At 67.5% G+C, this 57671-nt stretch carries 51 protein-coding genes and 1 riboswitch (1 of these 52 running past the window's edge); of the genes, 28 read left to right on the top strand and 23 right to left on the bottom strand.

The window, feature by feature from the left end:
• Together rarD and B7R22_RS12335 are read left to right on the top strand one after the other, a co-directional pair.
• Positions 1 to 27, top strand: partial view of an EamA family transporter RarD gene (gene rarD / locus B7R22_RS12340; protein ID WP_116412034.1) — the 3' end only. It extends 933 nt beyond the left edge of the window; the window shows 27 of its 960 coding nt (coding positions 934–960); the start codon falls outside the window, past its left edge; its stop codon occupies positions 25 to 27.
• Positions 28 to 112: 85 nt separating this feature from the next.
• A complete protein-coding gene (locus B7R22_RS12335) occupies positions 113 to 1444 on the top strand; it encodes an ABC transporter substrate-binding protein (RefSeq protein ID WP_116412033.1) in 1332 nt (443 codons plus the stop codon).
• A gap of 338 nt (positions 1445 to 1782) precedes the next feature.
• Here the strand turns inward: B7R22_RS12335 and B7R22_RS12330 are convergent, their stop codons facing one another.
• From B7R22_RS12330 to B7R22_RS12315, 4 genes are read right to left on the bottom strand one after another with little or no spacing between them, the layout of a single operon-like run.
• Positions 1783 to 2565: an ABC transporter ATP-binding protein gene (locus B7R22_RS12330; RefSeq protein WP_116412032.1), complete on the bottom strand. Its 783-nt coding sequence runs from the start codon at positions 2563 to 2565 to the stop codon at positions 1783 to 1785.
• A 2-nt stretch (positions 2566 to 2567) separates the two neighbouring features.
• Complete coding sequence (locus B7R22_RS12325) at positions 2568 to 3566, bottom strand: ABC transporter ATP-binding protein (protein ID WP_116412031.1); 999 nt, start codon at positions 3564 to 3566, stop codon at positions 2568 to 2570.
• Positions 3556 to 4545 (bottom strand): branched-chain amino acid ABC transporter permease, encoded by a 990-nt coding sequence (locus B7R22_RS12320; RefSeq protein ID WP_116412030.1) that lies wholly within the window; start codon positions 4543 to 4545, stop codon positions 3556 to 3558. Before B7R22_RS12320 ends, B7R22_RS12325 begins: the two co-directional genes overlap by 11 nt.
• 13 nt (positions 4546 to 4558) lie before the next feature.
• The gene (locus tag B7R22_RS12315) at positions 4559 to 5893 is read right to left on the bottom strand and encodes a branched-chain amino acid ABC transporter permease (protein WP_116412237.1); all 1335 of its coding nucleotides are present in this window, start codon (positions 5891 to 5893) and stop codon (positions 4559 to 4561) included.
• 244 nt (positions 5894 to 6137) lie between these two features.
• Here B7R22_RS12315 and guaB point away from each other — a divergent pair, with 244 nt between their 5' ends.
• The 9 genes from guaB (at position 6138) to B7R22_RS12270 (ending at position 17606) form a co-directional block, all read left to right on the top strand.
• Positions 6138 to 7640 carry an IMP dehydrogenase gene (gene guaB, locus B7R22_RS12310; protein WP_116412029.1) on the top strand — a complete coding sequence of 501 codons (1503 nt, stop codon included), beginning with the start codon at positions 6138 to 6140 and terminating at the stop codon, positions 7638 to 7640.
• Between the two features lie 43 nt (positions 7641 to 7683).
• Positions 7684 to 8802: a GuaB3 family IMP dehydrogenase-related protein gene (locus tag B7R22_RS12305; protein ID WP_116412028.1), complete on the top strand. Its 1119-nt coding sequence runs from the start codon at positions 7684 to 7686 to the stop codon at positions 8800 to 8802.
• Between the two features lie 81 nt (positions 8803 to 8883).
• Positions 8884 to 9414 (top strand): cation:proton antiporter regulatory subunit, encoded by a 531-nt coding sequence (locus tag B7R22_RS12300; RefSeq protein ID WP_116412027.1) that lies wholly within the window; start codon positions 8884 to 8886, stop codon positions 9412 to 9414.
• Between the two features lie 3 nt (positions 9415 to 9417).
• Positions 9418 to 10911 (top strand): cation:proton antiporter, encoded by a 1494-nt coding sequence (locus B7R22_RS12295; protein WP_116412026.1) that lies wholly within the window; start codon positions 9418 to 9420, stop codon positions 10909 to 10911.
• Positions 10908 to 11756 (top strand): SURF1 family cytochrome oxidase biogenesis protein, encoded by an 849-nt coding sequence (locus B7R22_RS12290; RefSeq protein WP_116412025.1) that lies wholly within the window; start codon positions 10908 to 10910, stop codon positions 11754 to 11756. Before B7R22_RS12295 ends, B7R22_RS12290 begins: the two co-directional genes overlap by 4 nt.
• A complete protein-coding gene (locus B7R22_RS12285) occupies positions 11746 to 12213 on the top strand; it encodes a DUF3817 domain-containing protein (RefSeq protein ID WP_116412024.1) in 468 nt (155 codons plus the stop codon). The genes B7R22_RS12290 and B7R22_RS12285 overlap by 11 nt, the downstream gene beginning before the upstream one ends.
• A gap of 49 nt (positions 12214 to 12262) precedes the next feature.
• A complete protein-coding gene (gene guaA / locus B7R22_RS12280) occupies positions 12263 to 13819 on the top strand; it encodes a glutamine-hydrolyzing GMP synthase (RefSeq protein ID WP_172582361.1) in 1557 nt (518 codons plus the stop codon).
• A 44-nt stretch (positions 13820 to 13863) separates the two neighbouring features.
• Entirely contained in the window at positions 13864 to 15600 is a 1737-nt protein-coding gene (locus tag B7R22_RS12275) for an ABC transporter ATP-binding protein (RefSeq protein WP_116412022.1), read from the top strand.
• On the top strand, positions 15597 to 17606 hold the full coding sequence (locus B7R22_RS12270; RefSeq protein ID WP_116412021.1) for an ABC transporter ATP-binding protein: 2010 nt from the start codon (positions 15597 to 15599) through the stop codon (positions 17604 to 17606). Before B7R22_RS12275 ends, B7R22_RS12270 begins: the two co-directional genes overlap by 4 nt.
• Before the next feature lie 168 nt (positions 17607 to 17774).
• Here the strand turns inward: B7R22_RS12270 and B7R22_RS12265 are convergent, their stop codons facing one another.
• Positions 17775 to 18590: a Bax inhibitor-1/YccA family protein gene (locus B7R22_RS12265; protein WP_116412020.1), complete on the bottom strand. Its 816-nt coding sequence runs from the start codon at positions 18588 to 18590 to the stop codon at positions 17775 to 17777.
• Between the two features lie 145 nt (positions 18591 to 18735).
• Here B7R22_RS12265 and B7R22_RS12260 point away from each other — a divergent pair, with 145 nt between their 5' ends.
• Positions 18736 to 21240: an ATP-dependent helicase gene (locus B7R22_RS12260; RefSeq protein WP_116412019.1), complete on the top strand. Its 2505-nt coding sequence runs from the start codon at positions 18736 to 18738 to the stop codon at positions 21238 to 21240.
• A gap of 291 nt (positions 21241 to 21531) precedes the next feature.
• Here the strand turns inward: B7R22_RS12260 and B7R22_RS12255 are convergent, their stop codons facing one another.
• Entirely contained in the window at positions 21532 to 22437 is a 906-nt protein-coding gene (locus tag B7R22_RS12255) for an oxygenase MpaB family protein (protein ID WP_116412018.1), read from the bottom strand.
• Positions 22438 to 22446: 9 nt separating this feature from the next.
• Positions 22447 to 24159: a hypothetical protein gene (locus B7R22_RS12250; protein WP_116412017.1), complete on the bottom strand. Its 1713-nt coding sequence runs from the start codon at positions 24157 to 24159 to the stop codon at positions 22447 to 22449.
• 217 nt (positions 24160 to 24376) lie between these two features.
• On the opposite strand from B7R22_RS12250, the gene sucC reads away from it, so the two are divergent.
• From sucC to B7R22_RS12205, 9 genes are all read left to right on the top strand, one after another.
• Positions 24377 to 25540, top strand: a complete 1164-nt coding sequence (gene sucC, locus B7R22_RS12245; protein WP_116412016.1) for an ADP-forming succinate--CoA ligase subunit beta — start codon at positions 24377 to 24379, stop codon at positions 25538 to 25540.
• A 16-nt stretch (positions 25541 to 25556) separates the two neighbouring features.
• Positions 25557 to 26447, top strand: coding sequence for a succinate--CoA ligase subunit alpha (gene sucD / locus B7R22_RS12240; protein WP_116283834.1), 891 nt, complete (start codon positions 25557 to 25559; stop codon positions 26445 to 26447).
• A gap of 154 nt (positions 26448 to 26601) precedes the next feature.
• A complete protein-coding gene (locus tag B7R22_RS12235; protein WP_116412015.1) occupies positions 26602 to 27195 on the top strand; it encodes a hypothetical protein in 594 nt (197 codons plus the stop codon).
• Between the two features lies 1 nt (position 27196).
• Complete coding sequence (locus B7R22_RS12230) at positions 27197 to 28600, top strand: cell division protein PerM (protein WP_116412014.1); 1404 nt, start codon at positions 27197 to 27199, stop codon at positions 28598 to 28600.
• A gap of 9 nt (positions 28601 to 28609) precedes the next feature.
• The gene (purN, locus tag B7R22_RS12225; protein ID WP_116412013.1) at positions 28610 to 29224 is read left to right on the top strand and encodes a phosphoribosylglycinamide formyltransferase; all 615 of its coding nucleotides are present in this window, start codon (positions 28610 to 28612) and stop codon (positions 29222 to 29224) included.
• Positions 29221 to 30864, top strand: a complete 1644-nt coding sequence (gene purH, locus B7R22_RS12220) for a bifunctional phosphoribosylaminoimidazolecarboxamide formyltransferase/IMP cyclohydrolase (protein ID WP_116283831.1) — start codon at positions 29221 to 29223, stop codon at positions 30862 to 30864. The genes purN and purH overlap by 4 nt, the downstream gene beginning before the upstream one ends.
• 211 nt (positions 30865 to 31075) lie before the next feature.
• Positions 31076 to 32311 (top strand): dimethylargininase, encoded by a 1236-nt coding sequence (gene ddaH, locus B7R22_RS20255; RefSeq protein ID WP_367379194.1) that lies wholly within the window; start codon positions 31076 to 31078, stop codon positions 32309 to 32311.
• Positions 32312 to 32368: 57 nt separating this feature from the next.
• Positions 32369 to 34138: an ABC transporter ATP-binding protein gene (locus tag B7R22_RS12210; protein WP_116412012.1), complete on the top strand. Its 1770-nt coding sequence runs from the start codon at positions 32369 to 32371 to the stop codon at positions 34136 to 34138.
• Positions 34135 to 35949: an ABC transporter ATP-binding protein gene (locus B7R22_RS12205; RefSeq protein WP_116412011.1), complete on the top strand. Its 1815-nt coding sequence runs from the start codon at positions 34135 to 34137 to the stop codon at positions 35947 to 35949. The genes B7R22_RS12210 and B7R22_RS12205 overlap by 4 nt, the downstream gene beginning before the upstream one ends.
• A gap of 57 nt (positions 35950 to 36006) precedes the next feature.
• Here the strand turns inward: B7R22_RS12205 and B7R22_RS12200 are convergent, their stop codons facing one another.
• The 3 genes from B7R22_RS12200 to B7R22_RS12190 all read right to left on the bottom strand — a co-directional run bounded on the left by B7R22_RS12200 (position 36007) and on the right by B7R22_RS12190 (position 37274).
• The gene (locus tag B7R22_RS12200; protein WP_147305375.1) at positions 36007 to 36408 is read right to left on the bottom strand and encodes a hypothetical protein; all 402 of its coding nucleotides are present in this window, start codon (positions 36406 to 36408) and stop codon (positions 36007 to 36009) included.
• Positions 36409 to 36493: 85 nt separating this feature from the next.
• Entirely contained in the window at positions 36494 to 36817 is a 324-nt protein-coding gene (locus B7R22_RS12195; protein ID WP_116412009.1) for an MGMT family protein, read from the bottom strand.
• Between the two features lies 1 nt (position 36818).
• Positions 36819 to 37274: a GNAT family N-acetyltransferase gene (locus tag B7R22_RS12190; RefSeq protein WP_116412008.1), complete on the bottom strand. Its 456-nt coding sequence runs from the start codon at positions 37272 to 37274 to the stop codon at positions 36819 to 36821.
• Positions 37275 to 37410: 136 nt separating this feature from the next.
• On the opposite strand from B7R22_RS12190, the gene B7R22_RS12185 reads away from it, so the two are divergent.
• On the top strand, positions 37411 to 38631 hold the full coding sequence (locus B7R22_RS12185) for an NADP-dependent isocitrate dehydrogenase (RefSeq protein WP_116412007.1): 1221 nt from the start codon (positions 37411 to 37413) through the stop codon (positions 38629 to 38631).
• A 12-nt stretch (positions 38632 to 38643) separates the two neighbouring features.
• On the opposite strand, the gene nagA is transcribed toward B7R22_RS12185, so the two are convergent.
• Both nagA and B7R22_RS12175 read right to left on the bottom strand, forming a co-directional pair.
• A complete protein-coding gene (nagA, locus tag B7R22_RS12180; RefSeq protein WP_116412006.1) occupies positions 38644 to 39804 on the bottom strand; it encodes an N-acetylglucosamine-6-phosphate deacetylase in 1161 nt (386 codons plus the stop codon).
• Entirely contained in the window at positions 39801 to 40157 is a 357-nt protein-coding gene (locus B7R22_RS12175) for a YrdB family protein (protein ID WP_253259050.1), read from the bottom strand. Before B7R22_RS12175 ends, nagA begins: the two co-directional genes overlap by 4 nt.
• A 154-nt stretch (positions 40158 to 40311) precedes the next feature.
• On the opposite strand from B7R22_RS12175, the gene B7R22_RS12170 reads away from it, so the two are divergent.
• Positions 40312 to 41568 (top strand): MFS transporter, encoded by a 1257-nt coding sequence (locus tag B7R22_RS12170; RefSeq protein WP_253259049.1) that lies wholly within the window; start codon positions 40312 to 40314, stop codon positions 41566 to 41568.
• A 15-nt stretch (positions 41569 to 41583) separates the two neighbouring features.
• Here B7R22_RS12170 and B7R22_RS12165 read toward each other — a convergent pair whose 3' ends face one another.
• Positions 41584 to 43848 (bottom strand): sigma-70 family RNA polymerase sigma factor, encoded by a 2265-nt coding sequence (locus B7R22_RS12165; protein WP_172582359.1) that lies wholly within the window; start codon positions 43846 to 43848, stop codon positions 41584 to 41586.
• An 86-nt stretch (positions 43849 to 43934) separates the two neighbouring features.
• A riboswitch (ZMP/ZTP riboswitch) is annotated at positions 43935 to 44016 on the top strand.
• A 47-nt stretch (positions 44017 to 44063) separates the two neighbouring features.
• Here B7R22_RS12165 and glyA point away from each other — a divergent pair.
• A complete protein-coding gene (glyA, locus tag B7R22_RS12160; protein ID WP_116412002.1) occupies positions 44064 to 45347 on the top strand; it encodes a serine hydroxymethyltransferase in 1284 nt (427 codons plus the stop codon).
• Between the two features lie 10 nt (positions 45348 to 45357).
• Positions 45358 to 46302: an aldose 1-epimerase family protein gene (locus B7R22_RS12155; RefSeq protein WP_116412001.1), complete on the top strand. Its 945-nt coding sequence runs from the start codon at positions 45358 to 45360 to the stop codon at positions 46300 to 46302.
• 37 nt (positions 46303 to 46339) lie between these two features.
• Here B7R22_RS12155 and B7R22_RS12150 read toward each other — a convergent pair whose 3' ends face one another.
• From B7R22_RS12150 to B7R22_RS12145, 3 genes are all read right to left on the bottom strand, one after another.
• A complete protein-coding gene (locus B7R22_RS12150) occupies positions 46340 to 46585 on the bottom strand; it encodes a hypothetical protein (protein WP_116412000.1) in 246 nt (81 codons plus the stop codon).
• 163 nt (positions 46586 to 46748) lie between these two features.
• Positions 46749 to 46886: a hypothetical protein gene (locus tag B7R22_RS19225; RefSeq protein WP_172582357.1), complete on the bottom strand. Its 138-nt coding sequence runs from the start codon at positions 46884 to 46886 to the stop codon at positions 46749 to 46751.
• 171 nt (positions 46887 to 47057) lie between these two features.
• Positions 47058 to 47627, bottom strand: a complete 570-nt coding sequence (locus tag B7R22_RS12145; RefSeq protein WP_116411999.1) for a hypothetical protein — start codon at positions 47625 to 47627, stop codon at positions 47058 to 47060.
• Between the two features lie 97 nt (positions 47628 to 47724).
• Between B7R22_RS12145 and B7R22_RS12140 the strand changes: the two genes are divergently transcribed.
• Positions 47725 to 48399 (top strand): Pr6Pr family membrane protein, encoded by a 675-nt coding sequence (locus tag B7R22_RS12140; RefSeq protein WP_147305374.1) that lies wholly within the window; start codon positions 47725 to 47727, stop codon positions 48397 to 48399.
• Between the two features lie 76 nt (positions 48400 to 48475).
• On the top strand, positions 48476 to 49627 hold the full coding sequence (locus tag B7R22_RS12135; protein WP_116411997.1) for an acyl-CoA dehydrogenase family protein: 1152 nt from the start codon (positions 48476 to 48478) through the stop codon (positions 49625 to 49627).
• Positions 49628 to 49679: 52 nt separating this feature from the next.
• On the opposite strand, the gene B7R22_RS12130 is transcribed toward B7R22_RS12135, so the two are convergent.
• From B7R22_RS12130 to B7R22_RS12120, 3 genes are read right to left on the bottom strand one after another with little or no spacing between them, the layout of a single operon-like run.
• The gene (locus B7R22_RS12130; protein ID WP_172582355.1) at positions 49680 to 50264 is read right to left on the bottom strand and encodes a TetR/AcrR family transcriptional regulator; all 585 of its coding nucleotides are present in this window, start codon (positions 50262 to 50264) and stop codon (positions 49680 to 49682) included.
• 20 nt (positions 50265 to 50284) lie between these two features.
• Complete coding sequence (locus tag B7R22_RS12125; protein ID WP_253259048.1) at positions 50285 to 52351, bottom strand: acetyl/propionyl/methylcrotonyl-CoA carboxylase subunit alpha; 2067 nt, start codon at positions 52349 to 52351, stop codon at positions 50285 to 50287.
• Positions 52352 to 52356: 5 nt separating this feature from the next.
• A complete protein-coding gene (locus tag B7R22_RS12120; RefSeq protein WP_116411995.1) occupies positions 52357 to 53955 on the bottom strand; it encodes an acyl-CoA carboxylase subunit beta in 1599 nt (532 codons plus the stop codon).
• A gap of 180 nt (positions 53956 to 54135) precedes the next feature.
• Here B7R22_RS12120 and B7R22_RS12115 point away from each other — a divergent pair, with 180 nt between their 5' ends.
• Entirely contained in the window at positions 54136 to 54657 is a 522-nt protein-coding gene (locus tag B7R22_RS12115) for an MFS transporter (protein ID WP_147305373.1), read from the top strand.
• 83 nt (positions 54658 to 54740) lie between these two features.
• Here the strand turns inward: B7R22_RS12115 and B7R22_RS12110 are convergent, their stop codons facing one another.
• From B7R22_RS12110 to B7R22_RS12095, 4 genes are all read right to left on the bottom strand, one after another.
• The gene (locus B7R22_RS12110) at positions 54741 to 55214 is read right to left on the bottom strand and encodes a hypothetical protein (protein ID WP_147305372.1); all 474 of its coding nucleotides are present in this window, start codon (positions 55212 to 55214) and stop codon (positions 54741 to 54743) included.
• A gap of 11 nt (positions 55215 to 55225) precedes the next feature.
• Entirely contained in the window at positions 55226 to 55639 is a 414-nt protein-coding gene (locus tag B7R22_RS12105; protein WP_116411992.1) for a hypothetical protein, read from the bottom strand.
• Positions 55640 to 55760: 121 nt separating this feature from the next.
• On the bottom strand, positions 55761 to 56537 hold the full coding sequence (gene istB / locus B7R22_RS12100) for an IS21-like element helper ATPase IstB (RefSeq protein ID WP_216363444.1): 777 nt from the start codon (positions 56535 to 56537) through the stop codon (positions 55761 to 55763).
• Positions 56534 to 57671, bottom strand: a 1138-nt coding sequence (locus B7R22_RS12095; protein WP_147305371.1) for a DDE-type integrase/transposase/recombinase, incomplete at its 5' end; no start/stop codon positions are given. The genes istB and B7R22_RS12095, both read right to left, overlap by 4 nt.

Raw genomic sequence — 57671 nt, 5'->3', positions numbered from 1 at the left:
CGTTCAGAAAACATCCTCGAAACATAACGACCCTAGGTTGTACCTAATGAACGCGAGGGGCCGTCGCTGTGGGGGCTCCAGACTCGCGAGCACTATGAAAGGGTTCCACAGGATGATCAAATCCAAGTACGCCCTCCGGACGTCCGTTCTGGCTGGAGCTGGCATCATCGCCGTCATGCTCTCCGGCTGTGCCTCCGGTGGCAGCACTACTACTTCGACCTCCTCCGCTTCCTCGACAGCTTCGGCGACGTCGGCGGACTGCGCGAGCGACGCCACGACCGCGAACAACCTCGTCGTCGGTACGATCCTTCCCGTCACGGGCAGCCTCGCGTACCTCAACCCGCCGGAGCAGGCGGGTGTCGGCCTGGCCGTCTCCGACATCAACGCTGCTGGCGGAGTCGACGGCAAGCAGGCATGCGTGCTCGCTGCAGACTCGGGTGACTCGACCGACCTCAGCGTCTCGACCGCGAGCGCCCAGAAGCTGATCGCTGCGAAGGTCTCGGTCGCCATCGGTGCCGCTTCCTCGAGCGTCTCGCTGAACGTCGTCGACTCGTTCGCCTCAGCGAAGATCACCGAGATCTCCCCGGCCAACACGTCGGCGAAGCTCAGTGGCTACGGTCCGTTCTACTACCGCACTGCACCGCCGGACTCGGTCCAGGGCTCGGCGCTCGGATCGCTCATCACGGGTGACGGCAACTCGAAGGTCGCGTTCCTCGTCTTCAACGACTCCTACGGAACCGGTCTCCGCGACTTCACCCAGGCCTCGATCGAGTCCTCGGGCGGAACCGTCGTCTATGGCGCCAAGGGTGCAGGCCAGGAGTTCCCTCCCGGCCAGACCACGTTCTCGGCTGAGGTGACCGCGGCGCTCGCTGCCAAGCCCGACGCGATCGTCATCCTCGCCTTCGACGAGACCAAGTCGATCATCCCCGAGCTCGTCGCTCAGGGCTGGACGATGCCGAAGACCTACCTCTCTGACGGCAACACTGCCGACTACAGCAAGGACTTCCAGGCCGGAACGTTGGAGAACGCCCAGGGCACGATCCCGGGCGCGAATGCGAACCCCGACTTCAAGGCGTCGCTGGTCAGTTGGTACAAGGGTGCAGAGAACGCAGACCTCAAGGACTTCTCCTACGCTCCTGAGGCCTACGACGCGACCACCCTCACCGCTCTCGCAGCGCTGAAGGCCAAGTCGAACGTCTCCGCCGACCTGAACAAGGAACTGGCAGCCGTCTCCGGTGCGAACGGTGGCACCAAGTGCGCCTCGTACAAGGAGTGCGCGCCGCTCGTCTCCGCCGGCACCGACATCCAGTACACGGGCCAGTCGGGCATCGGCCCGTTCAACGAGAAGAACGAGCCCTCCAGCGCGTACATCGGCATCTACAAGTACAACGCTGACAACACCTACACGTTCCAGTCGGCCATCGAGGGACAGACCTCCTACTAAGTGAGCGCGGCGGGACGCCCTGAACGGGCATCCCGCCCCAAGCGCGGCACGAGCTTAGAAGAAGTCTCAGCCACCTCAGTTCGACAGAAGCCCCCCGCTCGGTTCGCCGGTCGGGGGGCTTCTGCGTGCACCCGGCCCGCCGAAGGGACCCAAATCGCGGTTACGGATGACCGGAAGAGCGATATGGGTCCCTTGGGGCCCTGAGCGGAGGGTTGGGGACGGATTTCGTGCCGGCCACGGCCCCTTGGCGTTCTCGGACTGCGAGGGGGACGCATAAGGCCCCGCCACCGGGGGACCGGGGCGGGGCCTGGAGGGCGCCGTGAGGCTGGCGCGGTGGGTCAGATGACGCCGGGGGCGTTCGCGCCCTCTTCGTTCTCCACGTCATTGGCGAGGGTGCCGAGGTAGAGCTCGATGACCTTGGGGTCGTCGGCAAGCTCCCGGCCGGTGCCGGTGTAGGCGTTACGGCCCTGGTCGAGCACGTAGCCGCGGTCGCAGATCTGCAGGCAGCGGCGGGCGTTCTGCTCCACCATGATGATCGAGACGCCGGTCTTGTTGATGCGGCGGGTGCGGATGAAAGTCTCGTCCTGGCGCACAGGGGAGAGGCCGGCGGAGGGCTCGTCGAGCAGCAGCACAGACGGGTCCATCATCAGGGCCCGGGCCATAGCCACGGACTGGCGCTCACCACCGGAGAGCGAACCCGCGCGCTGCTGGCGGCGATCCGCGAGCACGGGAAAGAGGTCGAAGATCGCCTCGAGGCGTTCCTTCAGCATCTTCGGCCGCAGGAACAGCCCCATCTGCAGGTTCTCCTCGATGGTGAGCGAGGGGAAGACGTTGTTGGTCTGCGGCACGAAGCCCACGCCGGCCTGCACGAGCTTGTTGGCCTTGAGCCCGGTGATGTCCTCGCCCTTCAGCGTGACAGAGCCGGAACGCACATTGACGAGCCCGAAGAGGGCCTTCAGCAGCGTCGACTTGCCGGCGCCGTTCGGGCCGATGATGCCGATCAGCTCGCCGGGGTAGACGTCGAGGTTGCAGCCGTTCAGGATGTTGATCCCGGGCAGGTAGCCGGCGACGAGGTTCGACGCCTGCATCACGGGTACTCGGGTTTCGGTCGTTTCGGCCATGATCAGGCTTTGCCCTCCGCGGTCTCTTCGGCAGTGACTTCGGCCGCCAGTTCTTCGGCCACCTCGTCGGTCAGGAGCGAGTCGTCGCCGAGGTCGGTGTTGTGGTGTGCGCCGAGGTAGGCGTCGATGACGGCGGGGTCATCCATCACGGTGCCTGCGGGCCCTTCGGCGACGACGCGGCCCTCGGCCATGACGACGACCCAGTCGGAGATGTGACGCACCATGTGCATGTCGTGCTCGACGAAGAGCACGGTCATCCCGTCGTCCCGGAGAGCCTGGATGTGCCCGAGCAGGGATTGCGTGAGCGCGGGGTTGACCCCGGCCATCGGTTCGTCGAGCATGATCATGACGGGGTCGCTCATCAGCGCGCGGGCCATCTCGAGCAGCTTCTTCTGGCCGCCCGACAGGCTGCCGGCCATGTCGTCCTTCTTCTCGAGCAGCTTGAACCGGGCGAGGAGGTCTTCGGCCTTCAGCGTGATCTCAGCTTCGCGCTTGGCCCAGAGCGGCTTGATCATCGCGACGAACAGATTCTCGCCGGGTTGGTCCTTCGCGCCAAGGCGCATGTTCTCGAGCACGGTTAGCTTCGACAGCGCCTTGGTGAGCTGGAAGGTGCGCACCATGCCCTGCTTGGCCACCTTGGTGGCGCCGATGTTGCCGACCTCGTTGCCGTTGAACGACGACTTCGCCGCCTCGCCGGCCTTGGGGCCACCGATGAGCTTCGGCGCCGAGCTCGGCTTGTCGAATCCGGTGATCAGGTTGAAGAACGTGGTCTTGCCGGCACCGTTGGGGCCGATCAGGGCGGTGATGATGCCGCGCTGCACCTCGAGGTGCTGCACGTCGACCGCGGTCACGCCGCCGAAGCGGCGTGTGACGTGATCGACCGTCAGGATCGCATCGGGCTTTGCCACTCCGGGCTCGTGGGGCACATCGGCGACACTCGCCTTCGCTGCCGCGCCCGCCGCCGTGATGGTGGCTGTGGTGGTGGGGACGTCACTTGACATCGAAGCTCAGCTCCTTCTTGTTGCCGAGAATACCTTGCGGTCTGAAGATCACGACGAGCATCAGTGTGATGCCGATGACGATCCAGGCGAACTGTTCCGTCTGCTGCCCGTTCATGATGGTGCCGGGCACGAACTGGCCCGCCAGCCCCTGCACCAGCAGGCGCAGTGCGAAGAACACGATCGCACCGAGCACCGGGCCGAAGACCGTCGCTGCACCGCCGAGCAACAGGGCGGTGAAGATGAAGTAGGTCATCGATCGGCCCATGCTGTCGGCCTGGAGCGATGCCGGCAGGATGTACACGATGCCGGCGATGGCGCCGATGACGCCGCCCAGGATGAGGGCCTGCATCTTGTAGCTGTAGACGTTCTTGCCGAGCGCGCGCACGGCGTCCTCGTCTTCGCGGATGCCGCGGAGCACACGGCCCCAGGGGCTCCGCATGATCGCCCAGACGAAGAGGCAGAGGAGGGCCACCACGAACCAGGCCGTAGCGATGAACCACCAGCCGTTCGAGCCGGTCGCGTCGTAGTTCCACGGGCCGAAGTCGATCCGGCCGTCGCCGAAGAACGACAGATCGGTGAAGGGGCCACGGTACTCGTTGCCGGTGATGCCGTTCGAGCCGCCGGTGATGTTCGTGAGCAGGGAGGACCGCCCGACCATCCGCACGATCTCCGCCGCGCTCAAGGTGACGATCGCCAGGTAGTCCCCACGGAGCTTCAGGGTGGGGATACCCAGGATCAGCGCGAAGAGCACCGCAGCGACGAGGGCGATGAGGAAGGCGAGGATGATCGGCAGGCCACCGATGATCGAGATCGCGAAGGCGTAGGCCCCGATCAGCATGAACCCGGCCTGGCCGAAGTTCAGCAGGCCCGTGTAGCCGAAGTGGATGTTCAGGCCGATGGCTGCGATCGCGAGTGCCGCGGTCTGGGGCGAGATCGCCGAGTTGAGGATGGCGACCAGAGTGGTGAGGAATTGATCCATGAGTGCAGCCCTTCTAACCGATGCGCTCTCGGCGCCCGAAGATTCCCTGTGGTCTGACCAGCAGCACGAGGATCAGGATGACGAGTGCCGTGGCGTACTTGAAGTCGCCCGGCAGAACGAGGTTCGTGAGCTCCACGACGAGACCGATGATCATGGCACCGGCGAGAGCGCCGAATGCCGTGCCGAGGCCACCGAGGGTGATCGCGGCGAACATGAGCAGTAGCAGTTGCAGACCGGTCTGCCAATTGACGCCGTTCAGCACCAGCCCGAGCAGCACGCCAGAGAGGCCGGCGAGGGCCGTGGCGCTCGTCCAGACGAGACGGATGATGCGGTCGACGTCGATGCCCGACGCCGCCGCAAGCGACGGGTTGTCGGAGACGGCACGCGTTGCCCGGCCGATGCGGGTCTTGACCAGCACGAAGCCGACCAGCGCGATCACGACGATGGCGATGGCCATCGAGACGAGAGACTGCTGGGAGAGGGCGACCGGGCCGAGCTGCACCGTCACGGGGTTGGCCATGTCGATACGAACGGTCGAAGCTCCCAGGAAGTACTGGAACGCATACTGCAGCGCGATCGAGAGCCCGATGGTCACGATCATCAGCTGGGTCGTGCCGAGCCCCCGCCTGCGCAGGGGTTTCCAGATCGCCGCGTCCTGAAAGTACCCGGTCGCCGCACAGATCGCGACCGAGATCACCGCGGCGAGGATCAGGTTCAGCCCCAGCACATTCGCGAAGAGATAGGCCAGCAGACCGCCGAGCGTGACCTGCTCGCCGTGGGCGAAGTTGGAGAGCCCGGTTGTGCCGAAGATCAGCGAGAGGCCGACGGCCGCGAGGGCGAGCAGCAGGCCGAGCCGGATGCCCGAGACGAGCTGCTGCAGGAAGCGCTCGAACGAGACCCCTGTGGACACATCCGTGGTCGGAGTCTGCGTCGTGGTGCCGTCGTCGGCGGTGGTGCCGCCGACGATCTTGAACACGAAGCCGACGTTCTTTTTGAGCGCACCGTTCACGGTCGCCGGGTTCTTGGCGGCCGAGTCGAGCACGGCGCCATCCGGGATCGACGACGTGTCGAGGTTGATCGTGTAGGGCCCTGCGACGGTGATCGCCTGGCTCCACTTGCCGTCGGACCCGGTCGTGGCGACGGTGTCGAGGTCGCCGCCCTTGATCTCCAGCTTGATCCCGACGGCAGGGTCGCCGCTCGGCAGCTTGATGGTGCCCTGGAGGCAGCCGGTCGTATCGCTCGTCGCACAGGCGGCAGCCGCTGTGGGTGGCGGGGTGGTGGTGGCGAAGGCGGGAGTGGTGCCGAGGCCCACCAGCAGCAGCACCGCGGTGATCGCCATCGTGATCATCGCAGCGAGTCGCCAGACCCTCACGCGGCCCTCGGGCCTTTTCGGCACGGTCAGTGTCGTCAAGTTTCAATTCCTCCAGGACGAGCGCGCATCTTTGGACGCTGCGAGCGAGTTGCAAGTGAGCTTACGTTATACACGGTTTGTGTCATGCGTGTTTCGGGTGCGTGCGGAATAGGCACGCCTTTCGGCTCGTTAGAATCAGCACAAGAGTAGAGATGTACAAAATCGTGGGAGAAGAGCAGCAATGGAACACAATGACCCGTTCGGATTCATCGGCCTGACCTACGACGACGTGATGCTGCTGCCGGGCCACACCGATGTGATCCCGAGCGAGGCCGACACCACTTCGCGTCTCACGAAGCGCATCTCACTCGCAGCGCCCCTCCTCTCGTCGGCGATGGACACCGTCACGGAGTCCCGCATGGCCATTGCCATGGCACGGCAGGGCGGCTTCGGCGTGATCCACCGCAACCTCTCGATCGAGGACCAGGCGTCGAACGTCGACCAGGTGAAGCGCAGCGAGTCGGGTATGATCACGAACCCGGTGACGACAACGCCTGACGCGACCGTCGCCGAGGCCGACATGATCTGCGGGCAGTTCCGGGTCTCCGGGCTTCCGGTGGTGGATGCCGCGGGAATCCTCGTCGGCATCATCACCAACCGCGACATGCGTTTTGTCGCCGCCTGGGAGAAGAGCACCACGCTGGTGCGCGACGTCATGACGAAGGCGCCCCTCATCACCGCTCCCGTGGGCATCGATCCCGACGGCGCGATCGCCATCTTCGCCCAGCACAAGATCGAGAAGCTACCGCTCGTGGATGCCGCCGGTCACCTCCGCGGCCTCATCACGGTGAAGGACTTCGACAAGAGCGAGAAGTACCCGAACGCCACGAAGGACGAATCCGGTCGGCTGCGCGTCGGTGCCGCGATCGGCTTCTTCGGCGACGCCTGGGAGCGTGCGATGACGCTGGTGGATGCCGGGGTCGACGTCCTGGTGGTCGACACCGCCAACGGCGACAGCGCCGGTGTGCTCGAGATCGTCAAGCGTCTGAAGGCGGACCCCGCCGCATCCGGAGTCGACATCATCGGCGGCAACGTCGCCACCCGCTCAGGCGCGCAGGCTCTCATCGACGCCGGTGTCGACGCGATCAAGGTCGGTGTCGGTCCCGGATCCATCTGCACCACCCGCGTGGTCGCGGGCGTCGGCGTTCCCCAGGTGACGGCCGTCTACGAGGCGTCACTGGCGGCGCGCGAGACCGGCGTGCCGGTGATCGCGGATGGTGGCCTGCAGTACTCGGGCGACATCGCCAAGGCTCTCGTGGCCGGTGCCGACACCGTCATGCTCGGCTCGCTGCTGGCCGGCTGCGACGAGAGCCCGGGCGACCTGGTGTTCGTCAATGGCAAGCAGTTCAAGAGCTACCGCGGCATGGGATCGCTCGGGGCCCTGCAGACCCGCGGCGAGAGGACCTCGTACTCGAAGGACCGCTACTTCCAGGCAGACGTTCCGAGTGACGACAAGCTGATTCCCGAGGGCATCGAGGGGCAGGTTCCGTACCGCGGTGCGCTCTCGAACGTGGCGTACCAGCTGCTCGGTGGGCTCCGCCAGTCGATGTTCTACGTGGGTGCGCGGTCGGTCGAGGAGTTGAAGGCGCGGGGCAAGTTCGTGCGCATCACGGCCGCCGGCCTGAAGGAGTCGCACCCGCACGACATCCAGATGGTGGTCGAGGCGCCCAACTACCGCCGTTGAACCGGGAGCCCGGTCGGCTGACCGATAGGCTTGCCGGGTGAGTATGGAAAGAGAAATCGGCCGGTCCAAACGAGGCCGCAGGGTCTACGCGTTCGACGACATCGCTGTCGTACCGTCGAGGCGCACCCGCGACCCGCAGGATGTCTCCACAACGTGGAGCATCGACGCGTACCAGTTCGACATCCCCGTGCTCGCGGCCCCGATGGACTCCGTCGTGTCGCCCGCCACCGCCATCGCGATGGGGCGGCTCGGCGGTCTCGGCGTGCTCGACCTCGAGGGCCTCTGGACGCGGTATGAGAACCCCGAGCCTCTGCTCGCCGAGATCCGGGAGCTACCCGAGGGCGCAGCCACCGTGCGCATGCAGCAGATCTACGCTGAGCCGGTCAAGCCCGAGCTGGTGACGGCCCGCCTGGCCGAGATCCGGGCATCCGGAGTCACCGTCGCAGGCTCTCTGTCGCCGCAGCGCACGCAGGAGCTCTACGAGACCGTCGTCGCAGCCGGGGTCGACCTGTTCTTCATCCGCGGTACGACCGTGTCGGCTGAGCACGTCTCGAAGACCGTCGAGCCGCTGAACCTCAAGAAGTTCATCTACGACCTCGACGTTCCCGTCGTCGTGGGCGGAGCCGCCACCTACACCGCCGCGCTCCACCTGATGCGAACGGGTGCCGCCGGTGTGCTCGTCGGTTTCGGTGGGGGAGCGGCCTCCACGACACGGGCGACCCTGGGCATCCACGCGCCGATGGCGACGGCTGTGGCGGATGTCGCGGGAGCACGCCGCGACTACCTCGACGAGTCAGGCGGGCGTTACGTGCACGTCATCGCCGATGGTGGCCTCGGAACGTCGGGCGACATCGTCAAGGCGATCTCGGTGGGCGCCGACGCCGTCATGCTCGGCACGGCTCTCGCCCGGGCCACGGATGCGCCGGGCGGTGGCTACCACTGGGGCCCTGAGGCTCACCACAGCCAGCTTCCGCGCGGAAATCGGGTGCGTGTCGGGGCCGTTGCGCCGCTCGAGCAGATCCTCTTCGGGCCGTCTCCCGTCGCCGACGGAACGGCGAACCTGATGGGCGCGCTCCGGCGTTCGATGGCGACCACCGGCTACTCCGACCTCAAGGAGTTCCAGCGCATCGAGGTCGTCGTGGCCCCGTACGCAGCGCGCTGAGCGCACCCTGGCCGGGTGGGTCCACCCCCACCCGCGGGTAGACTCGAAGTTCGACAGACCAGCACACCAGGGAGATCAGTCATGGTTGATGTACGACGGGTCAAGCTCCCGGGAGTCGGTGTTCTGCACACGTTCATCACCGACGACGGCGGCAAGGTCGGCGTCATCGCCCACCGTTCCGGCCACAGCGACCTGATCACCTTCGCCGACGAAGAAGACGGCGCGGAGTCCAACAAGGTCTCCCTCCGTCTCAGCGAAGACGAGGCGCACACGCTCGCCGAGCTGCTCGGCGGCACGCAGATCACCGAGTCGCTCACCCAGCTCGACCAGATCCCCGGGCTCTCGATCGACTGGTTCACCGTCGACTACGAAGACCACATCGCCGGTCAGGAGCTCGGTGATCCTGCCGACCGCGGTGTCGTCGGAGTCACCGTCGTCGCCGTCGTGCGGAACGGTTCGGCGAACCCGGCCCCGGCCAGCGACTTCCGCGTCTTCCCGGGCGACACCCTCGTGGTGGCGGGCACACCGGAGAAGGTCGCGAAGGTCTTCAACTTCTTCCGCAGCGGCCAGTACAAGGCCAAGACCGCCGTCGACGCGCCGCCCGGAGGTTAGGCGATGCAGCTCGTTCTCGCAGCCACCGGGGGCGACACCACACATCTCGGTGGTGACCTGCTGGTTCTCGGCATCCTCTTCGTCATCGCCTACATCCTCGGGCGTCTCGGCAAGGCCGTCGGGCTGCCGGCCATCCCCATCTACATGGTGGTCGGCCTCCTCGCGAGCCCGAACTTCCATCTGTTCCCGCTGAACTTCATCAACTCGGACTACATCGCGCTCATCGCCGTGTTCGGGCTGGTGCTGCTGCTGTTCAACCTGGGGCTCGAGTTCGACCAGGACGAATTCTTCGGCAACGCGGGCAAGCTGATTGTGTCCGGCGGCTCGTACATCGCCATCAACATGGTCGCCGGCTTCGCGTTCGGGTTCCTTGTGGGCTGGGGTACGCGCGAGGCGCTGGTGATCGCGGGTATCACCGCGACATCCTCGAGCGCGATCGTCACGAAGCTGCTGATCGAACTGAACCGCCTCGCGAACCCCGAGACCCCGATGATCCTGGGGGTGACCGTGGTGGAGGACATCTTCATCGCGATCTACCTGGCGATCGTCTCAGTCGTGCTCAGTGGGGAGACGGCCGTCTGGCCGGTGATCGCGAAGCTGGGCATCTCGTTCCTGTTCCTCGTGGTCATGTTCACGGTCGCCAGGTTCGGCGGCAAGTGGGTGTCAAAACTCTTCCGCACGAAAGACGACGAACTGTTCACGGTTCTCTTCTTCGGCCTGGCGATCGGTTTCGGCGGAATCGGCGAGCTGCTCGGCGTGACCGACGCGATCGGGGCCTTCCTGATCGGGCTGGTGCTCGGCGCGACGCGGTACCGCAACAAGATCGAGCACATCGCGATCCCGCTCCGCGACGTGTTCGGCGCGTTCTTCTTCCTGAACTTCGGGCTGGGGCTGAACCCGGCCCAGTTCCCCGAGGTCATCTGGCCGGTGCTCGGCGCGGTGGTCATGACCATGGTGCTGAACATCGTCGCCGGGCAGCTGGTGGCACGATTGAACGGTCTGGGGGTGCAGGCGGGCATCAATACCACGGTCATCCTGCAGAATCGGGGTGAGTTCGCGCTCATTCTGGCCACGCTTGCGCTAGCTGCGGGTCTGGATGACCGGCTGCAGGCTTTCGCAGGGCTCTACGTGCTCGTGATGGCGGTGGCGGGCCCGATCCTCGCGGCGAATTCTGAGAAGATCGGTGCCCGGCTGCTGCGGTCGTCGCGGGCCAGGAAGGCGGCGGCGGCTGCGGCGGCGAAACGCGTCAAGCGGGAGCGCGATCCGATGCTCCTCGAGGGCATCGCGCTGGTCGAGGCTGCGACGGCGCCCGGTGCGGAGCTGGCTCCCAGCACCTCTCCCGTCACCGCTCCTGTGTCTGTTCCCCGTCAACCGCCCGGCGTTCCCCCAGCGATCCCGGAGTATCGTGATCGCATCGCCGAACAGGCCTCGGTGCAGACCGATGCCGCCGGCGACAGGCAGACCGGCGCCGAACGCCAGGAAGACAGCGAGTATTGACGCGCACCAGCGAACCACCCGTCACGGACGCACCGGTCTCGGTGTTCAGCGTCATGCGGCGCCCGAAGTGGATCTGGGCCCTCGTGCTGGCCCTGGTCGTCGCCGCCATCTTCGCGGCCCTCGGCCAGTGGCAGCTGAGCCGTGCCGTCACCTCCAACGGGCCGAACCCGAACGCCACCACCGAGATCGCGAAGCCCCTCGAGGAGGCGGCGACGGCCGGTGCGCCCGTACAGGAGGCGGAGGACGGCCAGATGGTCATTGCCGACGGCTCGCTGGTCGCGCCGGACTTCACGATCGTCTCGAACCGGCTGAACGGGGGAGTGCTCGGCTACTGGGTGGTCGGCCGGTTCGACCTCTCCGCTGCCCAGTCGGGCGGCTCACAGACATCCGTCGCCGTCGCTCTCGGCTGGTCGGATGACCGGTCGAAGGCCGAGGCCGCCGCCCGCACTCTCACCCAGACGTCGGGTTTCCCCACCGAGGAACTGCTGGGTCGTTACGTCGGATCCGACGGACCCGACATCAAGGACTCGGAAGGCAAGCTGCCCGGTGATCGCATCATGTCGACCCTGTCGATCGCCTCCCTCATCAACGTCTGGACCGACTTCCCCGACACGGCCACGGTCTACGGGGGGTACATCGTGGCGTCCGCCCCGGCGGCCGGTCTCGCGGCCATCGACTCGCCGATCCCGCAGCGCACCACCGAACTGAACTGGCTGAACATCTTCTACGCGGTCGAATGGGTCATCTTCGCCGGCTTTGCGATCTTCTTCTGGTACCGCCTGGTGAGAGACGCCTGGGAACGCGAACGCGAAGAGGCGGACGTAGAATCGACCCATGCCACTTGAGCCCAAACGCGCCGACTTCGGGCGCATCCGATCGGCCCTGACGTTCTACCGGGTCTGTTCGATCATCACGGGAACGTTCCTCCTGCTGCTCTGCGCGGAGATGCTCCTGAAGTACACACCCATCGGCGTGGAGATCGAGCTGGGCGGCCCGCACGGGTTCCTTGCCCTCGTTCCCGATGGCACCGTGACCGCGGTGAACCTCTCCACGATCATCCTCATCGTGCACGGCTGGTTCTACGTCGTCTACCTGTTCTCGTGCTTCCAGCTCTGGAGCCGCATGCGCTGGGGCTTCACCCGGTTCATCGTGCTCGCACTCGGCGGCGTCATCCCGCTGCTGTCGTACTTTCTCGAAGGCCGCATCGCGCGGGAGGTCACGGCGTACCTGGCCCGGCGTGAGGCTCAGCCCGTAGACCCCTCAGCATCGACCCAACCACCCGTGGAGGCATCCCATCACTAACACTGTCGCAGACGGAGTCGAGGCCGCCGAGGCCAGCCGCTCCCGCCCGGTGCTCGTCGTCGACTTCGGGGCGCAGTACGCCCAACTGATCGCCCGGCGCGTGCGCGAGGCGAGCGTCTACTCCGAGATCGTGCCGCACAACATCACCGCTGCAGAGGTGGCAGCCAAGTCGCCGGTGGGCATCGTTCTGAGCGGTGGCCCGTCGAGCGTCTACGAAGAGGGAGCGCCGGGCCTCGACCCGGCCATCTTCGACCTCGGTGTGCCGGTGCTCGGCATCTGCTACGGCTTCCAGGTCATGGCGCAGGCACTAGGCGGCGAGGTCGCGCACAGCGGGCTCCGCGAGTACGGCGCCACCGACATGCAGGTCACCGGCGACGGCGGGGTGCTGCTCGACGGCCAGCCCGGCGACCAGACGGTGTGGATGAGCCACGGCGACCAGGTCTCCAAGGCACCGGAGGGCTTCACGGTCGTCGCGAGCAGTGCATCCACGCCCGTTGCGGCCTTCGCGAACGACACCTCGCGCCTCTACGGCGTGCAGTGGCATCCTGAAGTCAAGCACTCGGCGTTCGGACAGGATGTTCTCGAGAACTTCCTGCACACGGCCGCGGGCATCCCGGCCGACTGGAACAGCGGCAACGTCATCGCCGACCAGATCGCGCTCATCCGCGAGCAGGTCGGAACCGGCAAGGTCATCTGCGGGCTGTCCGGCGGGGTCGACTCGGCGGTCGCTGCCGCTCTTGTGCACGAGGCAGTCGGCGACCAGCTCACGTGCGTCTTCGTCGACCATGGTCTGCTCCGCGCCGACGAGCGCCGGCAGGTCGAGGTGGACTATGTCGCCTCGACGGGTGTGCGCCTCGTGACGGTGGATGCACAACAGCAGTTCCTCGACGCTCTCGCCGGGGTCACCGACCCTGAGCAGAAGCGCAAGATCATCGGCCGGGAGTTCATCCGGAGCTTCGAGGGCGCCGCAGAGGCGCTCGTGCTCGAAGCAGCGGCGGACTCGTCGAGCGAACCGATCAAGTTCCTCGTGCAGGGCACGCTCTACCCGGATGTGGTGGAGTCGGGCGGCGGCACGGGAACGGCGAACATCAAGAGCCACCACAATGTGGGAGGCCTGCCCGAAGACCTGCAGTTCGCGCTGGTCGAACCGCTCCGCGCTCTGTTCAAAGACGAAGTTCGGGCTGTCGGGCGACAGCTCGGCCTGCCCGAGGTCATCGTCGGGCGACAGCCCTTCCCAGGCCCCGGGCTCGGCATCCGCATCGTCGGCGAGGTGACGTTCGAGCGCCTCGAGTTGCTGCGCGCGGCCGACTCGATCGTTCGCGCCGAGCTGACAGCGGCCGGCCTCGACGGCGAGATCTGGCAGTGCCCTGTGGTGCTGCTCGCGGATGTGCGGTCGGTCGGCGTTCAGGGCGACGGTCGTACCTACGGGCATCCGATCGTTCTGCGTCCGGTGTCGTCGGAAGACGCGATGACAGCAGATTGGACACGGTTGCCGTACGACCTGCTGGCTCGCATCTCGAATCGCATTACGAACGAGGTGGCCGGGGTCAACCGGGTCGTGCTCGACGTCACGTCGAAGCCGCCGGGAACCATCGAATGGGAGTGAGCTAACCTCACCCCGATGTCGGGGGCCGGGTTTAGAGTGAGCGCATGAAACTCATCCGGCTCATCGGCGCCTTTGTGAGACCGCATTGGCGGTTGATCGTGGGTGTCGTGGTGTTCCAGCTCGCGCAGGCGATCGCGTCGCTGTATCTTCCGACGCTGAACGCCGACATCATCGACTTCGGGGTCGCCACCGGCGACACGGGGTACATTCTCGCCATCGGTGGTCTGATGCTGGCGATCACGCTGGTTCAGGTCGTCTGCGCCATCGTGGCCGTGTACTTCGGGGCGAAGCTCGCGATGCGACTCGGCCGCGACCTCCGTCAGGCGGTGTTCACCCACGTCGGCGACTTCTCCGAACGCGAGGTGTCGCAGTTCGGTGCCCCCTCGCTCATCACCCGCACCACGAACGACGTGCAGCAGGTGCAGATGCTCGTGCTGCTCACCTGCACGCTGCTGGTGTCCGCGCCCATCCTCGCGATCGGTGGGGTCATCATGGCGCTGTCGCTCGACGTGCCGCTGTCGGGCATCATCGGCGTCGCCGTGCCCGTGCTCCTGGTCGCCCTGTCGCTCATCATCGTTCGGATGGTGCCGCTCTTCCGGCTGATGCAGCAGCGCATCGACCGGGTCAACGGGGTGTTGCGAGAGCAGCTGACGGGTATCCGTGTCGTGCGGGCATTCGTTCGTGAGCGCATCGAGACCGAACGCTTCGCGGTCGCCAACCGGGATGTCACCGACACCGCACTTCGGGCCGGGCGGCTGTTCGCGCTGATGTTCCCGCTCGTGCTCCTCGTGATGAACGTGTCGAGCGTCGCGGTGCTGTGGTTCGGGGCGTTCCGGATCGACGAAGGGTCGATGCAGATCGGCACGCTCACGGCCTTTCTCACCTACCTCATCCAGATCCTGATGGCGGTGATGATGGCGACGTTCATGGCGATCCTGATCCCTCGGGCATCCGTCTGCGCCGACCGCATCACCGAAGTACTTCAGACACCGTCGTCGGTCGTTCTGCCGGCATCGCCCGTTCTTTCTGTCGCCGAGCACGGCCTGGTCGAACTCGACGGTGTGAGCTTCGCCTATCCGAAGGCCGAGGAGCCGGTGCTGAGCAACCTGACGTTCGTGGCGGCCCCGGGGCAGACCACGGCGATCATCGGAAGCACCGGGTCGGGCAAGACCACCCTCGTGAACCTCCTGCCCCGGTTGTTCGATGCGTCATCGGGTTCGGTGCGCGTCGACGGCGTAGACGTGCGAGACCTCGACCCCGACCTGCTCTGGGGGCGCATCGGCCTGGTGCCGCAGAAGCCCTACCTGTTTTCGGGCACCGTCGCCTCGAACCTGCGGTACGGCCGGCCCGACGCCAGCGACGAACAGCTCTGGGCGGCACTGGAGACGGCGCAGGCGCGCGGATTCGTCGCCGAGATGGAGCTCGGGCTCGAGTCGTCCATCGCGCAGGGCGGCACCAACGTGTCCGGCGGGCAGCGCCAGCGGCTCGCCATCGCGCGGGCCCTGGTGAAGAGGCCCGAGATCTACGTGTTCGACGACTCCTTCTCTGCGCTCGACCTGGCGACGGATGCCCGGTTGCGGGCGGCCCTCCGGCGTGACGTTGCCGGGGCCACGATGATCATCGTCGCCCAACGGGTGTCGACCATCATCGACGCCGACCAGATCCTGGTGCTCGAAGACGGCAGGATCGTCGACCGGGGCACGCACACGGAGCTGCTCGAGATGTCTGAGACCTACCGGGAGATCGTGGAGTCGCAGCTGTCGGCGGAGGAGGCGGCATGAGTGACGTGAGGAAGGGTCCCGGCGCAGTCTCTACTGCTCCTGACGACGACACTGCTGCAGTGCCCCGTCCACCCGTGCGCCGGGGCCCGGGCGGTGGTGGCCCGTTCGGCGGTGCGGGGATGCCCGCCGAGAAGTCGAAGTCGTTCGGCCCCTCCGCGAAGCGCCTGGTCGGGAGGTTGCGCCCCGAACGGATGCTCATTGCCGTCGTTGCGCTGCTGGCTGTCATCAGCGTGACGCTCTCCGTGCTCGGCCCCAAGTTGCTCGGAACGGCGACGAACCTGATCTTCGCGGGCATCCTGTCGAAGCAGGTTCCGGGGGGCGAGACGCAGGCCGAGGTCATCGCGGGGCTGCGGGCGGCCGGCAACAACGCGCAGGCCGACCTGCTCGGCGGTGTGACGTTGACGCCCGGGTCGGGCATCGACTTCCCCCAGCTCGGCATGGTGCTGATGATGGTGTTGACGATCTACGTGTTCTCGTCGGTGTTCAGCTGGGGCCAGTCCTACCTGCTGAACGGGGTCGTGCAGCGCACAGTGTTCCGGCTGCGGGCCGAGACGGAGGACAAGATCAACCGTCTTCCGCTCGGCTACTTCGACAGGATGCCCCGGGGCGAACTGCTGAGTCGGGTGACGAATGACATCGACAACGTCTCGCAGAGCCTGCAGCAGTCGCTCTCTCAGATCATGACGTCGCTTCTCACCGTGATCGGCGTCATCACCATGATGTTCGTGATCTCGCCGCTTCTCGCGCTCATCGCGCTGGTCACGATCCCCCTCACCCTGTTGATCACTGCGGTCGTGGCGAAGCGCTCGCAGAAACTGTTCGTAGCCCAGTGGAAGCACACGGGCACTCTGAACGCACGGATCGAGGAGAGCTACAGCGGTCACGCGCTGGTGAAGGTGTTCGGCCGTCACCGCGAGATCAACGAGGTGTTCCGGCAGAAGAACGAGGAGCTCTACCGGGCGAGCTTCGGGGCGCAGTTCATCTCGGGCATCATCATGCCGGCGATGATGTTCGTGGGAAACCTCGTCTACGTCGCGATCGCGGTGGTCGGCGGGCTGATGGTGGCGAGCGGGTCTCTGAGCCTCGGGGATGTGCAGGCGTTCATCCAGTACGCCCGGCAGTTCACCCAGCCGCTCACCCAGCTCGGTTCGATGGCCAACGTGCTGCAGTCGGGCGTCGCGTCGGCCGAGCGGGTGTTCGAACTGCTCGATGCCGAGGATCAGACACCGGACCCGGTGCCCGCCGCGACCCCGGGTGCCACGGCTGGCCGGCTTGTGTTCGAGGACGTCTCGTTCCGTTACCTGCCCGACGTCCCCCTGATCGAGAACCTGTCGCTGGTCGCACTGCCGGGGCAGACTGTGGCGATCGTCGGGCCGACCGGCGCCGGCAAGACCACTCTGGTGAACCTCATCATGAGGTTCTACGAGCTCGATTCCGGGCGGATCACCCTCGACGGCACCGACATCGCCTCGATGACCCGGGACGACCTCCGCGGCCGCACCGGGATGGTGCTGCAGGACACGTGGCTGTTCGGTGGCACGATCCGCGACAACATCGCCTACGGTCGGCCGGATGCCACGGAGGAGGAGATCCTCGCTGCGGCGCAGGCCACCTACGTGGACCGATTCGTGCACTCGCTGCCCGACGGGTACGACACGGTGCTGAACGACGAGGCCGACAACGTGAGCGCCGGTGAGAAACAGCTGATCACGATCGCGCGGGCGTTCCTCGCGGCGCCGTCGGTGTTGATCCTGGACGAGGCGACCTCGTCGGTCGACACGCGCACGGAGGTGCTGGTGCAGCGCGCGATGTCGGCGCTGCGGGCGGAGCGCACGAGTTTTGTGATCGCCCATCGGCTGTCGACCATCCGCGACGCCGACCTGATTCTGGTCATGGAGTCGGGGCGCATCGTGCAGCAGGGCACCCACGACACGCTGCTTGCCGCGGGCGGCGCCTACGCGAACCTCTACAACGCGCAGTTCGCGGGCGCGACCGCGTCGGAGTAACGCGGGCTGCGCCTGCGCCTGCGCCCGCGAGGCGTGCGGCGAGCGGGAGTTCGGAAGGCAAGGCGGGAACGAGGTCCGGGAACGACGAAGAGCGGACCCGTCTGTGACGGACCCGCCCTTCGGAGGACCGGAGTGCGCTGCCAGCGCGAAGCGGCAGCGCTGGCCGCGTTAGTTGCGGGCGATCGCGAACGTGCGGAGCAGCGTGAGGTAGAGCCACACGACGGTGACGACCAGGCCGAACGCGGCGGACCAGCCGTAGATGCGAGGGGCGCCCGCGACAACACCGCGCTTGATGTCGTCGAAGTCGAGCACGAGCGAGTACGCCGCGAGCAGTGTCACGACCACACCGATGATGAGCCCGAGCGGGATTCCGAGGATGTGCACGGTGCTGTTCAGCCCGAAGCCGGTGCTCTGCAGGCCGGTGGCCATCAGCACCAGGTTCACGACGGAGAAGACCATGTAGCCGATCATCGCGATGAGGAAGATCTTGGTGGCGCGCTTCGAGGCGCGGATCTTGCCGCTCGCGAACAGAGCGAGCGTCACAGCGAAGACGCAGACGGTTGCGATGACAGCCTGCACCACGACACCCGGGTAGAGCGTCTCGAAGACACCGGAGATCGCACCGATGAAGAGGCCCTGGGCCGCGGCGTACGCGAGCACCAGAGGAGGCGAGGGCTTCTTCTTGAAGATGTTCACGAGCGCCAGGGCGAAGCCGACCAGGGCCGCGGGGAGTGCGAGCACAGGGAACTGCCAGCCGACGACGGCGAAGGCGAGCAACACGACGAAGCTCACGCCCGTCTTGACGATCACGTCGTCGTAGCTCATCCGGTTGGTGTCGGAGGCCGTTGCCGTGGGGCCATCGAACATCTGCTGCAGTCCGTCGGCGCTGGGAGTCGCCACCTTCGAGGTGGGATCTTTCTCCAGACCCTTGCCGTTGAAGACCGGGAGCCGGGAGAACGCGGGATTGTTCGAAGCCGATGCCATGATTTCCTCGTGTCGTGTGGATGCTTCGACCAATCTATCGGTGCGGGCCGCAGATTGGCTGGATGTTCGCTCCGGACAAGCCTCCAGCCAGCAGCCGGAACGCCTCGGCTCCGGTGTCAGTGGCGTCGCCTAAACTTGAGGTGTCATGACACCCACTTCTTCCCAGACCGACGCCTCGTCCGTGCCGCTGATCGTCGACAACCCACGATCCCGCGCGATCGGTGGGGCAGGCTCGGCTTCGGGTGGTTCGGGATCGGGCGGCTCGGGATCGGGTTCCTCGTTCAATGACGCTCTGCTCGATGGGTTGAACCCGCCGCAGAAGGAGGCCGTCGAGTACCGCGGCCCCTCCCTCCTCATCGTGGCCGGCGCCGGTTCGGGCAAGACGAGTGTGCTGACGCGTCGCATTGCGAGCCTGATCGACAGCCGGGAAGCGTGGCCGAGCCAGATCCTGGCCATCACGTTCACGAACAAGGCAGCGGCCGAGATGCGCGAACGTGTCGGCGCACTGCTCGGCCAGGCGGCCGACGGCATGTGGATATCGACGTTCCACTCGGCCTGCGTGCGCATCCTCCGCCGCGAGGCCGAGAACTTCGGATTCACGAAGGCCTTCACGATCTACGACTCGCACGACTCGCGCACGCTCATCAAGCGCATCATCAAAGAGCTGCAGGCTGACACCTTCGGCTTCACCGTGTCGGGCGTCGCCGGAAAGATCTCGAAGCTGAAGAACGAGCTGGCCGACGCCGACAGCTATGCACGCAGTGCGAACTTCGACGACCCGCAGGAGCGGCTCTTCGTCGAGATCTTCCGGCACTACACCCGGAGCCTCAGCGCGGCGAACGCCTTCGACTTCGACGACCTGATCGGCCAGACGGTCTACCTCTTCCGTGCATTCCCGCATGTGGCGGCAACCTACCGGCGGCGGTTCCGGCACATCCTGGTCGACGAATACCAGGACACGAACCACGCCCAGTACGCGCTCATCCGCGAGCTGACCCTGCCCGTCGAGGAGGAGCCCGGCTTCGACCAGCGCACGGCGTCCCTGCCGGGTGCCTCGCTGACGGTGGTCGGCGACTCCGACCAGTCGATCTACGCCTTCCGGGGTGCCGACATCCGCAACATCGTGGAGTTCGAGCGCGACTTCGCCGGTGCCAAGGTCATCCTGCTGGAGCAGAACTACCGTTCGACCCAGAACATCCTCACCGCGGCGAATGCGGTGATCTCGAACAACTTCGACCGCAAAGACAAAAAGCTCTGGACCGATGTGGGCAACGGGGAGAAGATCGTCGGCTTCACGGGCTACAGCGGGCACGACGAGGCCCAGTTCGTGGCCGACGAGGTGACGAAGCTGCATGAGCAGGGCACGCCCTACAAGGATGTGGCCGTCTTCTATCGCACCAACGCGCAGACCCGTGCGCTGGAGGAGATCCTCATCCGATCCGCCGTGCCCTACCGGGTGCTCGGCGGCACGCGATTCTACGAGCGGGCCGAGATCAAGGATGTGCTGGCCTACCTCATCGCGGTAGCGAACCCGTTCGACGCGATGGCCCTTCGCCGCATCCTGAACACACCCAAGCGCGGAATCGGTCCGGCGACTGAGACGGCCCTCGCCGTGTTCGCCGAGACGAACGAGGTCACCTATCGCGAGGCGATGCGCCGGGCGCGTGAGCTGGGCCTCGGCCCGAAGGTCACCGCGGCGATCGTCGACCTGGCGAAGATGCTCGACGAGGCGACAGGGATGCTCGATCCCGAGCAGCCCGACGACGACGGATCGGTCGGCACCGTCGTGTCGGTCGCAGAGGTTCTCACGATGCTGCTCGACCGGAGCGGCTACGTGACAGCACTCCGCGCGGGGCGCGATCCGCAGGACGAGGCGCGCGCCGAGAACGTCGAGGAGCTCGTTGCCGTGACGAAGGAGTTCCAGAAGAACAACCCCGGCGGCAGTCTCGTCGACTTCCTCACCGAGGTGTCGCTCGTGGCGGCGGCCGACGAGCTCGACGACTCGAGTGGAACGGTCTCGCTGATGACCCTGCACACGGCGAAGGGACTGGAGTACGAGGCAGTCTTCCTGACCGGTGTCGAAGAGGATCTGCTGCCGCACCGCATGGCGGCGACCGAACCCGGGGGCCCGGCGGAGGAGCGGCGGCTGTTCTACGTCGGCATCACCCGTGCCCGCAAACGCTTGTACCTCTCGCTGGCGATGACGCGGGCCCAGTTCGGCGAGACCGCCGTCGCGATGCCGAGCCGGTACCTGCAGGAGATTCCGGCCGAACTCATCGACTGGCGGCAGTCGCCCGGCATGGCGACCTCGCGCGGCGGGACGCAGCCACGCGCGCTCAACGCCTCACGCCCGGGCGGCGGGTTCAACGGTCGGAGCGCGGTTCGGGCGAGTGATTCGCTGTCGTTCCGGGACGCCGATGCCGCCGCGTCGCGCCCGAAGGCCGAGTGGCCGAACCGCGTGACGGCACAGGTTCGCGACAACGGTGACCTCGAGCTGCAGGCCGGCGACCGCATTCGTCACGTCGACTTCGGCGAGGGGCGAGTCAACGCTGTCACCGGCGAAGGCACGAAGCGTGTGGCGCATGTGCAGTTCGACTCCGCGGGGGCCAAGAAGCTGCTGATCAAGATCGCGCCGATCGAGAAACTCTGACCGTACCCGCCCCTGTCGATACTCGCAGGGTCGAGGATTGTCGAGTGCTGCCAGAGCGAACCGTCGGAGCTGAGCCGAGACGGCGACGTGTTTGAGGTCGTGCGGTGCCAGCGCCGCCCGTTCGTGTCGGCTTGGCACGGTCAATGGTGCTGTACGGGCTGTACGGGCTGCGCGGGTGACGCGGCCGTTCCGGCGGGGCGGGTGACGCGGCCGTTCCGGTGGCGCAGGTGACGCGGGGTGTTGTGCTCCGGCGGCACGCTGGGCAGTGCTGGCGCGCTCGGTGTGCCGCCGTCAGAGAGAGGCGCGGAGCGCGCGCAGGTAGCGATCGCGCGGCAGGTGCCGGATGCGCGGTGGCAGGCGCGGGTAGACGGCCGCCGCGACCTCGAAGAGCAGGTCGAAGCGGCGTTGGGAGCGGGGGCTCCACGGCAGCACGAAGGCGCGGCGCAGGTCGTCGCCGAGCAGCCCACACGTCACGAGTCTGACAATGGGCATCAGGGCCCTCAGCCACAGCGGCGCCGTGTGCGGGTGCAGGAGGTCGTGCGCCACGCGCCGCGCCGGGTCGGTGACCTCGAGTGCAGCCACCGCCGTCGCCCAGTAGGCCCGGAAGGCTGCCAGGTCGACGGGCCACAGCTGCGCCGGCATCTGGAGAGCGGATCCGAGTACTCCGTACCGCTGGTACACGTACTCGGCATCTGCCTCAGCCAGCTCCCCGAAGACCTTCTCGTAGACGGTGAGCGCGGTCTGATAGAGCGTGGCGGCCACCCAGAGCTGCGCCCGATGGTCGAAGGCGTTGTAGGCCGCGCCGGGCCGCTCGCCGCCGCCAGCGTGGATACCACCCTCGGTCCCGCTGCCACCCTCGTTTCCGCCGCCGCCACCAGCAGCAGCAGCAGCGTGCGGAGCCAGCGGCTCGCCGAGTTCGTCCCGCTCGGCGGGGCGGCTGACCACCGGGCCGTGCGCGTGGTTCACGCGGGACACCACCGCGGCCAGCTCGTCGGGCGAGGCGAACACAGTGGCGTACGCATACGTCACCGTGTTCGCCAGGCGCTCGAGCGGCCGATTCGCGAAGTCGCTGTGCGCGGCGACTCCAGAGCCGACGGCGGGGTTCGCGATCTGCAGGAGGATCGCCCGCCCGCCGCCGGCGAGCAGCACGGCTTCTGCGGCGATGTCGGTGAACAGACGCTCGGTGTCGGGCTTCATTGTTGAAGCCTAGAGGCGACGCCTGCGAGCACTCTGGAGCGCGAGCATTCCGACGGCCGCTGCACCGAGCACGACGAAGGCAAGACCGCCAGCGAGCCACGGGGTCACAGCGTCAGCCTGCCGCCCCGTGGATGCGAGCGTCGCGTCGGCGTCCCGGCCGCTGCCTGGCATCGGAGGTGTTGCTTTCGGGCTCGGAGGCCCGGGAGTCGCCGTCGGCGGCGCCGTGCCAGACGGTGTCGGAGCGACCGGCGGCAGCGGCGGAACCGGAGGGGGAGTCTCGGTGACGACGGGCGGCGGAGGTGGAGTGACAGCGAGAGTCACCTCCGTGGCAGCTCCGAAGGGTGATGACCAGGGCCGGATGCGGCCGCCGCCCTTCGACACGGGAGTGTCCGCTGGGTCGATCGTCTCCGTCCAGACGTAGAAACCTTCGGCGGGCAGAATGCAGTCAGGCGTGCGATAGCTCCCCGGGCCATTGTCGGCGAGCACGGCGACCGTGCAGACGGCTGCGGCGCCCGGTGGTACCGCTGCCTGCAGCGTCGGCTGCTCGCGGAACGGCCCCCACAGTGTGCTCCGTACAGTGACGGGCACAGGTTGGAGTGCGCCCTCCTCATCGCGGTAGACGCCCCACTCCGAGAGGGTCGTCGGCAGGAGGGGTTCGTCAGCAGGTGGCGTTTCGTCGGCGGGCAGCGTTCCGGCAGAGACCGGCATGTCATCAGCGGTCGACGTGTCATCGGCAGTCAGCTTGGGCACCTTCGCAAGACCGAGCTCCAGTGAATCGAACAGGTGCGCCCCGACCAGGGCCTCCGTCGAACTCGTCTGGGTCTGCACCGCCGGGGCGAACGGCAGCGGTGAGATCTCACCCCCGTGGGCGTGCGCCCCAGCCGTGAGGCCGCCGGGCGGCGGTACCAGGAGGCTCTGCACACCTGCCGGCGCCTTCGCTACGTAGAACGCGTCACCGTAGCCGAGGTCTGTGTAGACGACGTCGGCGGTCACGTCGCTCAGCGCGGTTCCCTCCGACGGGGTGAGGGGGAGGGTCTGGCCGTTCCGCACCTGCTTCACGGTGGACCCGTCAGCGAAGCTCGCCCCGGTGAGCGTCAGGGTGCCGGTGCGGGTGCCCGAGGGAAGGCGCGTCGGTCCGCCGTTCAGGTAGTCGACCACCACGTCGCTCCGGACCGAGCCCGCGGTAGCATCGGAGAGGGCGAGGGTCAGCTTGGCGGTCACACCGCGGGACGCTCCGAACGGAGCATCCATCGTCTCCCGCATGTGGGTGGCACGGGCGAGCACCACCCCCGCGTCTTCATTCGCCCGTTGGGCGTACCAACCCATGTCATGGGCGCCCAGCCCCGTGATGGCCCACGTGGCGAGTTGCGCCGCGGCTGCGACGTCACCGTAGGGCTCGGTCGACCACCGGCGGGCGATGTAGGCGAGTCGGGCTGCGTCGTCGGCGGAAACCCAGCCCTGGCTGTTGCCCAGCTGGTACTGCACGTCGGTACCCTCGGGCGGCGCGTTCTGCACCTGCAGGCAGAGACCGAGATTGCCGTCGGAGAGCCGGTGCGAACCGAGCCAGGAGCGGCCGTCGACCCTCCACGTGTGCCCGAAGCCGTGCCCGACGACGGGCAGTGCATTCGCAGGAGGGGCAAGGATGAGGACACCGGTGAGGGTGAGCGCGGCCGCCACGAGTGCGGTCAGGGAGAGGGCGATGAGTCGTTTCAGTCGGTTCATGCCGGAAAGACTGCCGTGCCTGCCGACGCCTGCGCGGCGCCGCGACGGGATCTGTGGACAGTTCGCCAAACCGCGCCCTTGTGGAGGGGTAGGCTTTGAGACGGTCCAGATGTCTCGATCTCAAGACACATGAGCAGGGCATCCGGCTATCATTTTCGACGGAAACCAGGCAACGCGTGCGTGGCGGGAGCTTCGCATGCTGATGGGATGAGCAAGCGTGGATCTATTTGAATATCAGGCCAGAGACCTCTTCGAGAGCTACGGCGTACCGGTCCTTCCGGGAATCATCGCCGACACCCCTGAAGAGGTGCGCGCCGCAGCGGAGAAGCTCGGCGGCGTGACGGTCGTCAAGGCGCAGGTGAAGGTCGGTGGCCGCGGAAAGGCCGGCGGCGTCAAGGTCGCGAAGAACCCCGACGAGGCCGAGGAGGCCGCGAAGGCGATCCTGGGGCTCGACATCAAGGGACACACCGTCAAGCGCGTGATGGTCGCCGGTGGCGCCCGCATCAAGAGCGAGTACTACTTCTCGGTGCTGCTCGACCGCGCGAACCGCTCCTACCTCAGTCTGTCGAGCTTCGAGGGCGGCATGGAGATCGAGGAACTCGCTGTGGAGCGCCCCGAGGCTCTCGCCCGCATCGAGGTCGACCCGCTGCAGGGTGTCGACCTGGCCAAGGCCACCGAGATCGCGATCGCTGCGAAGTTCCCGGCCGACCTCGTCGACAAGGTCGCTCCGGTCTTCGTGAAGCTGTACGAGGTCTACAAGGGCGAGGATGCGACGCTCGTCGAGGTCAACCCGCTCGTGCTCACCGAGGAGGGCGACATCGTGGCCCTCGACGGCAAGGTCTCGCTCGACGAGAACGCCGACTTCCGCCACCCGAACCACGAAGCGCTTGTCGACCAGGATGCCGAAGACCCCCTCGAGGCGAAGGCCAAGAAGCTCGGTCTGAACTACGTCAAGCTCGACGGCGAAGTCGGTGTCATCGGAAACGGTGCCGGACTCGTCATGTCGACGCTCGATGTCGTCAGTTACGCCGGCGAGAACTTCAAGGGTGTGAAGCCGGCCAACTTCCTGGACATCGGTGGTGGAGCATCCGCTGAGGTGATGGCCAACGGCCTCGACGTGATCCTCGGCGACCCGCAGGTCAAGAGCGTGTTCGTCAACGTCTTCGGCGGAATCACCGCGTGCGACGCTGTGGCCAACGGCATTGTGAAGGCGCTCGAGATCCTGGGGGGCGCCGCCACGAAGCCCCTCGTCGTGCGTCTCGACGGCAACAAGGTCGAGGAAGGTCGCCAGATCCTCCGCGATGCAGCCAACCCGCTCGTCTCGCTCGCAGACACCATGGACGAAGGCGCCGCCAAGGCCGCCGAACTGGCTTCGAAGTAAAGGGAACAGAACAAGAATGTCGATCTTCCTCAACAAAGACTCCAAGGTCATCGTGCAGGGCATCACCGGCGGTGAGGGCACCAAGCACACCGCCCTCATGCTGAAGGCCGGCACGAAGATCGTCGGCGGCGTGAACGCGCGCAAGGCCGGCACCACCGTCGAGCACGACGGCGGCGTCTCGCTGCCCGTGTTCGGCACTGTCGCCGAGGCCATCGCGGAGACCGGCGCCGACGTGTCGATCGTCTTCGTCCCGCCGGCGTTCGCCAAAGACGCTGTGCTCGAAGCCGTCGAGGCCGAGATCCCGCTCGTCGTCGTGATCACCGAGGGCATCCCGATCCAGGACTCCGCGGAGTTCTGGGCGACCGCGAAGGCCAAGGGCGGCAAGACCCGCATCATCGGCCCGAACTGCCCCGGCATCATCACGCCGGGCGAGTCGCTGGTCGGCATCACGCCCGCCACGATCACCGGCAAGGGCCCCATCGGCCTGGTCTCGAAGTCGGGCACCCTGACCTACCAGATGATGTACGAGCTGCGGGATCTCGGTTTCTCGACCGCGATCGGCATCGGCGGCGACCCCATCATCGGGACGACGCACATCGACGCGCTCGCCGCGTTCGAGGCCGACCCCGAGACGAAGGCGATCGTGATGATCGGCGAGATCGGTGGCGACGCCGAGGAGCGTGCGGCGGACTACATCAAGGCCCACGTAACGAAGCCGGTCGTCGGCTACGTCGCCGGCTTCACCGCCCCCGAGGGCAAGACGATGGGCCACGCGGGTGCGATTGTCTCCTCCGGTGCAGGCACGGCCGACGGCAAGAAGCTGGCCCTCGAGGCCGCCGGCGTCAAGGTCGGCAAGACGCCGAGCGAGACTGCTGCGCTGCTGCGCGAGGTCTACGCGGCGCTCTAGCCACGCAGCATCCGGGGCCCGTCACCGTTCGTGGTGGCGGGCCCTTTCGTTGTTGATGGAAACGCTTCGGATCGGGTAGCGCGCGCGAGGCGTGACGGGTGGGCGGGCATCCGTCCGTTACGTTTAAGCAGCCGAACGGGAGGGAGCCTGACGCGTGACGACTGAGCCGGAGACAGCGGGAGCTGATGCGAGCCGCGCCGCCGCGGACGACGACCTCCGCGCCGCCGACATCGCCGCCGCCGAGGAGAAACGCCCGCCGACACGGTGGGAGAGCATCCGGCACCGCATTGTCACCCCGCAGGCCATCTACGGCACCCTGCTGGTGAGCGCGATCATCGGCACCGCCGAAGACGGTGAGACCGACTTCGAGATCCTGCGAACCACTGTTCCGACGCTCCTCGTCTTTTGGACGGCCCATGTCTTCGCCGAGGCCATCGCGCACTACGGCAAGCACGGCCGCGATCGCATCACCCTGCGCGAAGCGCTGAAGTTCAGCATCGGGTTCTCGTCGGGGCTGCTCTACGCCGGTATCATTCCGTGCGGACTGCTCCTCGTCGGCGCCGTCGGGCTGCTCGAGGAGGACGTCGCCTACGCGTTCTCGTTGCTCATCCCCGTGTTCCTGCTCGGAGCCCTCGGCTGGTTCGCCATCGGCGACCGCGGCGGCGCCTGGCACGCGAAGCTCCTCGCGGGCTTCCTGACGGGCCTGCTCGGTCTCGTCGTCATCCTTCTGAAGATCGTGTTCCACTGATATGAACCGCCCCACCACCGCACTCCTCGCCGCGCTCGATGCGCTGATCGCCGTCGCAATCGGCATCGGAATCCCGCTCGTGATGCTCACGATCCTCTGGGCGACCCAGTTCGACCTCAGCATCGACTGGACCGTGTTCTGGCGAGCATCCGCAGACCTCTGGATGCTCGGCAACGGTGTCGACCTGCAGCTCGCCCTCGACCCTGCGCTCGCGGCCCGGCTCGCCCTCGACGGCGCGGCGACACCGTTCGTGGTGGGTATCGCCCCACTCGGGTTCGCCGTGCTGACCGCCTTCCTCGGCCGTCGTTCCGGGCTCCGGCTCGGCTTCTCCCCGCATCCTGTACTCGGGCTGGTCGTCGGCGTCGCCACGGTCGGAGTGTTGGGCGCGCTCGCCTGGCTGAGTGCAGAGACCCCGGGGGCCGTGCCATCGTTCTGGCAGGCCGTGCTCCTCGTGCCGGCGGTCTACGGGCTCGGCATGGTCATCGGCGCTGCGGCGAGCCTCACCCGGCAGCAGAGTCCTCTCGCGGGGTGGTTCCTGCGGCAGTGGGAGCGGATGGCCGCGGCGGCCCGGCCGTTCGTGGCCGTTGCCCTCCGCGGCGGAGCGATCGTGGTCGCTGCGATGGTCGCCGTCGGTGCGCTGGCGGTGACCGCGGGGCTGCTGGTGCACTACTCGAGCGTGATCTCGCTCTACGAATCCCTCGGATCGGGTATCGGCGGGGGAGCCGCGCTCACGCTCGGCCAGCTCGCCCTGCTGCCGAACGCCGTGGTGTGGGCGGCCAGCTGGTTCGTCGGTCCCGGTTTCGCGCTGGGAGCCGGGTCATCGATCTCTCCGCTCGGCACTGACGTGGGCCTCCTGCCGTCGCTTCCGCTGTTCGGAGCGCTGCCGCAGTCGTCACCGCTCGGCTACGCCGTTCTCGTGCTGCCGGTCGCGATCGGGTTCGTCATCGCTGTGGCGCTTCGGCCGCGGCTCGTTGCCCCCGGTGCGGGCGCCGGTGGGCAGCCTCACGGTGCCGGTGCCGGTGCCAAGGCCGGTGCCAGTGCCGGAACCTCGGCGGCACGGATGATCGGCACAGGTTTCGGCATCGGGATCGTCGCGGCGAGCATCCTCGCCGTGCTCGCCCTCTGGTCGGGCGGCGCAGCGGGCCCCGGGCGCCTCGCTGTAGTCGGCCCGGATCCCGGTGCGGTCTGGCTCTGGTCGTTCATCGTGTTCGGCGTCTCGGCCACGGTGGGGCTGCTGGCCAGCGGCGTCGAGCTTCCGGGGCGACGGACGAACGGCAGCGCTCGCGGCAGCGACACCCGCGGCACCAGCACCAACAACGGCAAGGCCACCAGCACCCCCACGGCCAGCAGCTCCGCGAGCTCCGCGCCGCCCGCATCACCATCGGGCAGCGCGCCGCTGCGTTAGTCTGTCTGAGTGCTGTCGATTGTCGTTCTGATCTCCGGCGGGGGTTCGAACCTCCGTGCGCTGCTCGAAGCGACCTCGGACGCCGACTTCCCGGCCCGCATCGTGGCCGTGGGTTCCGACACCGAGGCGCCGGGCCTCGAGCACGCCGAGCACTTCGGCGTGCCGCGTTTCACCGTGCTGCCGTCGGCCTTCACGAACCGGGCCGAGTGGGGTGACGAGCTGCTGGCCGAGATCCGGCAGTGGTCGCCCGATCTGGTGGTCTGTGCAGGGTTCATGCGCATCCTGCCCCCGCGGGTGGTCGCCGCGCTGTCGCCGAACCTGATCAACACGCATCCCGCACTCTTGCCGCTGTTCCCCGGTGCGCACGCGATTCGGGATGCCCTGGCCGCCGGTGCCCGTGAGACGGGTGTCACCGTGCACATCGTCGACGAAGGCGTCGACACCGGGCCCACTCTCGTGCAGCGCGCCGTTCCCGTGCTGGCGGGCGACACCGAGCACGTGCTCCAGGAGCGCATCAAGACCATCGAACGCGACCTGCTGGTGCAGACCGTGCTCGACATCGCCACCGACCGGATCCGTCTGGCCGCCATCCATCACACCAACAGGAGTGCCACGACACCATGAGCGGCCCACGCCACGACCCCGCCGATTTCCACCACCGCGACCAGATCGAGATCAGGCGCGCGCTCGTCTCGGTGAGCGACAAGTCGGGCCTCGTCGAATTCGCCGGGGCGCTCAGTGCGGCAGGCGTCGAGATCGTCTCGACCGGTTCGACGGCGAAGACCATCGCTGCAGCGGGGTTCGCCGTCACCGAGGTCTCCTCGATCACCGGATTCCCCGAGTCGCTCGACGGCCGGGTCAAGACGCTGCACCCTTCGGTGCATGCCGGGATCCTCGCCGACCTTCGGCTTGAGTCGCACATCGCGCAGCTGCAGGAGCTCGAGATCCAGGCGTTCCAGCTGGTGGTCGTGAACCTCTACCCCTTCAGCGAGACGGTCGCGAGCGGTGCAGCTCCCGACGACGTCATCGAACAGATCGACATCGGCGGCCCCGCGCTGGTGCGGGCATCGGCCAAGAACCACGCCAATGTGGCCATCGCCGTGTCGCCGAACACCTACCCGCAGATCGTTGAGGCTCTCACCTCGGGCGGCACCTCGCTCGAAACGCGCCGACGCCTCGCGGCCACAGCCTTCGCCCACACCGCGGCCTACGACACCGGAGTGGCGACGTGGTTCGCTGAGCAGCTCGGTGCCAGTGCGCTGCCGTCGGATGGCGTGTTCGACCCGGCCGCCCCGCTGCCCGAGAGCGGCTTTCCGAAGCTCGTCGAGCGGAGCGTCTCGCTCGCCCACACCCTCCGCTACGGGGAGAACTCGCACCAGCGGGCGGCGCTCTACCTCGAGCCGCACGGCCACGGAATCGCCCAGGCCGAGCAGTTGAACGGCAAGGAGATGTCGTACAACAACTTCGTCGACGCTGACGCTGCGGTTCGGGCAGCCTGGGATTTCGCCGAGCCGGCCGTCGCCATCATCAAGCACGCGAACCCCTGTGGAATAGCAGTCTCCTCGTCCACAGCGCTCGATCCGATCGCTTCTGCGCACCTCCGAGCGCACGAGTGCGACCCGGTCTCGGCGTTCGGCGGGGTCATCGCGGCCAACCGCACGGTGACGCTCGGCATGGCCGAGACCGTGCAGGAGATCTTCACCGAGGTGCTGGTCGCACCGGATTTCGAACCGGATGCCCTGAAGCTCCTCCAGACGAAGAAGAACCTCCGCATCCTCCGTCTGCCAGCCGAATACGCGCGGCCCGCTGTGGAGCTGAAGCAGATCAGCGGGGGTGTGCTGATGCAGACCTCCGACGGTTTCGTCGACTACACCACCGACGCCTGGCAGCTCGTCTCCGGCGAGCCAGCCGATGCCGACACCCTGAGCGACCTGGTCTTCGCATGGAAGGCCTGCCGGTCGGTCAAGTCCAACGCGATCCTGTTGGCGCAGAACGGCGCCTCCGTCGGTGTCGGCATGGGACAGGTCAACCGGGTCGACTCCTGCCATCTCGCGGTGAGCCGGGCGGGCACGCGTGCAGCCGGCTCCGTCGCCGCGAGTGACGCGTTCTTCCCCTTCGCCGACGGCCTGCAGGTGCTGCTCGACGCCGGGGTGCGCGCCGTCGTGCAGCCGGGCGGCTCCGTGCGCGACTCCGAGGTCATCGAGGCCGCGCAGAACGCGGGCGTCACGATGTACTTCACCGGGGAGCGGCACTTCTTCCACTGAGCCGGCAGCCGGCAGCGGGCGGCGGGCGGCCGGCGGCGGCCGGCAGCGGGCGGCCGGCGGCGCGCGGCGGGCAGCGGGCAGCGGGCGGCCGGCGGCGGGCGGCAGTATTTCAGGCAGGGCGGGCAGCCATCGACGGGTCCACCTCGGCGGCCGCTCCTGCCTGAATTGCGGCTGATGCCCGGCCGTGGCGGGAGCCGCTAGGGTCGGAGGCATGCCTCTCGACCCCACCCCGCCGCTGTTCGGCGCCCGTCCGCTTCTCGCCTCGGCCCTCACGGCCGTGGTCGTCGCGGCGATCGCCCATCTCGTCGTCCTGCTCGCGTTCTTCATGGTGCAGGGCTTCAAACCCCAGTACTTCGGCGACGCGAACGCTTTCTTTCTGCCCCAGACGCTCTTCACGCTCGTGTTCGTCGCCATCCTCGCGGCTGTGGGCGGCTATGGCAGCTGGTACCTCTCGCTGGTCAGCGGGCTGGTCGCCGCCCTGTTCGGCGCCCTGGTCGGCACGGCCCTTCCCCTCCTCGTCGCGGGCCAGGGTCTCGACGGCGATGTTCTCTCCTATCTGGTCGGCACCCTCGTCGGCATCAATCTGGTCTTCGTGCTGGCCGTCATCCTCGCCTCCGCCACGGTGGGCCGACGGGTCTACGCGGGTGTCGTGCTCGGTGCTCCGGATGCCCGGGGTGCCGTCTCCGAGCGACGGGTGGCGATCATCCGGAGACCTGCGGCGACTCTCGCCGACGGACACGTGACCCACATCGAGAAGAGCCCCGTCGACCTCGAGCTGGCCGACGAACAGTGGGAGTCGTACGTCAACGTGCTCGAGAAGGCCGGCTGGACGACGATCGAGGTCGACCAGGCCGACGACCTCGCCGACTCGGTCTTCGTCGAAGACGCCGTGATCATCTTCGGCGATGTCGCGGTGATCACCAGCCCGGGCAGCGAGCACCGCGTCGCCGAGACGGAGGCCGTCGAGGTGACCGTGCGGGAGCTCGGACTGAAGGTCGCGCACATCGCCCAGCCCGGAACACTCGACGGCGGCGATGTACTGAAAGTCGGAACGACCGTCTACGTCGGGCGGAGCGGCCGAACGAATGCCGAGGGCATCCACCAGCTGCGTCACATCGTCTCCGCGCTCGGCTACACGGTCGTGGCCGTGCCGCTGACGAAGGTGCTGCACCTGAAGAGTGCCGTCACGGCGCTGCCCGACGGCACGGTGATCGGCTACCTGCCGCTGGTGGATGATCCCCAGATCTTCGACCGGTTCCTGAGCATGCCCGAAGAGGGCGGCGCCCACGTGGTGAAGCTCAGCGACGACACGGTGCTGATGGCGGCATCGGCCCCTGAGTCGGCCCAGCTGATCGAGAACCTCGGCTACCGGGTGATCTCGGTCGACATCAGCGAGTACGAGAAGCTCGAGGGCTGCGTGACCTGCCTGTCGGTGCGGGTGAGGTGACCCGTGGGGTAGGCTGGGAGGCTGCCTGAAAACACCTCACAAGGGAAACCCACACACATGCCTGCCCCAGAAGAGCAGTCGACGTTGCAGACGCTCGCCCGACTGTACGTCTATGCGAAACCCGCGATGCCGCGCATCTACACGGCCATCGGAGTCTCCTTGCTGGCGAGCCTCGTGTCGCTGGCGATCCCGCAGGTGCTGCAGGTGCTGATCGACGGCCCGCTCGCCGACGGCGACTCGTCCCAGATCTGGCCCGTCGTGTTGGTCATCCTGGCCCTCGGAGTCTTCGAGGCTCTGCTGATCGCCCTCCGCCGCGTGCTGGTGCTCACCCCGGGAACCCACGTGGAGGCGCGCATGCGCAACAGCCTCTACGATCACCTGCAGGAGCTGCCGGTGGAGTTCCACGACCGCTGGCCGAGCGGGCAACTGCTCTCGCGTGCGGTCAGCGACCTCAACCTGATCCGCCGCTGGCTCTCGTTCGGCGTGGTGATCATGGTGGTCAATGTCGTGACGATCTTCATCGGTTTCGCCATCCTGATCAGCCTCAACTGGGTGCTGGGCCTGATCTTCGCGGTTGCCTCCATTCCCGTTCTGGCCTACAGCTACGTCTTCGAGGGCAAGTACTCCGACGCCGCCCGTCGGAGCCAGGACCAGGTCGGCGACCTCGCAACCAGCGTCGAGGAGTCGGTGCACGGCATCCGCGTGCTCAAGGCCTTCGGGCGCGGCCCGTTCGCGCTGAAGAAGTTCGAACGCCAGGCCGAGAAGCTCCGGGGCACCGAGATCGAGAAGGCCAAGGCCGTCGCCAACATCTGGTTGTGGCTGTTGCTGGTTCCGGATGTCGCGTTCGCGGTGTGCCTCGTCGTCGGGGTCTGGCTCGCCTCAGAGGGGCAGGCCACCGTCGGTGACCTCGTGGCCTTCTTCGCCACCGCGACGGTGCTGCTGTTCCCGGTGGAGTCGATGGGCTACTTCCTTGCCATGACGTTCGATGCCCGAACCGCCACGACGCGGTTCTTCGACGTGCTCGACTCGGAGAACACCATCGTCGACCCCGCCGCTCCGCAGAGCATCCGGTCACCCCGTGGGCAGCTGAGTTTCGATGACGTGCACTTCCGCTACCAGGATGCGCCGCTCACCCACGCCGACCTGCTCGACGGTATCGACCTCGTGATCGAGCCGGGGGAGACCATGGCGCTTGTCGGGCTGACCGGCTCGGGCAAGAGCACCCTCACTTCCCTCACCACCCGGCTCTACGACGTGACCGGTGGGCGGGTGCTTCTCGACGGCATCGACATCCGCGACCTGCCGCGGGACACCGTGCGCACCGAGATCGCCATGGCCTTCGAAGACGCGACCCTGTTCAGCGCCTCTGTGCGGGAGAACGTGGTGCTCGGTCGGCCAGAGGCCAGCGACGAGGAGGTTGCCGAGGCCCTCTCGATCGCACAGGCGGGGTTCGTCCACGACCTGCCCGACGGCCTCGCGACCCGCGTCGGCGAGGAGGGTCTCAGCCTGTCGGGCGGCCAGCGCCAGCGTCTCGCGCTCGCGCGGGCGGTCGCGGCCAAGCCCCGGGTACTGGTTCTGGATGATCCGCTCTCCGCCCTCGATGTCGACACCGAGGCACTCGTCGAGGCCGCGCTTCGCACGGTGCTCGCCTCGACAACGGCGCTGATCGTGGCACACAGGCCGTCGACGGTTGCGCTCGCAGACCGGGTGGCGCTGCTGCAGAACGGGCGTGTGACCGCCGTCGGCACGCACGCCGAGCTGCTGGCCGGCAACGACCACTACAGATATGTGATCTCGAGTTTCGACGATGAGGAGGTGACCGCATGAGCGAGACGACCGTGACCGGTGTCGAGGGTGAGGAGCGCAACGACTTCACCCGTGCCGAGAGCCGGCAGATCCGCAGGCGATCCACTGCCCTGCTCGGTTCGCTGCTGCGCCCCGAGAAGTCGAAGCTCGTGATCGGGCTCATCGTGGTGATCATCAGCACCGCCGCCCAGGTGGCCGGCCCGGCGCTGATCGCGTACGGGATCGACATCGGGTTGCCCGCGCTGGTGAACCACGACTGGATCCCGATCGCCTCGGTGGGCGTGATCTACCTGGTCACCGGGGTCGTCGGTGCGGTTCTCATCTCCTGGTTCACCGTGCTCACCGCACGGATCTCGCAGGCGATCCTGCTCGATCTCCGCAAGCGGGTCTTCCTGCAGACCCAGCGGCTGAGCCTCGAGTTCCACGAGACCTACACCTCGGGGCGCATCATCTCTCGGCAGACCAGTGACCTCGACTCGATCCGGGAACTGCTCGACTCGGGCATCAACCAGCTCGTGCAGGGGCTGCTCTACATGTTCTTCATCGGCATCGCGCTGTTCTCGCTCGATGTGGCGAGCGGGTTCATCCTGGTGGTCTCGCTGGTGCCGCTGGTCGTCCTGACCCGCTGGTTCCAGCTGCGCTCGCAGAAGCTTTTCCGCACCACGCGGACGGCTTCGGCGAAGCTGATCGTGAAGTTCGTCGAGACCATGACGGGCGTCCGGGCCGTCAAGGCGTTCCGCACGGAGAAGAGCAACTCGACCGAGTTCAGCGGGCTGGTCGAGCAGTACCGGGAGTCGAATGCCAAGGTGATCCGCCTGTTCGGCATCTTCGATCCGGGGCTTGTGCTGATCGGCAATGTCACGGTCGCGGTGGTGCTGCTCGTCGGTGCGTTCCGGGTGATCGATGGCCAGGTCGCCATCGGTGTGCTGCTCGCTGCGGTGCTCTACACGCGGCGCTTCTTCGACCCGATGGAGGAGATGGCGATGTTCTACAACTCCTACCAGTCGGCGGCGGCAGCGCTCGAGAAGATCTCCGGTGTGCTCGAAGAAGAACTGAGCGTGCCCGATCCGGTGAAACCGATCGACCTCTGGACGGCGAAGGGCGGCATTTCGTTCGACGACGTGGAGTTCTCCTACCAGAACGGGCGGGTCGTGCTCCCCGAGTTCAGCCTCGCCGTGCCCGCCGGGCAGACCATCGCCCTCGTCGGCTCCACCGGCGCAGGCAAGTCGACGCTCGCGAAACTCATCTCACGGTTCTACGACCCGACCACGGGGCAGGTCACGCTCGACGGCATCGACCTCCGGAAGCTCCATCCGAAAGACCTGCGGCGCGCGATCGTGATGGTGACGCAGGAGGCCTACCTCTTCTCGGGCACCGTCGCCGACAACATCGCGATCGGAAAACCGGGCGCCTCCCGCGAGGAGATCGTCGCGGCTGCGAAGGCCGTGGGTGCCCACGCCTTCATCGACAGCCTCCCCGACGGTTACGACACCGACGTGAACAAGCGGGGCGGGCGGGTCTCCGCCGGCCAGCGCCAACTGGTGTCGTTCGCGCGGGCCTTCCTCGCCGACCCCGCAGTGCTCATCCTCGACGAGGCGACGGCGTCCCTCGACATCCCGAGCGAACGGCAGGTGCAGGATGCCCTGCAGACCCTGCTCGCCGACCGCACGGCCATCATCATCGCCCACCGGCTGTCGACCGTGGCGATCGCCGACCGGGTGCTCGTGATGGAGCATGGTGTGATCATCGAAGACGGTACCCCGGCCGACCTGATCGGCGGAACGGGGCGGTTCGCCCAGCTGCACGCCTCCTGGCGGCAGTCGCTCGTCTAGCCCGCCGCGCCTCGCCCCAGGCGGGCGCGGGCGACGATCGGGCGCAGGCAGAGGGCGCTACGGCGTCCAGCCGTAGTAGTGGCCGTCCTGGGCGAAGAGGTGCCATTTTCCGGCGCAGACGACGCCGACGCCCGCGTTGAGCGCCTGCGGCCACCAGGTCTCGGCGAGCTGGTTGGTCAGAGCACCGGTGCTCTGGGCCTGGTCGACCTCGGGGTCGGACGCCGCATCGCACCCGGTGAACACCGGCGGGGTCGCGGTGGGCGAGAACATCAGGATGCTCGCGCCCCGGGTCTGGTCGGTCTTCACCCGGATGAACGTGGCGTCAGCGGGCACCCAGGCCGGAATCGCCACAGAGGAGTCTGCGTCGGCCCCGTCTGCGGTGGTCGCGTAGATCGCGGAGGCGAAAGGGGGAGAGATCACGTTGGCAACGCCGCAGCCCGAGAGCAGCGAAACGCTCACGGCAACAATCGGCAGAGCAACCAGCAAGCGACGCTTCACAGCTTCTCCCGTTGATTGTCGAGGGGTGAACAGGTACAGGGGTGGGTCAGGAATTCACATTCCACCTTGCCACAGCGTAGTGGACGCGGTAGCCGCACTCCGTCGAAGCGCTGGCCAGCGGCGTATTCTCAGCCTCGTAGTGCGGGCGGGCGTCGGCTTCGAGGCCGCGCGGTGGATGCCCGCCCGAACGCACCACACGCCACCACGGGTGACGGCCGCCCGACCGCGCCATCACCGTGCCGACAGCTCGCGCAGCACGCGAACCGAGCAGGGCCGCGACATCCCCGTAGGTGAGCACCTGCCCGGGCGGGATCGCGTCGACGACCTCCAGCACGGCCGCCCCGAAGTCTTCGCCGGACGGAGCGGTCACATCACAGGGTCAGGGCGGCGATCGTCTCGCCGAACTGCGTCTCGCCGATCGGCTCGAATCCCACCGCGGTGAAGAACGCCTCGGGCCCGAGTTCACCGGGCTCGAACATGACGGTCAGCCGGTCGAAGCCCCGCGACCGGGCCTCGTCGGCCAGCGCGGTGACGGCGAACCGGCCGACACCCTTACCCTGGGCATCCGCAGCGACATTCATCCGCCAGATGCACCCGCGGAACTCGTCGTGCGGGCTGTCGGGGTCGAAGTTTCCCATGATGAAACCCACGACGACGTCGTCGTCATCGATCACCACTCGCGGCCACGCGGTCGCCGGGTTCACGTAGGCCTCGGCGATCGAGTGCGAGACCGGTGCGACGAACTGCTCCTGGCCCGGCTTCAACGTCAGGGTGTTGGCAGCGACGATGTTGGTCGCCGACAATTCTTCGAGTCTCATGTCGCCCATGGTCTCAGGGTAGTGGTTGACCCCCCGAACACGCCACAGCACAAAGTGTCTCTACGTCAAGACAGTTCGGAATGCGAGTAGGCTGGTCCCTGGCCCTTTGGGCCGAAGAATTGCACGTGACGGAACAGGAGTTTGAATGTCGAAGATCCACGTAGAGGGAACAGTCGTCGAGCTCGACGGCGACGAGATGACCCGCATCATCTGGCAGGCCATCAAGGACACACTCATCCACCCCTACCTCGATGTGAACCTCGAGTACTACGACCTCGGCATCGAGCACCGTGACGCGACCGACGACCAGGTCACGATCGACGCAGCGCACGCCATCCAGAAGCACGGCGTGGGCGTGAAGTGCGCCACCATCACGCCCGATGAGGCCCGCGTCGAGGAGTTCGGCCTGAAGAAGATGTGGAAGAGCCCGAACGGCACCATCCGCAACATCCTCGGCGGAACCATCTTCCGTGAGCCGATCATCATCTCGAACATCCCGCGCCTCGTGCCGGGCTGGAACAAGCCGATCATCGTCGGTCGCCACGCGTTCGGCGACCAGTACAAGGCCACCGACTTCCGCTTCGAGGGCAAGGGAACGCTGACCATCTCGTTCCAGCCCGAAGAGGGCAGCGACGCCGAGGCGCAGTCGTTCGAGGTCTTCCAGTCGCCCGGATCGGGTGTTGCGATGGCGATGTACAACCTCGACGACTCGATCCGCGACTTCGCCCGGGCCTCGCTCAGCTATGGCCTCAGCCGCAAGTACCCGGTGTACCTGTCGACGAAGAACACGATCCTGAAGGCCTACGACGGCCGGTTCAAAGACCTGTTCCAGGAGGTCTTCGACGACGAGTTCGCCGCTGCCTTCGCCGAGGCCGGCATCACCTACGAGCACCGCCTGATCGACGACATGGTCGCCGCGGCGCTCAAGTGGGAGGGTGGCTACGTGTGGGCCGCCAAGAACTACGACGGTGACGTGCAGAGCGACACGGTCGCCCAGGGCTTCGGATCGCTCGGGCTCATGACCAGCGTGCTCTTCACCCCCGACGGCAAGACCGTCGAGGCCGAGGCCGCTCACGGCACCGTGACGCGCCACTATCGCCAGCACCAGGCGGGCAAGCCCACCTCGACGAACCCGATCGCCTCGATCTACGCGTGGACCCGGGGGCTCGCGCACCGCGCGAAGCTCGACGACAACGCCGAGCTGGCCACGTTCGCCGACACCCTCGAAGATGTCGTCATCAAGACGGTCGAGTCGGGCGCCATGACGAAGGACCTCGCGCTGCTTGTGGGGCCCGACCAGGCGTACCAGACCACCGAGGAGTTCCTCGCGACGCTGGCCGAGAACCTGAAGACGCGCCTGGCGTAACGGGTTCGATCGTCAGTCGGTGTGGGTCGTCGGTTTTCCGGCGGCCCACACTGCGTCCACGGTCCAGTCCGTGCTGAGCAGCACCACGTCGGCGGCGAAGCCGGGCGCGAGGTAGCCGAGGGTTTCGTCGAGCCCGAGGGCACGCGCAGGCGACGCTGTCATCGCGCGCACCGCCAGCACGGGGTCGGTCTCCGAGTCGAAGATCGCCGAGCGGAGCGCGACATCCTGGGTCAGCGTGGAGCCCGCGATGGTGGTCGTTCCCGACAGCATGGCCCGGCCATCCGAGACCGACACATTCAGGTCGCCCAATTTGTAGTGCCCGTCGACAGAGCCGGCTGCGGCCATGGCATCCGTGATCAGCAGGATGCGCATGGGGGCTGCGAAGAATGCGACCCGGGCGACCTCCGGATGAACGTGGAACCCGTCGAGGATGAGTTCGAGTGCCACGCGCGGATCCCCGAGGGCCGCCGTCACAGGGCCGGGCTCGCGGTGCTTGATACCGGGCATCGCATTGAAGGCGTGCGTGAGCAGCGTTGCGCCGTGGTCGAAGGCCTCTCTGGTGAGCTCGAAGTCAGCATCGGTGTGACCGACGCCCACGGTGACCCCGGCGGCGACGAACCGATCGATTGCGTCGAGCGCTCCCGTCAGTTCGGGAGCGAGGGTGACCTGGCGGATGGTGCCGCGGCCCGCCGCCAGGAACGCGTCGACGAGCTCCGCGGTCGGGGTGCACAGGTACGCGGGATTGTGTGCACCGCGGTGGTTCCGTGCGAGGAAGGGCCCCTCGAGGTGCGAGCCCAACACCAACGGATCGGTCTCGGTGAGGTCGGCGATCAGGGCGAGGCTCTCGCAGAGTTGTTCGACCGGATTGGCGACGAGGCTGATCACCGAACGGGTGGTGCCGTGGGCGCGGTGCATGGCGAGTGCACCCTGGATGGCGTCGGTTCCATCGTCGAAAGAGAACCCGCCGCCGCCGTGGCTGTGCACATCGATGAAGCCCGGTGTGAGCCAGCGGCCGCCGGCATTCACGACGACGGCGTTGTCGGCGGTGGACCAGCCGTGCCAGCCGGTGCCGGTGCCGGTGGCGGCGAGCGTGGCGCCCGAGAAGGCGAGCCAGAAGTCTTCGACGACCCCGTCGGCGTCGACTTTCGTGGCGGAATGGATGACGACGGTCATGCGAACTCCTTGCGGCCGGAGACAACGCCGCTGACAACGGCGAGGATGCCGAACAGCACGGCCACGATCCACTGGCCGATGACGAGCCAGGCCAGGGCGGCCGAGCCCATGATCACGATCTCGACGAGTGCCTTGCCGAACGCGTCGAGGTGGAAGACGGCGCGGGGTGAGCGGAACAGCCCCCAGAGCACGATGGCGAAGAGCGGGGCGCCGATCCCGAACGCCCAGTTCCAGAGCGGGGGCCAGGCCAGGAAGCCCCAGAGCCCGATCGAGAAGAAGGCGAACAATTCGAGCAGCAAGCGGAGCACGTCGTTCGGGCCGAATCGCGGTAGAGCGCCCTGGTCGGTATTCACGCCTGCAATCGTACTGTGCCGATCCGCCGCCGCTTCCCGCCGCCCAGCCGGTACCATGGTCAGTGGCGGGCGGATGTCGCACTGCCCCGAGCGCGGACATGATCGGTTGCGTACTCGCCGAATGTCGCACCCTCGAAATGTGGTCTGTTCCCTCGTGACGAATTCCGTCAAGACTCCTACTGCTGCGGAGTCCGCTCCTTTCCCGTACGTGGCGCTGTTCGTGCTCGCCACGGCGGTCTTCATGTCGGTCACGGCTGAGATGATGCCGACCGGTCTGCTGCCGGAGATGAGCGCCGAACTCGGTGTCACCGAATCGCAGATCGGGCTGCTCGTCACCCTCTTCGCGGTGGCCGTCGTGATCACCGCGGTGCCGCTGTCGGCACTCACTCGCCGGTTCTCCCGGCACACGGTGATCGTCGGGGTGCTGCTGGCGGTGGCCGCGACGAGCACATTCTCGGCGCTGGCGCCGACGTACGGGTTGCTGGCCGTCGCCCGCGTGCTGGGCGGAACGGCGCACGGACTGTTCTGGGCCGTCGTGGGCGTCTATGCCGCGCACCTCGTTCCGCGTCACCAGATCGCCCGGGCAGTCGCGATCACCACCGGCGGCGGCACACTGGCCTTCGTGCTCGGGGTTCCGGCTGCGACGATCGTCGGCCACGCGTTCGGCTGGCGCGTCCCCTTTCTCGCCATCGCCGTCCTGTCGCTCTGTGCATCCCTGTTGATCGCCAAGCGGCTTCCGCGGATGGCCGCTCAGGTGAGAGCGCCGCGCGTTCCGCGTGCCCGGGCCACGGCTGATGTGCGTCAGCAGCCGGGCCGGCGGAAGCGCATGGATCCGACCGTGCCGGGGGTCGCCGTGCTCTGCGTCGTGGTGGGCCTCCTGATGGTCGGTCACTATTCGCTCTACACCTACGTGACTCCGTTCCTGATCGGGCAGATGGGTGTTCCGATCGGAAACGTCGGGGCAATGCTCTTCGTGTACGGCATCGCCGGTGCGCTCGGACTGCTCGTGGCCGGGTTCCTGTTCGGGCAGCGTCCGACCTTCGGCGTGGGCATCGCCCTCGTCGTCACGGGTGCCTCCGTGCTCGTGCTGTCGGTCTGGGCGTCGAACCCCTGGCTCTCGATCCCGGCCTTTGCGCTCTGGGGCATCGCGCTGGGCGTCATTCCGACGCTCATGCAGGCGAGGGTTCTCCATGTCGCGTCGCCGGCCATCACCGACACGGCCGCGGCGTTCTACTCGACGGCGTTCAACATCGGGATCGGCGGCGGTGCGCTCGTCGGCGGGCTGCTGCTCAGCGAGTTCGGGCTGGAATCCCTGCCGGTCGCCTATCTTCTGCTGCTCCTCGTGTCGGGTGCGCTGCTCTGGATCTCGGTCATCGTGTCGCACCGTCGCCACGCGGCGACCCTCAGCTGAGCCGAGCCCTGCGGCTCAGCCGCCGAGGATGACCTCCGCCCGGGCCTCGGGACCGTGGCGACCGTTGTCGGGGTCGGAATAGCGGATCGAGATCGTGGCCTGGCTTCCCGGAGCCCTTCCGCCGTAGATCGGGAATTCCTGCCGGAAGTTTCCGTCGGGGTTCATCGCGAAAGTGCGCGGATCGCTCCTGCCGTCGAGGAGTTGCTCGAAGAAGGCCCCCGGAACGCCCCGGGCCTCAACCGTATAGACCGGGTTGCCCAGGGTGCCCCCGGGCTGCGGAGTGACGAGGGTGATCGGGGCCAGCGTGACAGGGGCGCCCCCACTCAGTGGCGAGCGGAGGCCCGTTGTCGTGACCTGCCGGAGCGCGAGGCGGTGCGCGCCGAACCCGAGACGGGGGTAGTCGGAGAGCGTGAAGGTGCCATCCTGCGGATCGGCGGCAACCCGGGCCACAAGCGCACCCGTCGACACGGACTCGTTCGGCGCGCCTTCGGAGAAGGCCAGGAAGTCGTCCATCGCGCCGGAAAGTGCTCTCATCGGGGTTGTGTCGCCCAGGTCGAACACTTCGACTGTCGCGCCGGGTTCCGCCCGGCCCGACACAAGCGGGAAGAGCAGGCCGTCGGGGTCTGCCGTGAGATCGAAGGTGGGGGCTGCGGGCCCGGTCGGGGCCGGTGGCGGAGCGGTCGGAGTCGGTGTGGGAGTGGGCGGCGGATCGGATGTCGGCTGCGGCGTGGGGGCCGGGTCCGTGGGAGGAACAGCGGGGGAGCCAGTCGGTGGCGTCTGTGCCGGGGTCGGTGCCTGTGCCGGCGTCGTCCCGGCTGAGCCGGCTGCGGGCGCTGTCGGCTCAGCAAGACGGGTGAGGGCCGGTGATACCTCCCGCGTGCCGAAGTTTGCGGCTGCGGAGGAGCCGGAACCGGCGCTCGGATTCGCGGCTGCAGTGACGCTCGACGCTCCGGCCGAGGAAGACGTGCCGCCAGTGCCGGACCCCGCTGTGCCCGACCCCGCTGTGCCCGCGCCTGCGGTGGTGACGGAGGGTGCGCCGGCCGGTTCGTCCTGGCGGGACATCGGAGCGAGGCCGCGTTCCGCGCCGCCTGCTGCTGAGGTGGTTGTGCTGGGGGCCGCCTCGACGGCGTGCGGCGAACTGCTGAGCAGCGGGGAAACGAGGAAGGCCGCGCCGACGGCGGCCGCGGTGGCGAGCGCGAACCAGGCGGCGTTGCTCGCTTTGGGAAACGCGGTGACCAGAGCGCGCCGCGCACCGTTCACGGCCGATGCGACACCGCGCCCCGTCACGGCCGCCGGTCGCGGCAGCTGCGTCACGCGGGCTGTCGCGGCAACGATGTGGGTCGGCACCGGGGTGGGCACACTCGGCGCCAGCGACACGGCAGGGGCCACAGGGGTCACGGCCGGTGCGCCGATACCGGCACCCGTCGCAGCAGCGTGCCCCAGTGTCGCCGACGCGTTCGCGACAGCTGCTGCTCCGCCGCCCTGCATCGACACCGTGTAGGCGGCCGCCCCGGCGATGCCGGCCACCAGGGGCAGGAGCACCAGCGCGAGCCGGGATCCGACATCGCGTGCCTCTTCGCCCACGATGCTGCACGACGTGCAGGCAGCGAGGTGCTGCTGTACCTTCCGCGCCTCGCGGGCTCCGAGGCTGCCGCGGGTGTAGGAGCCGAGCTTCTCGATCACTGCGGCGCACTCGGTGTCGGCAGCGCGCACCAGATGGGCCTGGATCCAAGCCTGCCGGAGGCCCTCCCGCGCACGGAAGGTGAGCGCCGACACGGCATTCGAGGTCATACCGAGCAGGGGTGCGATCTCGTGTGAGGCGAGCTGCTCGACTTCGCTGTACCAGAGCGCCTCCTGCCAGCGGGTGGGCAGACTGCGAAACGCCTGCGCGGTGAGGCTCTTGTCGAGCGCGAGCAGGGTCTCGGCCTCCTCGCTGGTCGGATCTGCGAGGGTGTCGAGTTCGTCGCTCGTGTCGATCGGGGCGCCCCGTTTCAGCTGCATCGCCACGTTGCGGATGGTGCTGAAGAGGTAGGGCCGGAACGCACTCGTCGGCCCACCGCCGTTCCGGATGGCCTGCAGAACCTTCGCGAAGCTCTCGGAGACGATGTCATCGGCGTCGGCTGTGAAGCTGCGTGCCACGGTGCGACCCGCGCGGGAGTGCCGGTTCCAGAGCTCGGCGAATGCACGCGAATCACCTGCCCGGGTGCGCTCGACGAGGTCGAGATCACTCGGACCCGTCTCGTCGTCGGGCACGGCGTGCGCACCGATCGGCTCACTCATTGCCGCCACTCTTCCTGAGCATGATTCACTAAACCGCAGTCTCTGAACAATACTCATCACGTAGGAGAAAAGCAATGCTGCTATGCTGGGCTCGTCACAACTGGCGTTCAGATGGTCACCATCGGGAAGCGACTGACACGGATTCGGCCGCTCGCCTGGGTCGTTACGGAACCGCACGACCACTATTCCGTCCTGTCGATACAAGGAGAGCCCCGATGCCCAGCCAACTGCCCTCGACCTTCAACAATGCCCTCGCGAGCGTCGATCCCGAGATCGCCGACGTGCTGCGGAACGAACTCGGCCGCCAGCGCGGCACGCTCGAGATGATTGCCAGTGAGAACTTCGTCTCCCGTGCGGTGCTCGAGGCGCAGGGGTCCGTTCTGACCAACAAGTATGCCGAGGGTTACCCGGGCCGTCGTTACTACGGCGGCTGCGAGTTCGTCGACGTGGCCGAGAATCTCGCCCGCGACCGAGCGAAGGCGCTCTTCGGCGCCGAGCACGCGAACGTGCAGCCGCACGCTGGCGCCCAGGCCAATGCCGCCGCTCTGATGGCTCTCGCCACGATCGGCGACACCATCCTCGGTATGGAACTCAGCCACGGTGGGCACCTCACCCACGGCATGAAGCTGAACTTCTCGGGCAAGAGCTACCACCCCACCAGCTACGGCGTCGATCCTCAGACCTACCTCGTCGACATGGACATCGTGCGCGAGAAGGCCCTCGCCGAGCGTCCGACCGTTCTGATCGCCGGCTGGTCGGCCTACCCCCGCCAGCTCGACTTCGCGGCCTTCCGTTCGATCGCCGACGAGGTCGGCGCGAAGCTCTGGGTCGACATGGCGCACTTCGCCGGCCTCGTGGCGGCGGGCCTGCACCCGTCACCGGTTCCCTACGCCGACGTTGTGACGTCGACGGTGCACAAGACCCTCGCCGGCCCCCGCAGCGGTGTGGTGCTCAGCACGGCGGAGTACGCCAAGAAGGTCGACTCCGCCGTCTTCCCCGGCCAGCAGGGCGGCCCGCTCATGCACGTCATCGCCGCGAAGGCCACGGCGTTCAAGCTTGCGGCCGAGCCCGAATTCCGGGACCGCCAGGAGCGCACCATCTCGGGCGCGAAGATCGTCGCCGACCGTCTGATGGGCGCCGACACCGTGGCCGAGGGCATCAGCGTTCTCACCGGCGGCACCGACGTGCACCTCGTTCTCGTCGACCTCCGGAATGCGGCGATCGACGGCAAGCAGGCCGAAGACCTGCTGCATGAGGTCGGTATCACCGTGAACCGCAACTCGATCCCGTTCGACCCGCGCCCCCCGATGGTGACCTCGGGCCTCCGCATCGGAACTCCCGCGCTCGCGACCCGCGGCTTCGGCGACGAGGAGTTCACCGAGGTGGCAGACATCATCGCCAGCGCGTTGAAGCCGGCTCCGGATGTCGGGGCTCTCCGCGCCCGGGTGCTGAAGCTCACCGACGGCTTCCCGCTCTACGACGGCCTCGAGAACTGGTAGCGCACCAGACATGAAGGCCCTGACGGGAGAACAGTTCGCGATCAGCTTCGAGCGGCCGGGCGACGAGGGTGCGGGCGCGATCCGATCCTCGGCCATTGTCACTGAACTCGCGGCGGCTCTTCGCGAGCTGTTCCTCGACGGGGTGGAGAGCGTCGAACCGCACTCCGAGAACGAGCTGCCGCCGATGGGCGCCGGGCTGATCCTCGTGCCGTGGCCCAATCGCATCGCGGATGCCCGGTGGCAGCTCGACGGCAAGCCGCAGCAGATCGACCGCACAGAGCCCGCCACGGGCAACGCCACACACGGGCTGCTGCGGAACACTGCGTACCGGCTGAGGGAGCGCACGACGAGTTCCGTGACGCTCGAGGCGACGGTCTTCCCGCAGCACGGCTACCCGTTCCGTGTCGACACGAGCGTGCAGTACGTGCTCGACGAGAACGGGCTCACGGTCATCCACGAGCTCACGAACGAGTCCTCAGCCGCTGCACCCGTGGCCGTCGGCGCCCACCCGTACTTCCGCGTCGGTACGGTAGCCGTCGAGCAGCTGGTGGCGAGGGTCGACGCGTCGACACGGTTCGAGGTGGATGCCGTGGCCATCCCGACGCGTGAGGTGCAGGTCGACGGCACAGGCTTCGACCTCCGCGCGGGCAGACCGGTCGGGGAGCTCGACATCGACAGCGGATTCGGCGGTGTGGGCATCCATGACGGCCGTGCCGTGCACTCTGTGACCGCGCCCGACGGCTCGGCCACCGAGGTGTGGGGTGATGAGAACTTCCGTTACGTGCAGTTCTACACTCCCCGGAACTTCCCTCGTGCCGCAGGCCTCGGTCAGGCCGTGGCCATCGAGCCGATGACCGCGCCGGCCAACGCGTTCAACACGGGGGAGGGCCTCCGCTGGCTCCAGCCCGGCGAGACGTGGCGACTGCAGTGGGGCATCCGGCACCGCGCCTCCTGACGGGAGACCGCGCGCCGGATGCCCGGCAGGGCTGACTCTAGTTCTCGACGTTGGGCGGCGTCTGGTCTACCTCGCTGAGGAACGTGTACGGGATCGGTTCGAGCGTGTCGGGCCCGACCTCACCGAGTGCCCACGTTCGCACCGACGTCGCTCCCGCGACCTCGAAGGTCAGTTCGACGAGGTCCTGGTAGGCGCCCTCGACATACGAGAGTTCGACGACCTCGTTGTTGCCGATGACCCCCGGCCCGATGAGTTCTGCCTGGTACGTGCTTTTGTCGGTCATAGCTTCCCTGCTCTTTCCGTGTCGCGGAGCCCCGAGCGGCGTCGCTGAGGTCGGTACCCAGCGTAGGGCGCGTGAACCATCCCGGAGAAGGGCTCGCGTCTGCACGTTCTCCCACATCCGTCACGCTGCTGCGGAAGAAGGCGCAGTGGCGAGGCGTGGACGCTCAGCTCGAGGTGGTCTCGCGAACGTTGCGGGCGTGCAGGATGCGCCCCAGCAGCAGGGCAACGGGCACCGACAGTGCCACCCACGCGGCGGCGACGACAGCTGCGCTCTGGATGGTGTCGCTGATCAGGTCAGGCACGGCGTCTCCTCGGTTGTGCATTCTCGCATCAGGGTGAGACTCGGATGAGCTCTCACAACGACTGTGCGCTCCCCGTCTGCACGAATGCCCTGTGTCAGCTGCCTGCGCGCTGTGGGTGCGCAGTGAACAGCTGGGAACGTCGCGGCAGAACGGGGGAGCCGGCCGGAGACCTCAGCTGCAGGTGTCCGACAGCCAGGCCTTGATGTGATCGAGCTGAGCGTTGAAGGCGGTGGCGACGAACTCGGGGCGTTCGGGAACTCCCGCGGGAGTCTGAGAAGGCGTGGGTGCCGGGGCTGGGCCGGAGGACCCGGGCGTCGCGGTGGCGCTCACCGAACTGCCGGGAGCCTCCGCTTTCACTGCCGCGTCCCACTCCGCGAGAGCCTGGCCGAAGGTGCGCACGATCGCCGACAGCTGCGTGTAGTTCGGTGCGATGGCCGGCGGAGCGGCGGCCGCTGCACTCCGGATCGTGTCGTCGATGTCGTCGACCCCGCTGCCCGGATCCGCCAGTGCCAGGTTCTTCGGTGCGAGGGCGAGGGTCAGGACATCCCCGGCGACCGCCGCGCACGCGTCCTCCTTGGTGCCGTAGGAGCCCCACTCCGGGTTCGCGTCTGCACTCGGGCTCGGGCTGGCGCTGGGGCTCTGGATGCCCGTCGGCGACGGCACGGCGCTCGTACAGCCCGCGAACCCGAACGCCAGCGCGACGACACAGGCCACGAGCACCGCACGGGAAAGGCGAACCATCAGTCGTTCCCCACCTCTCTTCCGCCGCTCGATCCGGCGGCCGCGCCTGGCCCCCAGCGTACGGTCACTCTGCCACGATGTGAACCTCGGCGCTCGGATGCACGTAGCCTTGAAGCTCAGCCCGCTCGATCGTGCCGGGGGTTTCGTGAAGGTCCTGTTCGTCGTTCTGCGCATTGCGGCGCTTGTCACCACCGCCGTGGCGCTGGTCTCACGGGCCGACTGTGTCTTCGCGAGCGGCGGCTGCCGGGCATCCAATCTGCTCAGCTACTTCACCATCGAGAGCAACATCGCGTTCGTGGCGCTGCTGGTGCTGATGCTCGCCCGCGGGTTGCGACGCCCGGAGCGGGAATGGCTGACGGCGCTCCGTGCTCTGATCACCGCCTACCTCGTCGTCTCGGGTGTCACCTTTGTGGCGCTGATCGTCAACGCCGGGCTCGCCGACTACGTCTTTCTCGTGCCGACCTCGGAGAAGGTGCTGCACTTCGCGGTGCCCTCGTATGCGATCCTCGACTTCGTCTTCGCGCCGGGTCGCCGACGCCTGCACTGGAACACGGTGTGGGTGTCTCTTCTCTTCCCGCTGGTCTACGGCGTCTACACCCTGGTGCGGGGGCCGGCCGTGGGCTGGTATCCCTACATCTTCCTCGACCCCGCCTGGGCGGGCAGCTACTCGGCGGTGGGCGTCTACGCGGCCATCCTCGCGGGCGTGATCCTGGCCGTCTCGGCAGCTCTGATCGCGGCGAGCCGCCTGCCGGCCGTGCCGCCCGGTGATTGACGGATCACCAATCACGCTCTGGATTTGTGGTCCGGGTAGCGACTAGAGTGAATCTGAAATCACACTTGGAGTCGATGTGGACTTTTCCGTCTCTGCAGAACTCGCCGATCTGACCCGCGGTGTCGCCGCGATCGTCGCCCCGTTCGGCGGTTCCTACTACCGCGAGCACGCGCGCGATCGTAAGCCGTGCGCTGAGGTGTGGAGCGCCCTGGGTGACGCAGGATTCATCGGAGTCAACATTCCCGAGCAGTATGGGGGAGGCGGCGCCGGCATGCTGGAGCTGGCGCTGGTCACCGAGGAGTCTGCCGCCCAGGGTGTTCCGCTCCTGCTCCTGCTGGTCTCGGCGGCCATCTGCGCCGAGGTGATCTCGACGTTCGGCACCGACGGGCAGAAGGAGCGCTGGCTGCCGGCCCTGGCCGACGGAACGTCGAGGATGTCGTTCGCCGTCACCGAACCTGATGCAGGCTCGAACACGCACAAGATCTCGACGAATGCCGTGCAGTGCGGCGAGGGCTGGCTGCTGAACGGCTCGAAGTACTACATCTCCGGCGTCGACGAGGCCGACGCGGTGCTCGTCGTTGCGCGCACCGGCCGGGATGCTGCCGGCAAGCCGCTGATGTCGCTCTTCGTCGTGCCGACGGATGCCGCGGGGCTCGAGTACACCCGCATCGAGATGGACATCGCGCTGCCCGAGAAGCAGTTCACCGTGTTCTTCAGCGACGTGCGGCTTCCAGCAGACGCCCTCGTCGGCGAGCAGGGCAACGGCTTCCTGCAGATCTTCCACGGTCTCAACCCCGAACGGATCACGGGCGCCGCCCTGCTCGTGGGGATCGCCCGGTTCGCCCTCGGCCGGGCGGCCGGGTATGCGCGCGAGCGGGAGGTCTGGGGCGTTCCCATCGGCACCCACCAGGGGATCTCTCACCCGCTCGCCAGAGCGAGCATGGAGACCGAGCTCGCCGCCCTGATGACGCGCAAGGCGGCCTGGCTGCACGACAACGGACTCCCCGCCGGTGAGGCGTCGAACACGGCCAAGTACGCGGCGGCCGAGGCGGCACTGAACGCGATCGATGCGGCCATCCAGACCCACGGTGGCAACGGGCTCGCCCACGAGTACGGGCTGATGCCCTACTGGGGCATGGCCAGGCTCCTCCGCATAGCGCCGGTCAGCCGCGAGATGATCCTGAACTTCATCGCGCAGCACAGCCTGCAGCTGCCGCGCTCCTACTGAACGGGAACGAGCTGGGGCTGAAGGGGAACGAGCTGGGGGGCAGGAGGGATGTTCATCCCAACCCTGCGCGGAGTGCCGCACAGGCGATTCGTGAGAGCGAGTCGATCTGTTGTTCGGCAGGGAGCGGGTTGTCGTAGGTGCACACCGAGTTGATCAGCGCGAGCACAGCCTGCACCACCGTGCGGAGTTCGGCCTCGCTCGCGTACAGGGAGATCGCCTCGCACTGGAAGACCCACTCCTCGATGAGAAGGCGTTGCTGGCGGCGGAGGCTCCGCAGATCGTCGATGGGCAGGTTGCCGGCGTCGCGCAGGTAGACGGCCACCACCGAGCGGTTCTCGATCGTGAGACGGGTCTGGGTCAGGATCATCGCATCGAGCAGGTCCAGGCCGGTCTGGCCCGTCGAGACGACCTCCCGCGTTCCCCTGAGCATCACCTCGATCACGCCGCCGATCAGAGTGCCGAGAATCGTCGACTTCGAGTCGAAGTGCCTGTAGACCGCCGAACCAACGATCCCCGCGGCGGCACCGATCTGGGACATGCTCACGGCCGGGTAGCCGCGCTCCGCCATCAGGGTCGCGGCGGAGCGCAGGATGAGTTCGCGCCGCTCACGGGTGCGGGCCGATTTCGAACTGGTCATGTCGATCGAGTCTCCCATGATCATCCATCCTGCGCCTCATCGCTGCCGGCGTCGGCGCGATCGGCGACCAGGGGGTCGACGTCCGCGGGGTTGTCGACCGCGAGGCCGACCACCGCCAGAACCTGGCCGATGTCGACCTGGTCGCCGACCGCCACCGGCACGGACTCCACAATGCCGTCGTGCGGAGCCCTCACGGCGTGCTCCATCTTCATCGCCTCGAGGATGACGATCGTCTGCCCGGTGACGACGTGTGCGCCCGCTCCGACCTCCACGCGAACCACAGAGCCGGGCATCGGCGCGGAGAGCGAACCGGCCAGAGCGGTCGAACCCGGCGCGGGCAGGGGGTCGACCTGCGTGAATTCGGTGCCGCCGCACGGCCCGTCGACGTCGATCGTCTCGCCCGTGAAGACGATCCTGAACTCCTCGCGCAGCCGATCGACCTCGAGAGTCACCCGGTAGCTGTCGGTGCCCTCGGCCGCGACACCGAAGACGAACGCGTCGCCGAGCGGATCGCCATCGATCGTGAGCTGGGAGTGCCGGGCGTCGATCCGGTACCGGATGTCGACCGACCGGCCGGAGTCGTCAGCCAGTGTGAGGCGCGCCGGCGCCGAGACCACGTTCCGCCAGCCGGGCGACACGGCTGCCTGAACGGTCGCGCGGTCCCGCTGGCGGGCCCGGAGCGCAAGCACGGCTGCCGCGACCGCCCGGCGGTGCTGATCGGCAGAGGGGGTGACGCTGAGTTCCTCGACCGGATGGCGCTCGAGATAGGCCGTGTCGATGCGGGCGGCGAGGAACTCGGGTTCCGAGAGGATGCCCGCCAGCAGGTCGCGGTTGGTGCGCACCCCGTGGAGCCGGGCCTCGCGGAGCGCGGCCGACAGTTTCAGCGCCGCCTCGGTGCGGGTCGGCGCATACGCGATGACCTTCGCGAGCATCGGGTCGTAGTGGATGCTCACCGCGTCGCCGGAGGCGAAGCCCGTGTCGGTGCGCACCGACGACGGCACCGAGAATTCGCGGAGCCGGCCCGACGTGGGCAGGAACCCGGCCGACGGGTCCTCGGCGTAGAGGCGCACTTCGACGGCATGGCCGGTGATCGTCGCGGTCAGCGCCTCAGGCGGCAGCGGGTCGCCCTGTGCGACGAGCAGCTGCAACCGCACCAGGTCGAGCCCGGTGATCAGCTCGGTGACCGGATGCTCGACCTGGAGCCGCGTGTTGACCTCCAGGAAGTGGAACCCCCCCTCCTGGTCGAGGATGAACTCGACGGTCCCCGCCCCCACGTATCCGAGCGCGGTGCCGGCCGCGACCGCCGCGGCGCCGAGCTCCTCCCGGAGCGCCGCTGAGACGACGGGGGAGGGGGCCTCCTCGATGACCTTCTGGTACCGGCGCTGGATCGAGCACTCACGCTCGAACAGGTGCACCACGGTGCCGTGGGTGTCCCCGAAGATCTGCACCTCCACGTGCCGCGGCGCGGTGATGTACTTCTCGACGAAGACCGCATCGTCGCCGAAGGCCGAGCCGGCCTCGCGCCTGGCCGATGCCACGGATTCGGCCAGCTCTGAAGGCTCCATGACGATGCGCATCCCGCGGCCACCGCCTCCGGCCGATGCCTTCACGAGCAGCGGATAGCCGATGTCGGCCACCGCAGCAACCACCTCGGCTTCGCTCGACTCGCCCGTGACTGCCCGGCCCTGCAGCACGGGCACGCCCGCCGCGGCCATCAGCTCCTTCGCGCGGATTTTCGACCCCATCGCTCGGATCGCCTCCGGGGTCGGTCCGACGAAGATCAGGCCAGCCTCGCCCACGGCCTCGGCGAACCCGGCGTTCTCCGACAGGAATCCGTAGCCCGGGTGCACAGCATCCGCCCCGGTTCGAAGCGCGGCCTCGATGATGAGCTCGCCCCGCAGGTAGGTCCCGGCCGGTGTGACGCCCGGCAGCCTGACCGCGCGATCGGCCTGCCTGACGAACAGGGCGTCTTCGTCGGCATCCGAGAAGACGGCGACGGTTCTGATGCCCATCTCCCGGGCGGTGCGGATGACGCGGCAGGCGATCTCGCCCCGGTTGGCGATGAGCAGCGTTCGGATGCGGGTCACGCCGGTCACATCCGGAAGACGCCGAAGCCGGTACGACCGGCGACGGGAGCGGAGTGGGCGGCGGAAAGCGCGATACCGAGAGCATCACGGGTGTCCCGGGGGTCGATGATCCCGTCGTCGTAGATCTTGCCCGACATGAAGAACGCCTCCGACTCCGCCTCGATCTGCCGCTCGACCTTCTGTCGCTGCAGGTCGTCTGCCTCTTCGTCGAATTCGCGGCCGGCGTTCTCGGCCGAGGCCCGGCCGAGGATCGACATCACCCCGGCCAGCTGCGCGGCGCCCATCACGGCCTGCCGCATGTTGGGCCAGCTGAACAGGAACCGCGGGTCGAACGCCCGCCCCGACATCCCGTAGTTGCCTGCACCGAACGAAGCGGCCATGTTCACCGTGATGTGCGGAACCGTGCTGTTGGTGACAGCGTTGACCATCTTCGCGCCGTCCTTGATGATGCCCGCCTGCTCGTACCGGGTTCCGACCATGTAGCCCGTGGTGTTCTGCAGGAACACGAGCGGTGTGTTCGACTCGTTCGCCAGCAGGATGAACTCGGTCGCCTTCTTGGCCTCCTCACCGAACAGCACGCCCCGATGGTTGGCGAGCACCCCGATCGGGTACCCGTGGATGCTCGCCCAGCCGGTGACGAGGGAGGTACCGTACAGCTCCTTGTACTCGTCGAAGTCCGAGTCGTCGACGATACGCGCCAGCACCTCGCGCGGGTCGAACGGCACGCGTTGGTCGGCCGAGACGATGCCGAGCAGCTCCTCGGCCGGGTACCGCGGTGGCAGCGGCACCCGGCCGGGCGCCGGGCCCGCCTTCACCCAGTTCAGCCGGGAGACGATCTGGCGGCCGATCCGGATCGCGTCGTGCTCGTCGACAGCGAAGAAGTCGCTGAGGCCGGAGACCCGGGAGTGCATGGATGCTCCGCCGAGAGCCTCGGCGTCGGCATCCTCTCCCGTCGCCATCTTGACCAGCGGTGGGCCGCCGAGGAAGACCTGGGCCTGGTTGTCGACGAGCACTGCGTAGTCGCTCATGCCGGGAACGTAGGCGCCGCCGGCCGTCGAGCTGCCGAAGACGAGCGCGATCGACGGGATGCCCAGAGCGGAGAGAGCGGTCAGTTCGTGGAAGATGCGCCCCGCCGGAATGAAGAGGTCGGCCTGTGTCGGCAGGTCGGCGCCGCCGGACTCGACGAGGTAGAGCACGGGGAGTCTGTTCACGCGGGCGATTTCGAGGGCCCGGAGGTTCTTTCGGAGCGTGTACGGATTCATCGACCCGCCGCGCACGGTCGGGTCGTGCGCGATCACGACGCACTCGACACCGGAGACGACGCCGATGCCGGTCACGATCGCGGCGCCGAGCGTGAACTCGGTGCCGTAGGCGGCAAGGCTCGAGAGTTCGAGGAACGCCGATCCCGGGTCGACGAGCAACTCGATGCGCTCCCGCACGGGCAGGCGGCCGCGTGAGCGGTGCCTGGCGACGTACTTCTCGCCCCCGCCGGCGACCGCGAGGGCGTTCTGCTCGTCGAGCTGGTCGATGAGGTCGAGGAGTGCGGCCCTGTTGGCTGCGAACTCGTCACTCCGGGCATCCACCCGACTCGACAACACTGTCATTCGCCGCTCCTCACCGCCTTGGTGAGCCGAGTCTAGCGAAAAGTGAATCTGAAATCACTCGACTGATCGGATGGATGGCGACCACCATCGATCACACGGATAGGCATGATCCGCTATTTCGCATGCCCGTGCTCGCCGCGACGCTCATTCCCCTACCTCGATTCCCTCTACGCGATCGCTGTGAGCCGCCTCGCCGTCGGCGTGGCCGAGGCCGCGATCATCACTTGCTGCACCACCCTCCTCGGCGACGCTCGCTCCACGAGCCAGCGGGCCAGCCTGCCCCCGATTCTCTGGGCCCGCATCGCCGGCCCCTGCATCGTGGTGATCTGGGTCGCGGGCAGTTCGTTCGCCCTAGTTCTCGTCGGGGCGATCGTGGCGAGTACCGGAACGGGCATCCTGCTGCCGACGATGCTCACCTGGGCTGTGGCCGGGCTAAGCTTCGAGGAACGCGGCCGTGGCACGGGGCTCTGGCAGTCGGCGTTCTTCCTCGGGCAGTTCCTGTCGCCGCTCGCTGTGCTCGCCCTCACTGGCATCGCCGGTGCACTCCAGCCGGCACTCGGAGCTCTCGGCATCGCGAGCCCGGTCATCGCGGCGGTCATCTTCGCCTCACTGCGGAACCGGTCGATGAGCGAGTTCCTGAAAGAGGCGTCGCGCTCCCTACCTGCTGCGCGCTCGCCGCAGCAGCGATCGACTCCGACCTGAAGTGTCAGCGGGCCTCGGGCCACACGGCTTGTTTCAGACGGGCCAAGCCTTCAGCCGCCCCCGGAAGTGAACGCGCGCTCGGGTCAGCAATCGCAGCTGCGTATGCCCCGAAGAGCTTCGACGATTCCCTCTTGTTCAATCCGACTCCGACCCGATCGGAAAGGCGGATCAGGGTCGACAGTACCGCCAGGTCTTCGAGGTGCCGGCGTCGTGCCCCCTCGCACACCGAACCTGTCCGCGCGCGCGCCGATCCCCTCGGGTAGCAGGATGTCGATCTGTCCCTGTCCGTCGGTCCAACGGTGCTGGTGCCCCTCCCACGACTGCCCATCAGGCTCGAACCCGCATTCCACCAGTGCCCGGGTGAACTCTTTCATGATCCGCGGCCGGGCCCGGATGTCGAGAACGGCGTCGCCGTCATCTGTGGGCCGATTCGGCTCGCTGCCCCGCTGCCAGCACCACAGCTGAACCATCTGCCCGCCGACGAGGCACCACCCGCCCGTGACGATCTTGGAAACGGCGATCAGGCCGCGCCAGGAACCTTCCTGTGTCGGAGTCATGGCGGGCAGCGTTATGGCCTCCATTCGACCCCCTTGAGAAGTTCGATGATCCGGGCATCCTCTCGCGGACGGTTCCAGTCGGCCAGATCGGCGAGGACGAGTCCGAGGGGGATCGGGGCGGTCGGGAGGTCGTCGACAATATGGAGACGAACATTTGGAGTTTCGGACGGGACGAGCAGATTGTCCTGGATGAAGCGTTCCCGCTGTGGCTCGGACACATACCCCTCGAGTTCGTGCATCGACGACAGCCCGCCCCGCTCGTCGCTGATCCCCGAAAGGGCAAGTCGGCGGTCACGTGCGATCTCGGCGAGATCCGCGGGATTCGCGGACACGTCGACGACACTCAACTGCCGCTCGTTCATCCATGAATGAAGCAGTTCGGCGGGGTTCTCAGAGCCCTTGAGGCGGGCGATGTCAATGGCCAATGGTTTGTGCCCGTGGGTGGCCAGCGTTTGTGCCCGCTGGTGGCCATGAAAAGTGCCCGTGTGTGGCCAACAGTTCTGCCCACCTGGTTTCTGGTGGTGCCGGCCACGGGTTGTGGGTTGGTTAGGGCATGGGTGTGACTCCTTTGCCGGCGAGGGCTTCGGTGAGGCGGATGGAGTCGCCGGAGGTTTGACAGATGTGGGCGTGGTGCAGGAGCCGGTCAACGGTCGCGGTGGCCAACGTTTTGGGCATGAGCTCGTCGAACGCTGACGGGTGCAGGTTCGAGCTGACCGCGATGGAGCGTTTCTCGTACGCCGCGTCGACGAGCCGGTACAACCCTTCCGCAGCGTCCGCTCCGACGGGTAGGCCGATGTCGTCGATGACGATCAGGTCGGCGCGGAGGATCCGGGCAACGACCCGGGTGACGGAGTCATCGGAGCGGTGCGCACGGATCAGCGCGCCGAGGTCCTCGAGCCGGAACCACGCAACCCTCATGCCGGCCTCGACGATGTGCTGGCCGAGGGCTTCGAGGAAGAACGTTTTCCCGGTCCCTGATGGCCCGCACACGACGACGTTCTCTCTGCGGTGCACCCACTCGAGGGTGCGGAGGGCCTGCTGGGTGGGTGCGGGGATCGAGGACACGGTCTCGTCCCACGTCGCGAACGTCTTACCTGTCGGGAACCCGGCGGCCTTCCGGCGGGTGTTCAGCATCGACCTCGACCGGCCGGTGATCTCTTCAACGAACAACGCCTTGATGACCTCGGCCGGGTCCCAGCGCTGCGTTTTCGCTGTTTGGAGCAGTTCGGGGGCGAGGGCCCGGGCGTAGGGCATTTTCAGTTGCCGCATCATCGCTTCGAGCTCCGCGGGCAGCGGAGGTGCGGTGTTCGTGGTGACGCTCACGCGGACTCCTCCAACCCGGCATCGATCACAGCTGGTGGTGGGGCGCTGATCGCGGCCCACCCGCCGGTGCCCTGCGCGAGGGACTTTCCTTCGGCTGCCGTGTGGGTGGCGGACTGTTGGGTGGTCGTGTTCAGGATCGAGGCGAGGTCACCGTTCGCGAACCGGTGATGCGTCGCCGCGACACTGAGCGCCGCATCAATATCAGCTGTGGCGCCGATCTTTGACAAGGTGACCGCTTCCGCCATTTTCTGATTCATCCGCGCCGTTCCAACAGAGGCTGCTGCCTGTAGCCATGCGTATGCGCCGGGCCCGATCTTCAGGAACTCGGCCTCGGCCTTTGACCTCGGCACGATGACATAGTCGCCGGGCTGTTTCGGGATGTGGTCGGGGAAATGATCGTCGTCGATCCGTGGGGAACCGGGCCGGGCGCGGTCATGGCGGGCGACCTCGATGGGCCCGTCGCTGCTGTGGTGCACGATGATGACCTGCTCGCCGTCGCCGGCGCCGTGGGTTCTGACGAAGACTTTCCCGCCGAGCAGCTGCGCGGGCACGGAGTACAGACCGTTTTCGAACGTGACCATCGGGGTGTTGTCCGGTACCCGGCGGGACAGCCCGAACGCGACGGTGTGCGCGGTGTCCGGGATCCGATGCAGCCGCGGACGTTCCTCCTCCAGCATCAGCTGGGGCCTCCGCTTGGTGGCGCGGTGCTCGCGGTTGTTGACGAGATCCATGAACGCCTGGCAGGCGGCCTCGACCTCAGCGAACGAACCGTACTCGGGCAGCAGATTCGTGGCTTTCGGCACGATGTCGGCCTTCGCGAGTTTCACTGATGATTCGACACCGCCCTTGGATGCGGGGTCCGCGGGCTGGCAGGTCAGCACCGTGACGCCGTAGTGGCGGGCGAAGTCCACGGTCTGCTGGTTCCTGACCGGCACCCCGGCGATGTGGGTCACGGTGACGGTTTTCTCGTTATCGGTCAGCACATACGTCGGCGCACCCCCAAGGACCCGGAAGGTGCGATCAAGGGCCGCGAACACTGAGGGTGCGGTCCGGTCGCGCAAAGCGATCACGACCCGGAACCTCGACCACGCAACCCACGCGACGAACAACACCGTCCGGACGCCGCCGATGACG

Origin of the sequence: Subtercola boreus (assembly GCF_003399635.1) — a bacterium.
Classification (GTDB): domain Bacteria; phylum Actinomycetota; class Actinomycetes; order Actinomycetales; family Microbacteriaceae; genus Subtercola; species Subtercola boreus_B.
This window is presented reverse-complemented; position numbering and strand designations above follow the sequence as displayed.

Bases quoted from the DNA above. Each gene is read 5' to 3' on its own strand.
- B7R22_RS12335 (WP_116412033.1), top strand. From the start codon at position 113: ATGATCAAATCCAAGTACGCCCTCCGGACGTCCGTTCTGGCTGGAGCT.
- B7R22_RS12330 (WP_116412032.1), bottom strand. From the start codon at position 2,565: ATGGCCGAAACGACCGAAACCCGAGTACCCGTGATGCAGGCGTCGAAC.
- B7R22_RS12325 (WP_116412031.1), bottom strand. From the start codon at position 3,566: ATGTCAAGTGACGTCCCCACCACCACAGCCACCATCACGGCGGCGGGC.
- B7R22_RS12320 (WP_116412030.1), bottom strand. From the start codon at position 4,545: ATGGATCAATTCCTCACCACTCTGGTCGCCATCCTCAACTCGGCGATC.
- B7R22_RS12315 (WP_116412237.1), bottom strand. From the start codon at position 5,893: ATGATCACGATGGCGATCACCGCGGTGCTGCTGCTGGTGGGCCTCGGC.
- guaB (WP_116412029.1), top strand. From the start codon at position 6,138: ATGGAACACAATGACCCGTTCGGATTCATCGGCCTGACCTACGACGAC.
- B7R22_RS12305 (WP_116412028.1), top strand. From the start codon at position 7,684: ATGGAAAGAGAAATCGGCCGGTCCAAACGAGGCCGCAGGGTCTACGCG.
- B7R22_RS12300 (WP_116412027.1), top strand. From the start codon at position 8,884: ATGGTTGATGTACGACGGGTCAAGCTCCCGGGAGTCGGTGTTCTGCAC.
- B7R22_RS12295 (WP_116412026.1), top strand. From the start codon at position 9,418: ATGCAGCTCGTTCTCGCAGCCACCGGGGGCGACACCACACATCTCGGT.
- B7R22_RS12285 (WP_116412024.1), top strand. From the start codon at position 11,746: ATGCCACTTGAGCCCAAACGCGCCGACTTCGGGCGCATCCGATCGGCC.
- B7R22_RS12275 (WP_116412022.1), top strand. From the start codon at position 13,864: ATGAAACTCATCCGGCTCATCGGCGCCTTTGTGAGACCGCATTGGCGG.
- B7R22_RS12270 (WP_116412021.1), top strand. From the start codon at position 15,597: ATGAGTGACGTGAGGAAGGGTCCCGGCGCAGTCTCTACTGCTCCTGAC.
- B7R22_RS12265 (WP_116412020.1), bottom strand. From the start codon at position 18,590: ATGGCATCGGCTTCGAACAATCCCGCGTTCTCCCGGCTCCCGGTCTTC.
- B7R22_RS12260 (WP_116412019.1), top strand. From the start codon at position 18,736: ATGACACCCACTTCTTCCCAGACCGACGCCTCGTCCGTGCCGCTGATC.
- B7R22_RS12255 (WP_116412018.1), bottom strand. From the start codon at position 22,437: ATGAAGCCCGACACCGAGCGTCTGTTCACCGACATCGCCGCAGAAGCC.
- B7R22_RS12250 (WP_116412017.1), bottom strand. From the start codon at position 24,159: ATGAACCGACTGAAACGACTCATCGCCCTCTCCCTGACCGCACTCGTG.
- sucD (WP_116283834.1), top strand. From the start codon at position 25,557: ATGTCGATCTTCCTCAACAAAGACTCCAAGGTCATCGTGCAGGGCATC.
- B7R22_RS12230 (WP_116412014.1), top strand. From the start codon at position 27,197: ATGAACCGCCCCACCACCGCACTCCTCGCCGCGCTCGATGCGCTGATC.
- purH (WP_116283831.1), top strand. From the start codon at position 29,221: ATGAGCGGCCCACGCCACGACCCCGCCGATTTCCACCACCGCGACCAG.
- ddaH (WP_367379194.1), top strand. From the start codon at position 31,076: ATGCCTCTCGACCCCACCCCGCCGCTGTTCGGCGCCCGTCCGCTTCTC.
- B7R22_RS12210 (WP_116412012.1), top strand. From the start codon at position 32,369: ATGCCTGCCCCAGAAGAGCAGTCGACGTTGCAGACGCTCGCCCGACTG.
- B7R22_RS12205 (WP_116412011.1), top strand. From the start codon at position 34,135: ATGAGCGAGACGACCGTGACCGGTGTCGAGGGTGAGGAGCGCAACGAC.
- B7R22_RS12190 (WP_116412008.1), bottom strand. From the start codon at position 37,274: ATGGGCGACATGAGACTCGAAGAATTGTCGGCGACCAACATCGTCGCT.
- B7R22_RS12185 (WP_116412007.1), top strand. From the start codon at position 37,411: ATGTCGAAGATCCACGTAGAGGGAACAGTCGTCGAGCTCGACGGCGAC.
- nagA (WP_116412006.1), bottom strand. From the start codon at position 39,804: ATGACCGTCGTCATCCATTCCGCCACGAAAGTCGACGCCGACGGGGTC.
- B7R22_RS12165 (WP_172582359.1), bottom strand. From the start codon at position 43,848: ATGAGTGAGCCGATCGGTGCGCACGCCGTGCCCGACGACGAGACGGGT.
- glyA (WP_116412002.1), top strand. From the start codon at position 44,064: ATGCCCAGCCAACTGCCCTCGACCTTCAACAATGCCCTCGCGAGCGTC.
- B7R22_RS12155 (WP_116412001.1), top strand. From the start codon at position 45,358: ATGAAGGCCCTGACGGGAGAACAGTTCGCGATCAGCTTCGAGCGGCCG.
- B7R22_RS12150 (WP_116412000.1), bottom strand. From the start codon at position 46,585: ATGACCGACAAAAGCACGTACCAGGCAGAACTCATCGGGCCGGGGGTC.
- B7R22_RS12145 (WP_116411999.1), bottom strand. From the start codon at position 47,627: ATGGTTCGCCTTTCCCGTGCGGTGCTCGTGGCCTGTGTCGTCGCGCTG.
- B7R22_RS12140 (WP_147305374.1), top strand. From the start codon at position 47,725: ATGCACGTAGCCTTGAAGCTCAGCCCGCTCGATCGTGCCGGGGGTTTC.
- B7R22_RS12130 (WP_172582355.1), bottom strand. From the start codon at position 50,264: ATGACCAGTTCGAAATCGGCCCGCACCCGTGAGCGGCGCGAACTCATC.
- B7R22_RS12120 (WP_116411995.1), bottom strand. From the start codon at position 53,955: ATGACAGTGTTGTCGAGTCGGGTGGATGCCCGGAGTGACGAGTTCGCA.
- B7R22_RS12110 (WP_147305372.1), bottom strand. From the start codon at position 55,214: ATGACTCCGACACAGGAAGGTTCCTGGCGCGGCCTGATCGCCGTTTCC.